General features: G+C 39.4%; 45 protein-coding genes (2 of these 45 cut by a window edge). 20 read left to right on the top strand and 25 right to left on the bottom strand.

Going from position 1 to position 57671, the window contains the following annotated elements; all coding sequences use genetic code 11:
- Window positions 1-1660, bottom strand: partial view of a prolyl oligopeptidase family serine peptidase gene (locus L1283_RS13610; protein ID WP_429626265.1) — the 5' portion only. It extends 743 nt beyond the left edge of the window; only the first 1660 of its 2403 coding nucleotides appear in the window; the start codon lies at window positions 1658-1660; the stop codon falls past the left edge of the window.
- Window positions 1661-2122: 462 nt separating this feature from the next.
- On the opposite strand from L1283_RS13610, the gene L1283_RS13605 reads away from it, so the two are divergent.
- The 4 genes from L1283_RS13605 to nrdF all read left to right on the top strand — a co-directional run bounded on the left by L1283_RS13605 (window position 2123) and on the right by nrdF (window position 5982).
- Window positions 2123-2356 (top strand): thioredoxin family protein, encoded by a 234-nt coding sequence (locus L1283_RS13605; protein WP_046673718.1) that lies wholly within the window; start codon window positions 2123-2125, stop codon window positions 2354-2356.
- A 34-nt stretch (window positions 2357-2390) separates the two neighbouring features.
- On the top strand, window positions 2391-2798 hold the full coding sequence (nrdI, locus tag L1283_RS13600; RefSeq protein ID WP_088163114.1) for a class Ib ribonucleoside-diphosphate reductase assembly flavoprotein NrdI: 408 nt from the start codon (window positions 2391-2393) through the stop codon (window positions 2796-2798).
- A complete protein-coding gene (gene nrdE / locus L1283_RS13595; protein ID WP_120335019.1) occupies window positions 2758-4863 on the top strand; it encodes a class 1b ribonucleoside-diphosphate reductase subunit alpha in 2106 nt (701 codons plus the stop codon). Before nrdI ends, nrdE begins: the two co-directional genes overlap by 41 nt.
- A gap of 132 nt (window positions 4864-4995) precedes the next feature.
- Window positions 4996-5982: a class 1b ribonucleoside-diphosphate reductase subunit beta gene (nrdF, locus tag L1283_RS13590; protein WP_070570180.1), complete on the top strand. Its 987-nt coding sequence runs from the start codon at window positions 4996-4998 to the stop codon at window positions 5980-5982.
- A gap of 69 nt (window positions 5983-6051) precedes the next feature.
- On the opposite strand, the gene L1283_RS13585 is transcribed toward nrdF, so the two are convergent.
- From L1283_RS13585 to L1283_RS13540, 10 genes are all read right to left on the bottom strand, one after another.
- Window positions 6052-6459, bottom strand: a complete 408-nt coding sequence (locus tag L1283_RS13585; protein ID WP_429626264.1) for an alkaline phosphatase — start codon at window positions 6457-6459, stop codon at window positions 6052-6054.
- A gap of 144 nt (window positions 6460-6603) precedes the next feature.
- On the bottom strand, window positions 6604-7770 hold the full coding sequence (locus tag L1283_RS13580) for a glycoside hydrolase family 76 protein (RefSeq protein ID WP_088163116.1): 1167 nt from the start codon (window positions 7768-7770) through the stop codon (window positions 6604-6606).
- Between the two features lie 55 nt (window positions 7771-7825).
- Window positions 7826-9457 carry a RagB/SusD family nutrient uptake outer membrane protein gene (locus L1283_RS13575; protein WP_088163117.1) on the bottom strand — a complete coding sequence of 544 codons (1632 nt, stop codon included), beginning with the start codon at window positions 9455-9457 and terminating at the stop codon, window positions 7826-7828.
- 12 nt (window positions 9458-9469) lie between these two features.
- On the bottom strand, window positions 9470-12514 hold the full coding sequence (locus L1283_RS13570) for a SusC/RagA family TonB-linked outer membrane protein (RefSeq protein WP_088163118.1): 3045 nt from the start codon (window positions 12512-12514) through the stop codon (window positions 9470-9472).
- A gap of 515 nt (window positions 12515-13029) precedes the next feature.
- Window positions 13030-14595, bottom strand: a complete 1566-nt coding sequence (locus tag L1283_RS13565; protein WP_088163119.1) for a RagB/SusD family nutrient uptake outer membrane protein — start codon at window positions 14593-14595, stop codon at window positions 13030-13032.
- Window positions 14596-14613: 18 nt separating this feature from the next.
- Window positions 14614-17760: a SusC/RagA family TonB-linked outer membrane protein gene (locus tag L1283_RS13560; protein ID WP_088163120.1), complete on the bottom strand. Its 3147-nt coding sequence runs from the start codon at window positions 17758-17760 to the stop codon at window positions 14614-14616.
- Window positions 17761-18184: 424 nt separating this feature from the next.
- Window positions 18185-19900, bottom strand: coding sequence for a GMC oxidoreductase (locus tag L1283_RS13555; protein ID WP_088163121.1), 1716 nt, complete (start codon window positions 19898-19900; stop codon window positions 18185-18187).
- Window positions 19901-19907: 7 nt separating this feature from the next.
- Window positions 19908-20396 (bottom strand): gluconate 2-dehydrogenase subunit 3 family protein, encoded by a 489-nt coding sequence (locus L1283_RS13550; protein ID WP_070570191.1) that lies wholly within the window; start codon window positions 20394-20396, stop codon window positions 19908-19910.
- A gap of 87 nt (window positions 20397-20483) precedes the next feature.
- Window positions 20484-21143 carry an HAD family hydrolase gene (locus L1283_RS13545; RefSeq protein ID WP_070570193.1) on the bottom strand — a complete coding sequence of 220 codons (660 nt, stop codon included), beginning with the start codon at window positions 21141-21143 and terminating at the stop codon, window positions 20484-20486.
- Window positions 21144-21179: 36 nt separating this feature from the next.
- Entirely contained in the window at window positions 21180-21815 is a 636-nt protein-coding gene (locus tag L1283_RS13540; RefSeq protein ID WP_088163122.1) for a DUF6266 family protein, read from the bottom strand.
- 482 nt (window positions 21816-22297) lie between these two features.
- On the opposite strand from L1283_RS13540, the gene L1283_RS13535 reads away from it, so the two are divergent.
- Both L1283_RS13535 and L1283_RS13530 read left to right on the top strand, forming a co-directional pair.
- On the top strand, window positions 22298-22909 hold the full coding sequence (locus tag L1283_RS13535; protein ID WP_070570197.1) for a fumarylacetoacetate hydrolase family protein: 612 nt from the start codon (window positions 22298-22300) through the stop codon (window positions 22907-22909).
- Window positions 22910-22920: 11 nt separating this feature from the next.
- Window positions 22921-24651 (top strand): M23 family metallopeptidase, encoded by a 1731-nt coding sequence (locus L1283_RS13530; protein ID WP_232475627.1) that lies wholly within the window; start codon window positions 22921-22923, stop codon window positions 24649-24651.
- Between the two features lie 140 nt (window positions 24652-24791).
- Here L1283_RS13530 and L1283_RS13525 read toward each other — a convergent pair whose 3' ends face one another.
- Together L1283_RS13525 and L1283_RS13520 are read right to left on the bottom strand one after the other, a co-directional pair.
- A complete protein-coding gene (locus tag L1283_RS13525) occupies window positions 24792-25886 on the bottom strand; it encodes a hypothetical protein (protein WP_088163123.1) in 1095 nt (364 codons plus the stop codon).
- A gap of 10 nt (window positions 25887-25896) precedes the next feature.
- A complete protein-coding gene (locus tag L1283_RS13520) occupies window positions 25897-26709 on the bottom strand; it encodes an RNA polymerase sigma factor (RefSeq protein WP_088163124.1) in 813 nt (270 codons plus the stop codon).
- A gap of 1440 nt (window positions 26710-28149) precedes the next feature.
- Here L1283_RS13520 and L1283_RS13515 point away from each other — a divergent pair.
- On the top strand, window positions 28150-28611 hold the full coding sequence (locus L1283_RS13515; protein WP_088163125.1) for a helix-turn-helix domain-containing protein: 462 nt from the start codon (window positions 28150-28152) through the stop codon (window positions 28609-28611).
- Between the two features lie 425 nt (window positions 28612-29036).
- Here L1283_RS13515 and L1283_RS13510 read toward each other — a convergent pair whose 3' ends face one another.
- Entirely contained in the window at window positions 29037-29741 is a 705-nt protein-coding gene (locus L1283_RS13510; protein WP_088163126.1) for an IclR family transcriptional regulator, read from the bottom strand.
- Between the two features lie 97 nt (window positions 29742-29838).
- Between L1283_RS13510 and L1283_RS13505 the strand changes: the two genes are divergently transcribed.
- On the top strand, window positions 29839-30561 hold the full coding sequence (locus L1283_RS13505) for a 3-ketoacyl-ACP reductase (protein ID WP_088163127.1): 723 nt from the start codon (window positions 29839-29841) through the stop codon (window positions 30559-30561).
- Between the two features lie 135 nt (window positions 30562-30696).
- Here the strand turns inward: L1283_RS13505 and L1283_RS13500 are convergent, their stop codons facing one another.
- Entirely contained in the window at window positions 30697-30945 is a 249-nt protein-coding gene (locus L1283_RS13500) for a hypothetical protein (protein WP_088163128.1), read from the bottom strand.
- Between the two features lie 668 nt (window positions 30946-31613).
- Here L1283_RS13500 and L1283_RS13495 point away from each other — a divergent pair.
- Window positions 31614-32075, top strand: coding sequence for a helix-turn-helix domain-containing protein (locus L1283_RS13495; RefSeq protein WP_088163129.1), 462 nt, complete (start codon window positions 31614-31616; stop codon window positions 32073-32075).
- Window positions 32076-32184: 109 nt separating this feature from the next.
- Here L1283_RS13495 and L1283_RS13490 read toward each other — a convergent pair whose 3' ends face one another.
- Entirely contained in the window at window positions 32185-32682 is a 498-nt protein-coding gene (locus tag L1283_RS13490; RefSeq protein ID WP_088163130.1) for a hypothetical protein, read from the bottom strand.
- Between the two features lie 17 nt (window positions 32683-32699).
- Complete coding sequence (locus L1283_RS13485) at window positions 32700-33077, bottom strand: hypothetical protein (protein WP_088163131.1); 378 nt, start codon at window positions 33075-33077, stop codon at window positions 32700-32702.
- Window positions 33078-33277: 200 nt separating this feature from the next.
- Between L1283_RS13485 and L1283_RS13480 the strand changes: the two genes are divergently transcribed.
- The 8 genes from L1283_RS13480 to L1283_RS13445 all read left to right on the top strand — a co-directional run bounded on the left by L1283_RS13480 (window position 33278) and on the right by L1283_RS13445 (window position 43306).
- Window positions 33278-34285 carry a helix-turn-helix transcriptional regulator gene (locus L1283_RS13480; protein ID WP_088163132.1) on the top strand — a complete coding sequence of 336 codons (1008 nt, stop codon included), beginning with the start codon at window positions 33278-33280 and terminating at the stop codon, window positions 34283-34285.
- 117 nt (window positions 34286-34402) lie between these two features.
- On the top strand, window positions 34403-35101 hold the full coding sequence (locus tag L1283_RS13475) for a hypothetical protein (protein WP_088163133.1): 699 nt from the start codon (window positions 34403-34405) through the stop codon (window positions 35099-35101).
- A gap of 87 nt (window positions 35102-35188) precedes the next feature.
- Window positions 35189-36664: an HsdM family class I SAM-dependent methyltransferase gene (locus tag L1283_RS13470; protein WP_088163134.1), complete on the top strand. Its 1476-nt coding sequence runs from the start codon at window positions 35189-35191 to the stop codon at window positions 36662-36664.
- Window position 36665: 1 nt separating this feature from the next.
- Window positions 36666-37799 carry a restriction endonuclease subunit S gene (locus L1283_RS13465; RefSeq protein WP_088163135.1) on the top strand — a complete coding sequence of 378 codons (1134 nt, stop codon included), beginning with the start codon at window positions 36666-36668 and terminating at the stop codon, window positions 37797-37799.
- Window positions 37800-37896: 97 nt separating this feature from the next.
- A complete protein-coding gene (locus L1283_RS13460) occupies window positions 37897-38211 on the top strand; it encodes a hypothetical protein (RefSeq protein WP_088163136.1) in 315 nt (104 codons plus the stop codon).
- Between the two features lie 30 nt (window positions 38212-38241).
- On the top strand, window positions 38242-38811 hold the full coding sequence (locus tag L1283_RS13455) for a hypothetical protein (RefSeq protein WP_088163137.1): 570 nt from the start codon (window positions 38242-38244) through the stop codon (window positions 38809-38811).
- Between the two features lie 6 nt (window positions 38812-38817).
- Entirely contained in the window at window positions 38818-39771 is a 954-nt protein-coding gene (locus L1283_RS13450) for a nucleotidyl transferase AbiEii/AbiGii toxin family protein (RefSeq protein WP_088163138.1), read from the top strand.
- A 61-nt stretch (window positions 39772-39832) separates the two neighbouring features.
- Window positions 39833-43306 (top strand): DEAD/DEAH box helicase family protein, encoded by a 3474-nt coding sequence (locus L1283_RS13445; protein ID WP_429626263.1) that lies wholly within the window; start codon window positions 39833-39835, stop codon window positions 43304-43306.
- Window positions 43307-43322: 16 nt separating this feature from the next.
- Here the strand turns inward: L1283_RS13445 and L1283_RS13440 are convergent, their stop codons facing one another.
- Window positions 43323-45074 (bottom strand): SWIM zinc finger family protein, encoded by a 1752-nt coding sequence (locus tag L1283_RS13440; RefSeq protein ID WP_429626262.1) that lies wholly within the window; start codon window positions 45072-45074, stop codon window positions 43323-43325.
- Window positions 45075-45299: 225 nt separating this feature from the next.
- On the opposite strand from L1283_RS13440, the gene bcp reads away from it, so the two are divergent.
- On the top strand, window positions 45300-45761 hold the full coding sequence (gene bcp / locus L1283_RS13435; protein WP_145327507.1) for a thioredoxin-dependent thiol peroxidase: 462 nt from the start codon (window positions 45300-45302) through the stop codon (window positions 45759-45761).
- A 63-nt stretch (window positions 45762-45824) separates the two neighbouring features.
- Window positions 45825-47294, top strand: a complete 1470-nt coding sequence (locus L1283_RS13430) for a glycine--tRNA ligase (protein ID WP_145327506.1) — start codon at window positions 45825-45827, stop codon at window positions 47292-47294.
- 92 nt (window positions 47295-47386) lie between these two features.
- On the opposite strand, the gene L1283_RS13425 is transcribed toward L1283_RS13430, so the two are convergent.
- The 7 genes from L1283_RS13425 to L1283_RS13395 all read right to left on the bottom strand — a co-directional run bounded on the left by L1283_RS13425 (window position 47387) and on the right by L1283_RS13395 (window position 56624).
- The gene (locus L1283_RS13425) at window positions 47387-48826 is read right to left on the bottom strand and encodes a hypothetical protein (protein WP_429626261.1); all 1440 of its coding nucleotides are present in this window, start codon (window positions 48824-48826) and stop codon (window positions 47387-47389) included.
- Between the two features lie 192 nt (window positions 48827-49018).
- On the bottom strand, window positions 49019-49222 hold the full coding sequence (locus tag L1283_RS13420; protein WP_429626260.1) for a hypothetical protein: 204 nt from the start codon (window positions 49220-49222) through the stop codon (window positions 49019-49021).
- Between the two features lie 259 nt (window positions 49223-49481).
- The gene (locus L1283_RS13415) at window positions 49482-50342 is read right to left on the bottom strand and encodes a helix-turn-helix domain-containing protein (protein ID WP_153844298.1); all 861 of its coding nucleotides are present in this window, start codon (window positions 50340-50342) and stop codon (window positions 49482-49484) included.
- 65 nt (window positions 50343-50407) lie between these two features.
- Complete coding sequence (locus tag L1283_RS13410; protein WP_429626259.1) at window positions 50408-51610, bottom strand: DUF4369 domain-containing protein; 1203 nt, start codon at window positions 51608-51610, stop codon at window positions 50408-50410.
- Window positions 51597-53936, bottom strand: a complete 2340-nt coding sequence (locus L1283_RS13405) for a glycoside hydrolase family 95 protein (protein WP_429626258.1) — start codon at window positions 53934-53936, stop codon at window positions 51597-51599. Before L1283_RS13405 ends, L1283_RS13410 begins: the two co-directional genes overlap by 14 nt.
- Complete coding sequence (locus tag L1283_RS13400; protein ID WP_429626257.1) at window positions 53926-55809, bottom strand: alpha-L-fucosidase; 1884 nt, start codon at window positions 55807-55809, stop codon at window positions 53926-53928. Before L1283_RS13400 ends, L1283_RS13405 begins: the two co-directional genes overlap by 11 nt.
- A gap of 515 nt (window positions 55810-56324) precedes the next feature.
- Window positions 56325-56624, bottom strand: a complete 300-nt coding sequence (locus L1283_RS13395) for a hypothetical protein (RefSeq protein ID WP_145327499.1) — start codon at window positions 56622-56624, stop codon at window positions 56325-56327.
- A 156-nt stretch (window positions 56625-56780) separates the two neighbouring features.
- Between L1283_RS13395 and L1283_RS13390 the strand changes: the two genes are divergently transcribed.
- Window positions 56781-57671, top strand: partial view of a trans-sulfuration enzyme family protein gene (locus tag L1283_RS13390; RefSeq protein WP_075994398.1) — the 5' portion only. 282 nt of this gene lie beyond the right edge of the window; 891 of the gene's 1173 nt are visible here — the first part of the coding sequence; the start codon lies at window positions 56781-56783; its stop codon lies beyond the right edge, outside the window.

The following is a 57671-nucleotide window of genomic DNA, read 5'->3' as shown; positions in this document are numbered from 1 at the left end:
AAAGTTCGACTCCATCCTTGCGCTTGTATTTTAAAATCTCTTTATGAACTTTTTCCAACGATTTAAACGGGTTTTCCAACGTGGTGAGCGTCACCTGTTTCCCCGATTTCATATTTTTCATGAAATAATTCGGATAAATCGATGCTGACTGAAGCGAAATCAACAGATCACCAGTTTTAGGGTTCACTAGTTGGGCGATACGTTCTTGCATTTCAGATACTGGAGCAGTGTAGATGCGTTTTTTCTTCAATGAATGCAGATCAAGCTCATCCACAAAAGGAAACTCACCATTTTTAGTAAAACCCTTACCTACAAACAACACCTTATCCTTATCTATATACATCGAATAAGTGCCTAAACTATTTTTTTCCATATACACATCTCCCGGATCATTATAGACGTCCTGACTGTTCCGCTCGTGCAACAGTTTGGATTCTCCCGAAGAAGGATTCACCACAAAAGTTTTTGCGTTTCTCGTATCATACCATTGCGAATTGATCAATGCATATTTATCATTCCCCCATGTTACACCAGCATAACGGTCTTTGATTTTAAAAATAAGCTTTCCCGCACCATTGTAAGGGTACGATAAAGTATATAAGGCATCACGAAACTCCGCAGGTTTGTTCGCATCCCCGCCATCCAAGGCTTCTACATAAGCCAACGTAGCTGGCTGATCACTCCGCCAATGCCAGGCACGTTTTCCCGATCGTGTCGACGAAAAACCTTTCGGCATTACCTCTGTCAAGGCTGTCTCATTCACAAGCGCTATTTCCTTGCCCAATCGGTCATAAATTCGAACCTGCTGTGGAAAATACGAGACCGGAACTACGTAGGAATAAGGTTTTGTGATCGTCGTGATCATCACATACTCACCATCCGGCGAGAAACTGATCCCCGTATAAATGGCTTTATCTTTAAAGGAAGAAATCTTGCCGTCCAGATCTACAAGTTCAAGGTTGGATTGCACCAATGTTTCAAAATTCACTTCGTCCTGCGGATTTTTAAGCAGGTCTTGGTATGTCCTCAATTGGGACACCTTCCCATCACTTGTTGAGACAATAGGTCCTGTCGGCAAATCTTTTGAGGGGTCCAACAGCGCAGCCCTATCCTTTGGCAGGCTTGTTATTATTAAACCGGAAGAATTTCTCAGCCACTGAAATGGTGCTGTCAATGTTCCATTCAAATTGTAAGCTGTCAACTGTTTGACATTTCGCGTTGCAAGATCAATGACAAATAAGGCCGTTCCACTTTCATTTGTATTGCTAAATGCCAAACGCTTATTGTCTGGAGAGAACACAAAATTGGCCATCGCCGCTTTTTCGGGCATTCCCGTGAAGTCGGAAAATTCCATATTTTGTCCTATTTTTTTCAAGGCAATCTTATCGAAAAAGATTGTCGAGCTTTCCATGTTCGTCTTCGGATTAATCCGCAATCCAGCCAGTTTCATTTCTTCCTGGCCTAAGTCTGCCAGGCTTTTATACGTAGGCCGGAACGTAAATAACATCCAATTTCTATCGCTTGAAATCTTTATCTGAGGGGGGCGCACATAATCGGCTAAGGCCAAAATTTCAGTAGAGGGTTTTTGAAAGGTAATGTTTTCCTGCGCTTGCGTCTGTAGCGACGCTAGAAGCAAGAGACCATAGAATAGTTTCTTCATAAATTTATTTTTCAAATTAGGGCAAAATAAGGTAATAAAATTTTCATAAAAAAGCAAGCTTTGTAGCTTTTTTATGACAGTAAAATTAAACTTAAATCATTTGTAAAATAGTGGTAAAATTTACTGATTTAAAGTTATCCACATTTACAAAATTAAGATAATCAATAACTTACAAACACCAATCTGCAGCAAACGCATTCTCTGACAAACTTTTGCCCAAAATGTGGAAAAGTCAAACTACCGCATCGAAAGAAAATATAAGATATTTGTTAAGCTAATGAAAGAATTGGCAACTCAACGAAGTTTTTAAGTATCGAAAACACAGACTTTTCTTTTTGATGAATTGTCTATTTTAAATGGCCAGATGCACCTTAAATCTGGTCTCCCCGATTAAAATTGATACCATTAACTCCGTACCGAGTTTTTCTATAAAGATTGGAATAAAAAAATAAACAAGTAAACATGGCAAGAATTATCAAATTTGAGAAAAACGATTGTGCTCCTTGTGCACAAGTATCGGCTTATTTGGATCAAAAAGGTATCCAATATGAAACGGTTAATCCTTTTGATGAACCAGACTTGGCCGCAAGATTCAAAATCCGCACAGTTCCTACGGTAATTGTGTTGGAAAATGAAGAGATTCAACACCGTATCATTGGCTTTAAACCAGAGGAATTGGCTGCGATTGCACTTTAATAAATTCAGCGTATCATTAAAATGAAACAGTGACATGATACACATTTATTATGATTCCAGAACGGGGAACGTACAACGTTTTATGGATAAAGTAGCGCAGATAACGGGTTGGCAAATTCATAAGATTACCGCCGATTTAATGGTAAAAGACCCTGGTCATTTGGTCACTTTCACCACAAATTTTGGACAGGTGCCCGAAAACACAAAAGAATTCATGAAACGCGAAGCTAAAAATATCTATTCTGTTACTTCCAGTGGCAACCGCAACTGGGGACCGAATTTTGGTCTGGCAGCTGATCGCATTTCACAGGATTTCGACATTCCACTGGCGTTCAAATTTGAACTGTCCGGAACAATGGAAGATATTAATCAATTTATTGACATCTTAAAGAACTTTTGCGATGGTAGCAAACGAAGTAGCAAAAAACTGGATATTGCTTAATAATGAAATCATGATTAAGCATGATGACGAATTCAGCTTACATAAAGATAAGGAAGCGGTTCGTGCATATTTCTTGGAATATGTAAATAAGAACACCGTGTTCTTTTATACATTAAAAGAAAAAATAGACTATTTGGTAGAAAACAACTATTATATTGACTTTTACCAATGGTTTACATTTGAAGAAATGGAAACGGTATTCAACTATGTGTATGCGAAGAAATTCCGTTTCGAATCTTTTATGGCGGCATTCAAATTCTTCCAGAGCTACGCTTTACGTGACGATTCTGGCGAGAAGTTTTTAGAGCGTTATGAAGACCGTGTAGTTGCTGTTTCCTTGTTCTTAGCAAGAGAAGAGGGTGTTCAAAAAGCAATTGAATATGCAGAAATCATGATCAATCAAGAGTATCAGCCAGCGACCCCTACATTCTTGAATGCAGGAAAGAAACGCTCGGGTGAATTAGTATCATGTTTCTTGGATGAAATCGGCGACAACTTAAATGGTATCGGTTATGCTGTTGATTCCGCAATGAAGTTGTCTTCTATCGGTGGTGGTGTATCGTTCAATATCTCTAAAATCCGTGCTCGCGGAGAAGCTATCAAAGGTGTTGAAGGCCGTGCCGGCGGTGTACTTCCAATCATGAAGATTATGGAAGATACATTCTCATATGCGAACCAGTTGGGACAACGTCCGGGTGCTGGTGCAGTATACCTCAATATTTTCCACTCTGACATCGAAGAATTTTTAGATTGTAAAAAAATCAACGTTGACGAGAAAGTACGTATCAAATCATTGTCTATCGGTATCATCGTTCCTGATAAATTCATGGAATTGGCAGAAAAAGATGAACCATGCTATTTGATCTACCCACATACGGTGATGCAAGAGTATGGACAATTCTTGGATGAGATGGATATGGACAAGATGTACGACGAATTGATCACGAATCCAAACGTGAAAAAGAAAAAAATCAATGCTCGTCACCTTTTAGTTAAAATTGCTCAGACACAAAAAGAATCAGGATATCCTTATATTTTCTTCAAAGAGAACACCAACCGTGTCCATGCATTGAATGAAATCGGTCAAGTGAAATTCTCGAACTTGTGTACTGAAATCATGCAAGTATCTCAAGTATCCGATATTGAGATCTATGGCAAACAGGACACGATCCGTTATGGTATCTCCTGTAACTTAGGCTCCTTAAATATCGCGACTGTAATGGACAACAAACGTATCAAAGAGACCGTAAAAACGGCTATGCGCGCTTTGACTGTCGTTACAGACGTGACCAATATCGATATGGTTCCATCTATTGCAAAAGCAAACCGGGAGTTGCATTCTGTAGGGCTAGGTGCAATGAACCTCCATGGTTACCTTGCAAAAAGTTTCATCATGTATGAATCTAACGAGGCGCTGGATTTTGCCAATACCTTCTTTATGATGATGAACTATTATTCATTGGAAGCATCGATGGAAATTGCCAAAGAACGTGGTAAAACATTTGTTGGATTTGAAAAATCAGCCTATGCCGATGGCACGTATTTCAACAATTACATAAACCGCGATTACATACCTAAAACAGCTAAGGTAACGGAGTTATTTGAAGGAATACATATTCCAACAGTAGAAGATTGGTTGGAATTAAAAGCGAAAATCAAAGAACATGGTATTTATCATGCTTACCGCTTGGCTATTGCTCCAAATCAATCGACTTCGTATATCATGAATGCAACTGCATCAGTTATGCCAATCGTCGATATCATTGAAGTACGTGAATATGGAGATAGTACAACTTACTATCCAATGCCATACTTGACAAACGATAATTATTTCTATTTCAAATCGGCTTATGATATGGATCAATTCAAGGTCTTAAAATTGATCTCGGTTATCCAACGCCATATTGATCAGGGTGTATCGACCATTTTGCATACAAACTCAAAGGATTCGACAAGAGATTTGTCTAGATATTATATCTATGCACATAAATTGGGATTGAAATCCCTTTATTATACACGGACAAGAAAATCGACCATCGACGAATGTGTCTCTTGTTCAGCTTAATTTTGAGATTTTAGTATTTGGATATATAATGGGAGAAAGTCAAAAGTTGCCTACGCCATTGGCGGCTTTTGGCTTATCTAAAATCAACAATCCAAATACGTGATAATAAATGCCTAATACTTTAAACTAAAAATGAGTAAAACATATAAAGCTGTCAACTGGAATACCCCTGAGAACGATTATGTATTGATGTTCTGGGAACAAAATATCCGTCAATTCTGGATTGATACGGAATACATTCCTTCAAAAGATATCGATAGCTGGAAACGTATCAGCCCAGAAATGAAAGATGCGTATAAAAAAGCTTTAGGAGGATTAACCTTGTTGGATACCCTTCAAAGCCATACTGGTATGCCTAAAATCATCGATCATATCGATACATTACAGAATAAAGCTGTATTGTCCTATATGTGTATGATGGAAGCTATCCACGCAAAATCGTATTCCACTATTTTCACGACAGTTTCTACAACCGCAGAAATAAACGACATTTTCGAATGGGTTCAACAAAATAAATATCTTCAATACAAAGCAGAAACGATTGATGGCTACTACCGCGCAATCGATAAAGAAGATGCTTCGGACGAGGAGATTTATATGGCGATGGCTGCATCTGTATTATTGGAGTCATTCTTATTTTATTCTGGATTCTTCTTGCCATTATGGTTATGTGGACAAGGTGAAATGGTTGCTTCTGCCGATATCATTAAGAAAATTATCGCAGACGAATCCATTCACGGTGTATTCGTTGGATTAATAGCCCAAGATCAATTCAAAAAATTAAAAAATCAAGATCAGGTAAAAGCTCGTTTCTTGGCCTTGCTTTACAATTTGTATGAAAATGAGCTGAAATATACAGAAGAGATCTATACTGAAGTTGGCTTAACTGCAGAGGTAAAAGAATATGTTCGTTACAATGCCAACAAAGCATTGATGAATTTAGGCTTTGATCCGATCTTCGAAGTAAAACAAGTCAACCCAATCGTATTGAATGGTTTGAATACTGAAACGACACAACATGACTTCTTCTCCAAGAAATCAACTAACTACGAAAAAGCAACGGAAATTGTCCATCTAAAAGATGACGACTTCAAAATGGATGTGGTCGTAGATATATAATATTGACGATTCGTCAAACAAAAAGCCCCAAAGAAAATTCTTTGGGGCTTTTTGTTTGACGGGAAACAACTATTGTTGGAATGCTTTGATTGCCTGTCCGCGCCAAGCGGCATCAAGCGGTGCACCAAGCAACCAAGTTAACGTAGGCGCGATATCATAAATCATCAAAGTTTCCTTGATTTCTTTTCCTTTTGGCACACCTGGTCCGGTCATTACCCAAGGAATCTCCACCTCGGCCAGCGATTTACCACCGTGTCCTTTTCCGGTACCACCATGATCCGCAACAATAACAAAAATTGTTTCGTCTGCTATTCCCGCATCTTTTACAGCTTGCTGCAAGGTACCAATACGTCTGTCGACCTGTTTTAGTTCGGCAGAGTATTCCGGTGTATTATGCCCGATATTATGGCCTACGCCATCAGGTTGGTCGAAATGCACAAAAGTAATCGTCGGTTTCTCCTTTTTTATGATATCCACGGTGGTGTTCAAATAGAAATTTTACAGCTTCTATTATGTTAAGTAAACATTATTTAATCTCTCTAACCAATATGTTACAGAACAAAAAAAAGACGCTGAAAAATTATTTTCAGCGTCTTAACCTTATACCGTTTTACATCGATTTTAATACCCAGCTTTTGCCAACCGTGCGTACATTTCGACAAAAGCACACTGATCGAGCAGCCATTTCGATTTATGCTGATCTTTCAGGGTCCAATCTGGACTGAAAAGTCCATCTTTATCGCGCATATGCTGCCAGGCAAATTCAAGATTTTTCGCAAAAACGGTGAGATACCTTTGGTCGCCATTCACCGCAGCGAGCTCGATGTAACCACGCATCATTACGGCATGAAACCACAAATTGCTATTTTTCAATTTTGGGAAATTCAATTTCGCATCCGTTTCGAAAAAATAGCCTAGACAGGCCTCAGCCAGCTGTTGTGCATCCTCAAGGTACCGTTTATTTTTCGTTAACTTATAAAGCAGGGCTGCTGCCTGCAACATTTGTCCGGCGTTGTACGAAAACTTAGCTTTTCCAATCTTTCCATTGAGCTGCATATTGTCCCAGTATAACTTATCTTCGGGATCCTGAAGATTTCTTTTTGTCCATTCATAAAGACGTTCCCCTTCTTGCAGATAGGACCTATCATTGGTTGCCATAAATAACTTCAGTGCAAATACACTTGCTGGTGCATTCGAACAGGTATTTTTAGATTCCTTTTTCTGTTCACACCAATAAATGCCACCGCCGAGTTTATCATCCTCCCCACTCTTTACAAAATTCCAGATCTCTTTGGCCGAAGACAGGTAGTTTATTTTTTTTGTATGGATATAGCTATCGGTAAAATCGATACCCAACCAGATATTATCGTCATAAAAACGATCCGAGGGAGGAGCTGTATTTAAATAAGAAGCATAACCAACCGGCGACCGACTTTCATCCCTATATTCCTGTAGCCCAACCAGGACTTTTTTGTCAAGTATGAACTGAAATGCCTTTTTTGTTTTTGGCAATTCCATCAAGGCATTTACAGCCGAGAAACTACCCGAGAAAGGCCATAGATAAGCATATTTCTTTTGCTGCGCTGCCTGTTGATTATTATCCAGATAATCAGCTTTAAAGTTTTCATCAAAGGGATATTTTTCAGCCAAGAGCTGATTCTTGGTATTTCCAAACTTGCTATAGATGCTATCTAAAGTTTGGATAGCATAGTTCTGAAAATTATTTTTCTGTGCAAATAAGGTTACACCAATAAAGTTCAAAAGAAACAACGTAAAATATCTTTTCATGTGTTTTAGGTAAAAGAATAGTAGATACCTATACGGCATCTACTATTCCTGAACATTAATAACCAGGGTTTTGTTTTAAATTGGGATTGATTGCCAATTGATCCATCGGTACCGCATATAGTTCTTTATTCTTATCGTTCGTAGCTTTATGATCCCACCAAGATCCGGATATATATTTTCCGAATCGGATTAGATCTGTCCGGCGCTTTCCTTCAAAAATAAATTCACGTCCCCGTTCCGCCAGTAATTCATCCAGCGTCAATGTAGCGACAGTATACTGCGCCATAGGCCAGTCAGCCTTACTAAATGCTCTTTTTCTGGATTCATTGACCAACTCCACAGCCTCACTACTGGCTTTTCCACCATTCTTACGCATAAGTGCTTCAGCTTTATCGAAATAGATCTCCGTTAAACGATAAATAATATAATCATTCTCCCAGTAGTTGGCATCGTCCAAGGTACCTGATTTATATTTATTAAATCGAGCTCCAGAATTCTCTTCTCCTTTTGTCATACCACCTTCTGAAGTTTTATCACCTTCGCTTTCTCTGCGGATCGAATTGACAAACACCAGCGGTTTACCTGAATACTCTTCCGTTCCCAATACAGGTGTAGTGGTGCCGTATTTATATTGTGGTCCAAACAAAAACCATTCTTTCTTCCGCAAGTCATTTTCAGCATAGGCATTAAATGCGGTAGGGATAACAACAAATGCATTCCATCCACCGTAACCAACTTTGAGCACTTCCTTCATATAGTCATAACTCATATAGAATCCCGACCAATCGAATGTAAACCCCGCCTGTCTGCTATATTGAAATTGAAATAAGGATTCCGGATTCGCCGAATTGGTATTACTGAACAATGCATTCAAATCAGGGCTCAATTTGGGAGCCCCTCCAATGCCGCCAGCCTGTCCGGAAATAATCTTATCACAAGCAGCGATACATTCATCATTCATTGCCTTACCCGACCATTTTTCGGCATTGAGATAGAGTTCAGCCAGCATGGCATAACCCGCAGCCATAGATACCTGACCGATATTACTGGCCGAGGTTTTAGGCAACTTATCCACATTTTCTTCCAGCTCCTTCTGCACAAATGCAAAAACCTCTGTTCTCGGTTTGGTTTCGGGGTTAATAGGATCGGCTACCTTTGTCACGATAGGAACGTTGCCCCAAAGATCCATTATCTTAATGTAGTGAAATGCCCGCATTACTTTTAATTGCACAAGTATTTGCGTGCGTTCATCCTCTGTCAGATCCGCAATTTTAGCGATATCAAGTTTCTCAATATCCTGAATAGCATTATTGACATAGCCAACGCCGCCCCACATCAACTCCCAGGCCCCACGCATTCGGCTTTCATTGCTTGTCCAGGTATGATAGTGCTGCCGGATATGGTCTCCACCGTCATATCCATGGCGTCCCTTTTGCGGCCAGGCCACCTGATCGGCACTTAATTCGGAATGATAATAAAAGCCATTTCCACCTGTAGGTGCAAGCCAGGCCTGCATATGTGTAAAAGGGCGGAGCGCAGCTTGCATAACCTCCCGTTTATTCTTATAAAAATTATCATCCTTGATCTTACTATACACTGTCTCATCCAACTTGGTGCAGGAACTAAAAGAGATACCTAAGGTAACAGTGCTCAGGATGGCGAATAAATATTTATTTGTTTTTTTCATAACCTTACTATTTTAAAATCCAACATTCAAACCAATTGTCCAAGATCTTGTTCTTGGATAGAAACTGCGCGAATCAATCCCTGCTTCAAAACCTGTATCCTGCAACTCTGGATCAATCCCCGTATATTTGGTCATGGTTGCGATATTTCTCCCTGTCGCATATACATATAGACTTTTGATATAATCAGTCTTTAGTTTAAAGTTATATCCCAATGTAATATTATCCAGTTTCACAAAACTTCCATTCTCAAGGTAGTAATCCGAATACTGTGGATCCTGTTTAAGGTCGGCATGTTTAGTAAAAGCACTTTCGAAAACATTATTAGGCAACCATTTTTGATTACCAAAGAACATATCCGCTGTATTTAAAATATCATACTTAAATTTCCCTCTGAAAAATACGGTCAGATCGAAGCCCTTATAGGCAAACCGGTTACCTAGCGACGCATTGAATTTGGGAACACCATTTCCAATATAGGCGCGATCATTATCATTTATATCCGCAATGGTAGCCTTGGAGCCGTCAGCTTTATAGAAGAGCCATTCTCCAGCATCATTCAGACCCGCATAACGTTTTCCATAGAAGGAACCAATTTCACCGCCTTCTTCAAGACGAATGGCATCTCCGAGATTACCTGGAGAGGGCAGACCGCCAAAAGTCATCCAATTACTCTTAAAGATATCATTGGACATGGTAACGAGTTTATTCTTTTGATAACTTCCCGCAAAATCCACCGTCCATTTAAAATCTTCTTTTTGAATTGGAACTCCAGACAATTGCAACTCAACACCTTTATTCGAAACCTCGCCTACATTGTACCAAATGTTTGTACTCACATAGGCTGGCTGTTGCGCCTTATATTGGTATAATAAATCTTTGGTTTTACGATTATAGACATCTAGAGACCCTGTTAGTCGGTTATTCCACAAACCAAAATCGAGCCCGATATTCAATTCGGCTTTTTGTTCCCATTTTAAGTCGGGATTGGGGTTCTGTGTCGGTCCATACGTTTGATAATAGATGCCATCCTGCGGATATACCCCACCTGTTCCCAACAAGATCAACGAATTGTAATTTGGGAAGCCCTGATTACCGGTTACCCCATACCCCACACGGAGCTTCAGATTGTTGACAAGGTCTTTATTGGAGAAAAAGTCTTCGTTTGTAATGGTCCATCCCGCAGAAATGGCAGGGAAATTACCCCATTTATGATTAGCACCAAATCGCGAAGATCCCTCTCGGCGAAGAATTGCACTCACAAAATACTTTTGGTCATAATTATAATTTACCCGTCCAAAAAAAGCAATCAATTTATTGTCTTCCTTAAATGAGCCCATCGATGGTCTTGGCAATTTGGTATTTGTCAGAGCCGTACCACTTCCCATGTCCCAATCTTGAAAAGCGTCTGTTGTAAAACCATTATTGGACATCTCAAACCGCTCATAACCATTATATTGAAAACTGTAACCGAGTAAACCCGTTATATTATGCTTGTCGTTGAATGTCTGGTTGTAATCAATTGTTGTTTCAAAGGTCTTGGACCAATTCAACTCATTTCTTTTCCAAGCATAGCCCATACCCTGATACTCAGAATTTTGGCGTTGGTCCCAATCTTTTATCGAACGATATTGACGATCGTTCCAATTATTTCTAAGATAGGATCCGAAGGCTGAGATGCTCAATGGTTCTATAATCTTGAGTTTCATACGTGCGTCTCCCGAAAAAGTTTCCTGATTGCGTTGATCTACACGGTTGGCCATACGATCCAGCGGATTAAAATTATTATAACCCTGGGTTTGGTAAAAACTTCCATCGGGATTGTATAGTGGAGCAGTTGGATTACGCTGGATTGCCTGTTCGAAATATTCCGTTTTTCCACCCAAAAGATCTGCTTTATTGAAATTGGCAGCAATATTACCGGAGAAAGTCAATCGATCTTTTAATCCAGTTTGCGAAAAATTGACACGACCGCCAAATTGCTGACGTCCATTCTGTTTAGCAATGCCTTCGGCATTTTCATAGTTAATTGAAGCACGGTAGTTGGATTTATCGCCACCACCGCTGGCAACAAAATTATGGAATGTTGAGAAATTACCTTTATTGATCAATTCGTCATACAAATCTGTTGAAGCGCCAAGGTCAAGATCAGGTTTATTCTGTCCGTTGACCACATAATCTCTAAATTGCTGCGCACTCAGCATCGAAGGTTTCTTTGCGACAGACTCATGTTGACCATAGGTATAATATTCAAATCGTGGTTCTCCAGATTTGCCTTTTTTAGTGGTTACTAAAATTACACCACCATTACCCCGCGTCCCATAAATAGCCGCTGCAGATCCGTCCTTTAACACGTCTATGGATTCAATATCTCCTTGCTTGATCAAATCTAGATTTCCACCAGGAATGCCATCAATGACAATCAGCGGGGAGTTTCCGCCTTTCATGGAGGCCATACCCCGCAATTGGATATCTGAACCAGCATTTGGATTACTGCCCTGGGTTCTCGTCACATTTAGCCCGGCAACTTTACCTTGCACCAGATCCATTGGGTTGCGCATACCACCTTGATTGAAATCCTTCTCTTTTACAGAAGCTACAGCTGAGGTAACTTCGCTTTTCTTTTGCGTACCATAACCGACAACAATAACCTCCTCCAATTGGTCTTCTGTCGCGGATAGTCGAATATCAATCGGGGCATTTCCTATTACTTTGACTTCGTTTGTTCGATAACCAATGGACGACACGACCAGGACATCTCCTATCTTGGCTTGCAGGGCAAAATTACCTTGGCCATCCGATGTTGTACCTTTTGCTGATCCCTTGACGGTAACCGAAACACCGGAGATCCCTTCTCCAGTCTTTGCATCCTGTACCTTTCCTTTAATTAAACCCTGAAACTTAGCGACCTTATGGGTAAAGGTCTCTTTTGGATCTTCCCTCTTGGCGATGACATGCGCATTTGCCTGATGTATCGTCCCTGCGATAATAGCCAACGAAAAAAACAGCTTGGTATTTTTCGTTAAGCGGGCAAATGATTCTAAATCGATTCTGCTCATATAATTAGTGATTTTGGTTTATAAAACGTTTTAGCTTTGATAAGCTTAAACGATCATGTTTAATTAGTATCATCTTCAATAATTAATACGAATACCTGATCCCCATCTCTATCGTAATAGATTAAATCTGGCAGTCTATTAATTATTTATTTTAAAAAAAAACGTAAAAATGCACCTAAGCTGGAACAACTCAGCATATAATCATTGTAAAAAACAAAGCAAAAGCGCTTTTGCTATTTGAAGAAAAAAAAAGCGAATGTGATTTTATCTAAATTATATGTTTTGTTGATTTTTCTCTTTTTGGTTATTGTTTTTAGTTTAAGTGTTTAATTGTGGATTCAAGATAGGATTTTAATTTTAAAGGGAAAAGGTTTTTTAAAAATTTTAAACAGTGCCGCTATAGATGTTACCTAAACAAATAATTGCTCCATTTATTGTCACTAGATTGATTTAGCCATTGTTTATAAAAAAAATGGCCATCAATTGATGGCCATTTTAAACTCAGATTTTAAAGACTATTGATAGCCTGCATTTTGTGTCAATTTATTATTGCGCTGAATTTCATCAGGAGAAATTGGCCATAATAAATCTGTTTCTTTGAATGTTGCACCAGATCCGTTCTTAGCTCCAATCAATGGCACGAAATCGACTTTACCAGCCTCAGTCGTTGAAATTACAGGGAACATTTTAGTTCTAACAATATCGTCCCACATTTTAAATTCCAATGGGAACTCGCGGAGACGCTCTTTCCAGCATTCTTTCACGAAATTATCTGCTGATAATGTTTGCAATTCGGTTGTATAAGCAGCAACTGATTTTCCTTCGGTATTTGCCCGTGCTTTTACCTGAGCTAAATAACCTGCAGCCTCGGCACTCACACCAGATGTTTTAGCGATTCCTTCTGCAGCTATAAGCAAGGCCTCAGGATAACGGTAGAAGTTCCAGTCTTTGGTTCCTCGACCAGTAACAGTAGTTGCTTGCTCATCAAAATAATACCAGATGCCGGCTTCCGTAGATTCCCAGGTCTTGTTGTTCACAGGGTTTGTATATTTCCAATGGAAAAACTGATTTGGTTGAATCCGCAGGTCTTTCGTATCGTAGACATTTAAAAATTGCTTTGTAGGCCCAAAAACACGTTCAAATATCGAATATTTATCAAACACGGATGTTGCCGAAGAACTAAATGCATACGTTGTCCACCAGCTGCTTGTGCTAATTGTTGCGTCATATTCCTGTGCATAAATCACTTCACTTAAATCATCCGTTGTACGCAATTTATTATAAGCGCTACTCATTTTAAGATCGACATTTTCAGTCATTTTATGAGCAGAATTGACAACAATTTTTGCCATCTCTGCAGCTTCACTATACTTGCCTTCTTGTAAATAAACATTAGCCAATGTCATGGCCGCTACATATTTTGTAATTCGATGTCCATTATCAGCAAACGTTTTAGCAGGTAAATCTTGTACAGCTTCTTTAAGATCAGTCTCGATTAACTGATACACTTTCGCAACCTCTGTTCTTTCTAGATAGAGATTATCTTCTAATGTTTCAACAGGCGTTGTGCTGAGCGGAATGGCACCAAACGTCTTAACCAGATAAAAGTAGTTATAGGCTCTAAAAAACTTCGCTTCTGCTAATAAAGATTTTTGCTGATCTTGGGAAACAAATGAGATAGTAGGAATATATTTTATTCCGGCGTTTGCAATATTAATTGCTTTATAACTTTCATCCCAAATGGTGTTCATTGAGCCGGTGATCAGGTTTGTATTTTGCTGTCTAGTTAACTGTCTAGCAAATAAACATACTCGTTCCTGCCCCTCATAGCTATTGGTAAAATAGCCTGTCAACATGGTATTCACCGAAGCTGCTGGTCCAATATAAGCGCTTCCTGCAACCGAATAACGTTGTGGAGCACCTCTTCTATATAATGAGTTTACCGTAGCTTGTGCTTGTGCCGGATTCTCGTAATACCCGTCTAGGGACAAATTAGACTGCGGATCCTCTTCCAAAAATTTATTACATGATGTTGTAAGACTTAATCCAAGCATTAACAACATAAAAAATTTATTTTTCATTTCCTTATTTTCTAATTTTTAAAATGTTACGTTCAGACCCAATGAAAAGGTTTTTGCTCTTGGGTAAGAGAAAAATGTCATATTTTGGCCAAACTTACTCTCTCCCTGTGAAGTACTTTCAGGATCGTATCCTAAAAATTCTTTTGCAGTGAATAAAAACGGATTATTTGCATTTGCGTATATTCTAACACGTTTTAGACCGATACGTTGCAATGCTTCTGGATTGAACGTATATCCCAACTGAATTAAGTTAACCCGTAAATACGAACCATCAGCTACCCAAGCATCATCCACATTGGTATCTTGTCCGGCATGTCCATTATTGGTCAAGTAAATAGCTTGTTCCATCGTATTTGGATTTGAGCCATTGTACGCATCGGTCAAGATATTTTTCAAACCATTGGTAATACCGAAACGGTCATACGTTGAATGGAAGAATTGTTGCATGACATCCACGCCTTTAACAAACTGCAGGTCCAAGGTAAAATCAAAATTCTTATATTTTAAATTGTTGATAAAACTGCCTGTCCAATCGGGCAATCCTTTACCGATAATCTCTTTCTCAGTCGTTCTTTTTGCACGTCCGATTTGACTTAGCGTAGCATTTCCGGCATCGACATCAGCTTGAGTATATACCCCCAATCTTCGGTAACCATAAAAACTATTTAAGTTCTCACCAACACGGATAACACTATTAGCACCACCTACCCAGCTATTCATCTGAATATCGGCATTGTTCTCACCTAATTTCAACACCTTATTTTTATTGTAATTGGCATTAAGTGAAGCATTCCAGCTAAAGTCTTCTTTATTGATAATCGTTCCTTTAATCATAATATCTAAACCCTGATTTTGCACAGATCCGATATTTTTCATCACTGTACTGAATCCTGATGCGGTTGGAATTGGCGCATCCAGTAGCAAGTCGGTCGTTTTCTTATGATAGAAAGACACATCAAAATTTAAACGATTTTGAAATAAGCCCAATTCAACTCCAGCATCAACCTGAGCGGTTTTTTCCCATTTCAAATTTGGATTCGAAATAGAATTCACAAAGGAATATGGAGCTCTTGAATTGTTTAGCAATATCGTTCCGGCATCAACAATTGCCAGGGACCTGTACGGATCAATCTCCGAGTTACCTGTTAATCCGTAACTTGTATGGACCTTTAAATTGCTAACGGTGGTATTGTCTTTCAAAAAGTCCTCATTCGACACATTCCATGCGAAACCAGCAGATGGGAAGAAAGCATATTTATTATTCTTACCGAATTTGGATGATCCATCATAACGTCCTGTAATTGTCGCCGAGTAACGATCGTTATAGGAGTAAGCTGCTCTTAAGAAATAGGAATTCATAGCCCATTTGTTCCAGCTAGACCCTGGTGTCGATGGTGTAATTCCAATTCCCATATTATTGTATTCATAAGCATCGTCGAAAAAGCCTTCGGTTCTAGAACTATTGAAGTCGTAAGTTCTTTCTTGCCAGGATAAACCTGCCATAGCATTAATGCGGTGTTTATCAAACTGCTTATTATAGGTCAGATAAGTCTCTTCTTGCCAATATAGGGTATTGGTATTGTTCATTTCAGCCCAGCCATTTGGTCTTGAGATATTATTCAAGGTAATGGAAGAATATCCTTTATACGCTTTTTTATGATTATCTATCCCCAATTGTGTCTTAAGATCCAAACCATCGGCCAGATGAAATGTTAGTGCCGCATTACCAAATATCTGTGTATTATAACGCATCCTCTTTTGCAAATCTAGGATAGACACTGGATTAGCCATTCCTTCAAACCCTAATTTGTCCGAAACAGTCGAAGATGATGAAAATGTATATTGTCCATTTTTATCGTACACAGGATACCAAGGAAGCATTTCAATCATGGTACGACGTGCCTCCTGTCCGCCACCATCTTCTGGTGTATAACGTCCCCAAGTATGGTTAACGGTTAAATTAATCGCTGTAGACAGCCAAGAAGTCGGTTTAGCATCATAGGCCATTTTTGCATTTACCCGTTTATTCCAGGTATTATTCATTACACCTTGTTGATCGGTATAATTTAAGAAAGCCCCAACAGATGATTTATCATCGCCTTGTTGTACACTTAACTGATGATTATGTGAAATGGCTGTACGCGTTGCTTCACGCTGCCAATCTGTATTATACAAAGGGTTACCATTAGCATCAAAATAGTTGGGATCATTAAACCAGGTCTTTTTATCCAAGGACCAGGATTTGCCCTGATACTTATTTTCATTTTCCAGGCCGATCATAAAGGCATCTACCCATTCCTGTCCATTCAATAAATCCATATACCGTTGAACAGAGCTTACACCAGCTGAACCTTGATAGTTAATTGTTCTGGATCCATCTTTATTTCCGCGTTTTGTCGTTACTAAGATAACCCCATTTGCACCACGTGCACCGTAGATCGCTGCCGAAGATGCGTCTTTCAATACCTCGATATTCTCGATATCATTCGGATTTAACAACTGAAAGTCTTCCATCACAACCCCATCCACGACATACAGTGGATTGGATGATGAATTGATTGTGGCCACACCACGAATGACCACACGGTTCGCATAAGCACCAGGTTGGCTCGAGTTAGAAAAGATATTAACCCCCGAAGCCTTACCTCTTAAGTTATCCAAGGGACTAAAGTTCTGATCTTTGATCATGTCGGCTCCTTTAACCATAGCAATGGAACCTGTTACATCAGATTTACGCATGGTACCATAACCCACAACGACAACTTCGTCCAATTGGCTCTGATCATCATCCAATTGTACAGAAACAGTTGCACCAGAAACAGTGACTTCTTTGGCTTTGTAACCAATGGAAGAAACCACCAATACATCCCCCGATTTAGCATCCAATGTAAAATTACCCAAAGCATCAGATTGTGTACCCTTTGAAGTACCTTTAACGGCGATGTTAACTCCTGAAATTGGTTTTCCAGCAGCATCCAATACTTTTCCTTTAACTTGCTGCTGCACATGGTTTACTTCTTTTACGAAGGATTTTCCATCGTAATTGGCTGAAGTTCCGACAGCGGCATTGACTTGTTGGAAAGTACCAGCAATGACAGCCAATGAGAAAAATAACTTTGATTTTTTCCCAAGCTGCGCAAGTGATTTTACGTCAACTTTGCTCATATTAATAGTGATTTGGTTTATAAAAACGTTTTAGCAAAAAGATGCTTAGAACGTCTAGTTTAATTTAGTTTCCCTTAATTGATGTTTTTAAAATCGATCTACTTTCTTAAAATTGCCTGCTATATTCCATTGCTTTCACTTAACAGAAAACGTCTGGGTTCAAATGTCTATGGTATTATTGCCGCATAGAATCTGCAATAAAGTCTGCTAAATCGCTTTTGCTTTTGTTGTAAAATTTTTTGGTTTCCCTATTTTGGTTTTTTAATTGCTTTTTTTTGATTACTTATTGGTTCATTAATTGTTTATTCGTTATTGTTTTCCTTTTTGGTTATTCTTTCTTGGTTTTAACGTGCTATTCGGGTGGAAAGATAGAACTTTAATTTTACAGAGGAAAGATTTATTTTCAAAACCTTTCCCCAGCACATTAGATATTTCCTTTCTTCATTTCGCTAATCGCATAATCGACAGATCGAGCCGAAAATGCCATATAGGTCAATGAAGGATTTTGTGTTGATGTCGAGGTCATACTTGCACCATCGGTGACAAAAACGTTTTTCACCGCATGCATCTGATTCCATTTATTCAATACCGAAGTTTTTGGATCATGCCCCATACGTGCACCGCCCATTTCATGGATATCCAAACCTGGAGCCTGCCAGTGTGTATCCGGGCGAATGTTTGTGAAGCCAGCATCTGTAAACATCTCCGTCATGACAGCAATGTAATCCTTTTTCATTTTTTCATCATTCTCATCATAATCGACAGCAATTTTTAACAAAGGAATACCCCAGTCATCTTTCTTACTGCTATCCAATGAAACCATTCCTGATTCTTTCGGTATCGTTTCACCCATCATGTGAGATCCAACCTGCCAAACACCTAATTTAGGATTCAACAAATTGTTCTTCAGATCTAGCCCTAAGCCCGAACGATCCGACTCTTTACTACGCGAAGCTCCGAAACCGGCAGCATAGCCCCTTAAAAAGTCCGTTTCCTGTTTGTGCAAGTTTCTGAAACGTGGAATATAGCCTCCACCGGCGGGATTCCGCCCTTCGGCCGTAAAATCCAACATCCCTTCATACTCTGCATAAATGCGTGCACTATAGTTGTGAAAGGCAACATATTTTCCGAGCACACCACTATCATTACCCAAACCATTTGGAAAACGGTTCGATTTAGAATTCAATAAGATCAAATTCGTATTGATTGCAGCCGCATTGACAAAAATCAGTTTGGCATAAAAATCAATTTCCTCTTTTGTATTGGTATCAATAACACGTACACCCACTGCCTTTCCCTTTTGTTCATCATAGAGAATCGAATGAACAACCGAAAATGGACGTAGCGTCATATTTCCGGTTTTGGCCGCCCAAGGAATTGTCGTTGCATTGGAACTGAAATATCCACCAAAAGGACATCCTCGCTGACAAAGTACGCGATTCTGACACTGTACACGTCCTTGTTCGATGTGAATCTGATTTGGTTTTGATAGGTGTGCACAACGTGCTGAAATCACTTTGCGCTCCGGAAATTTCTTTTGGACGCTTTCTTTAAAATACTTCTCGACAATATTTAAGGGGTAGCCTGGCAAAAACTCACCGTCAGGCAATTCAGGAAGTCCATCGTGATTACCTGCAATACCGGCAAATTTTTCGACATAAGCATACCAAGGCGCCAAATCAGCATAACGTATCGGCCAATCTACTGCAAAACCATCTCTCGCTGGCCCTTCGAAATCAAAGTCAGACCAACGTTGTGTCTGTCTCGCCCATAATAAGGACTTTCCACCAACTTGATAGCCTCTGATCCAGTCAAAAGGTTTCTCTTGAATATAAGGGTGTTCCTTGTCTTTTACAAAAAAATGGGCTGCATCTTCATGGAATGCATAACATTTGCTGACAATCGGATTTTCTTCTTTTACTTTGAAAGGCATTTCATTCCGATGTTCAAACTCCCAAGGCATCATATTGGTGGTTGGGTAATCCTTGATATGTTGCACATCACGTCCGCGTTCCAAAACCAATGTTTTCAAGCCCTTCTCGCACAACTCTTTTGCGGACCAACCGCCACTAATTCCCGAACCGATCACGATCGCATCGTAGGTTCTGTTTTTTTCACTGTCAATATTTAGATTTGCCATGTGCTATTTATGCCTTAACTTTTACCGCACCATTGTACGGACCCGGAATAAGTTTATAGATCACCTTATTCTTCATCACGTATTCTGAGTTCATATACCCCTGAATTGCACGCGATTTGAAGGTCTCAAAAAAAGCCTTCTCGTCGGTTTGGTCTTTTAACCCCGCCAAAGTGGTCTCAGTCTCTTTGTTATTTTTTAAATTCAACTGTTTTCTCAATTTGTTGAAACCAGCGACAAATTTAGCCTGATTTTCTGGCGACTCACAGTCATCTACCATTTTGATGACGAAAAGATGCAGGTTCAGATCCTTTCCTCCCGGTGTATCCGATTTCGGAATCAGGATGTTAGCCAGATCGCCCAAAAATTGCTCATCTTCCGCCGAAATCTTCAGCTTATTTAATACAATTGATGCACCTCCATCATTCAGACAGGACGACAAAATTGTCAGTCCGCCAGCGATAATGAAAAATTGCTTTATTGCGGTTCTACGGTTCATAATCAGAGTTCCCTTTACAATTCGGTAATATTACATATATCCGAATAAAAATACAAATGCTAAAACGATTAAATTATTTTACAACCCTCAAATCCATTGCGCCAACAGGGCTTTCGCCTCAGATAAGTTTTCCACAATGTTATCAACAGCTGTTAGTCTAGCACGTTCTACCTCTTGCTTCGTAACTGCAATCAACTGTGTCCCTGCTCCCAATGCCGATGTACTTCCTGTTGACGTATCCTCAATAGCCACACAGCGGTCGGCTGGTAGACCCAGATGTGTCAATGCCAAACGATAAGGTTCCGGATTGGGTTTTGGCAGCTCCACACACTCACGCGTGACAAAAAACTCAAAATAATCCAAAAGCTCGTGCTTGCCCAAAACAGTATCGACTGTGCTTCTATAACTCGAGGTCACAAGCCCAATACGGATATCTTCTGCTTTCAAAAAAGCTAAAATTTCTCGTGCTCCAGGCATCAATTCAATATCGCTCATGTTAGAATCGGCATAAGCCGCACGTGTACGCTTCCACATATGTTCTTCCGTCACGTCGTAGCCATAGTCCTCGGTAAGACGCTTGACATTATGTGCTAAAGTATGTCCAGCAAAATCGCGAATCCAATCTTCATAGTTGATCTGAAGGTTAAATTCCTGTTTTAATATAGGTGCCCAGTTTTTGAAATAGAAATATTCCGAATCAATTAACGTACCGTCCAGATCGAACAATACCGCCTGTATTTTATTCATAGTGCTAAAGATAGACAAGTAGGTGGAAAAATCCTATTAAATGACGCCACAATACGTAGAATTTGAGAATGCACCATGATACGTATCCCAAAAACCGATGTAGACATGATAATCAGCTTTTTTGCTTAATTCAACCGGTACGTCCACAAAACATTGGCCATCCCTAGCAGATGCAACTGCTGGTTTTAACGAGCAGAAATCATTTAAGCTAACACATGCTAGATTTAGCTTATAAATTTCATCATCATACACCGGGTTTGGTATCCATTCCAAAAATATACGACCTTCATTCACACTTACCTTAGTACCCGTGGGCGGTATTAGATCCCCCACAAACACATTCAAATTTTCAAAATTCACAACAGGATTATGATCGGCATCAAAAGCCAGTACATCATTGAAAACATGTTTTTGCGCGAGCTGAAATGCACCATATTTAGATCCATTTTCTTTTTTTAACTCATAGCCAAAATCAAAGACAGCCTTGTTCTCTGCACAAAATTTTCCGACAGCCTTCATTTTTTGGCGATGTAATCGCTGAGCTTCAGTCGGAGGTTTACTACTTTTCCTCCTTGCTCCCCGAATAATCCATTGCCCCATACGATTGTATCCATATATCGATCCAACTTTACCCCGGAAACCACCATTTGGACCATCTTCTAATATAGCCATATTTTAAGTTTTTTGTTTAATTGCAATCTTAACATCTACCGCTAAACAAATGATCAGTACTAAAGTTTTAATTAAGTTAGATATAAATTAGAATTAGGTTAGGTATAGTATAGGTTTTAGTTAGCTATAACCTATATTATACCTAACCAAAACCTAAACAAAACCTAACTAAAACCTATGTAAATAGTTACTTTGATAGTGTGTATAAAAGCAGTTGTTTTCCTTCATTTTTGGATAAGCTTTGGACATTTATTAAGTTTGTTGTGGTAAACGAAAACTAATGTATACCGAGTATGAATGCACGACAAGCTTTTAGAAGATAGCCATTACGTTCGTTAGCATAGCGCATTCCGGCCAAGTGTAGGTAGTTAACAAATAGCATATAGTACTTTCGAATACCGCCTCAAACGTACACGCGATGAAAACCGAGCTCATGAGTTCGCAAGAAATCTGAAAGCTTCATTGCCTTAAAAATTTATATCATGAAAATAATTGCAATCGGTCGCAATTACATCGACCACGCGAAAGAGCTCAATAATCCAGTCCCAGAGAATCCCATTATATTTTTAAAACCCGATACAGCGGTCTTAAAGGATAACAAAGATTTCTATTACCCCGAATTCTCCAAAAACATTCAGTTCGAAACCGAAGTTGTCCTCCGGGTCTGTAAGGAAGGAAAACATGTGACACCAAAATTTGCATCAACCTATTTCGATGCTATCGGCCTAGGGATTGACTTTACCGCAAGGGACGTGCAGCAAGAATTAAAAGCAAAAAGCCTTCCCTGGGAATTGGCAAAAGCATTTGACCATTCGGCAGTCATCAGCAACCTGATTCCTAAAGAAGAATTTGCGGAAGTAAATTCGATTGATTTCTCCCTGCAGCAAAATGGGCAAAAAGTTCAGCAGGGAAATACCAAGGATATGATATTTTCCTACGAAGATCTGATTGTATATACCTCCAAATTTATTACCCTACGCAAAGGTGACCTCATTTACACCGGAACTCCAGTTGGTGTCGGATCTGTAGCCATCGGCGATTTATTGGAAGGTTTCATTGGCGAACAGAAGATGTTTAGCTGTAAAATCAAATAGCTGGGAATAGCATGATAAAAAAAACGACAGCAATGCTCTCCCTGCTGGCCTGCATGGCAGGTCTAAGCAAGGGACAAGATATTATCAAAAGCCGCAATTATCCACAAAATTATTTTGTACGCCCCATGGACATTGCGCCGCAGGCTTCAGGATCGTTCGGCGAATTGCGCGCAACGCATTTTCATGGTGGAGACGATTACCGGACACAACAACGCATCAATATTCCTGTGCATGCAGCGGCGGAAGGTTTTGTATCCCGCGTCAGGGTACAGATAGGTGGTGGTGGTAATTATGTTTACATTGATCATCCCAATGGTTACACCTCGGTGTACATGCACCTCGAAAGTTTCAATTCGGATCTTGCGAAAATCATCAAAGATGAGCAGTACAAGCAAAAACGTTTTGATGTCGATATATTTCTCAAACCCAACCAAGTACTTGTAAGAAAAGGTGAGTTTATTGCAAATTCGGGCAATACAGGCGGGTCTGCAGGTCCACATCTTCATTTTGAAATCCGGGATACAAAAGCACAATTGCCGCTCAATCCGCAATTGTTTGGACTGTTGTTTCCAGACGGTGTCAAACCGATTATCCGCGGTATGACGGTCTACGATTTGGGTTCCGAACTGTTTGATGAAAATACGCCCCGCAGGCATCAAACCATCAGATCTGTTGGTAGCGGCAATTATAGTTTAGCAACAAACGCCCCTATCTCTGTGAATGGTACCTTTGGATTGGGAATCAACACCGTTGATAAACGGAGAGGAATCTCTTTTACATATGGTGTATATTCGATTGAACTATTTTTAGACAATAAAAACATCAGCACGGTACTGTTCGAATCCATTCCTTTTGATCAGACCCGTGCGATACAGTCCTACGTAGACTACCCTTATTTAAAAAAGTCAGGGGTACGCGTGCAAAAGAGCTTCAAAGATCCTAACAATCCGATCAACATCTTCAAAAACTTGGATAACCTCGGTAAAATCACGTTGAAAGACAATGAGGTACATGATGTAAAATATGTCGTTAAAGATGTCCAAGGGAATACGAGCGAATTGAATTTTAAGGTGCAGAATAACCCTTCACTTTCCATCAGCCGCCCAAATGCGAAGGGGCTTAAAATGTTTCACTATGCCGATGAAAACAAATATGAAGCGGAGAATGCTCGGGTTTATATGAGCAAAAATATATTGTATGACGACCTTTACTTCAATTATTCGCAGGGAGCAAAACCTGCAAAAGGCTACTCGGCAATGCACTATATCCACAACGCTTATACACCGGTGTTCGGATATTATAAGCTCATGATCAAACCAGACTACAGCTTGTCTGAAAATCTTTATGACAAAGCCTTGATTGTTTCTTCTGATGGCGGAGCACAAGGTGGTCAATATGAGAACGGCTGGGTGGTAGCCAACGTACGCGAATTTGGTGGTTTTTACATCGCTGTCGATACCATTGCACCAAATATCACTGCGCGTAACCTGACTGACGGCAAGAATGTTTCCAATCAACGCTCCATCGATTTTACCATCAGTGACAATCTATCGGGTATAGCTACTTTTGACGCTTATATTGACGGGAAATGGGCTTTAATGAAATATGACCCTAAAACAAGACATATCTGGCATGACTTCGAACCGGAACTCAGCAGTGGCAGACACGACTTTAAACTTGAAGTGAAAGACAACAAAGGGAATTTGAAGGTCTACGAGGCTTCATTCTCCACATCGCGTTAACAGCTAATTTCAAACTTACAACATTTGTCCGACCTGATCTGCTACATTAATTGCAATTTTCGAATTTTGGTTCAAACAAAAGGGAAATGATAAAATGAGTAAATGAAAAGAGTCCTGGAATTGGCGAGGACTCTTTTCCTTTACTCAACAATAACATGTATACCGGCCATGCTCGCCTTATATTTAATCTTTTCGATCAGCCCATAGTAACTCCAATTGCGCAATAAAAATTCATCTTCTTTAGCGACCTCCTCTTTAGAAGTTTGATTGACCAATAGCAGTGTTCCAGCCTCAGATTTCACACAGATGTCTATCAAACGACGGCTATATAAGTGCAGTCGACTATCGACATAGCGACGTTCTTTCTCCTCAAAATGATCCAGACTTTGTAACTTCTTCTTTCTGCCATGTCCACCTTTGTTATAAGCAGCTGCTTTTTGTATCCGGTGTCTTGCTGCCTGAATGGCCATTCGTCTGTATAAAAACTCTTCTTTATTTCCTATTTGAAAATTGTCCTTATCGATACATACGGTGATTGGATGTTCCACTGAAAGCGAAGCTTCGGCGATAATATGTTCTTTGAGTTCAAGTTGTTTCTTTGGAAGCTCGAGCGCCAAGAGCAAGAATAATTTCCCTTTCACAATTTTGATGGAACTGGTGCATATTTTGATCTGGCCGACTAAGGCTCTTTGTATAAGGACTCTTTTATCCGACCGATCTTTACCCAGATAGGTACGGAAAGGAATTTTGAAGAGTGTCAATTTGAAATCCCTGCCTTTCTCATCATTGCTTAGTTTGATCTGATCTCCACCGAAGGGAATCGGCATATCTTTTTTATAATTGCGCAACGACTTTTCGCCTTTCCAGTAAGCCAAACGATCTGTGCTATATGCTCTATTCAAAGTCATGTTCATCGCTGAAATAATTTTTGACGGTAGCTTCCCTTTAAAATACAACGATAGTATACGATAGGTCGTATTCATTTTTGAAGACGTGAAAATGCCGTCGGGATCCTTTTTGAAGTCCGCCAGTTTTACCTTAACATCATCGCGCAGGTAGATCAGATCTTTGATCTGTTCTTGTACATATTGATGCGTCATCACCATATTGGCACCTCTATACACCATATCCTGCCATTCAAATAATTGTTTGAAGTATGCTGCGCGTTGCTCTTTATCTTCACAATCCAAATAGATCTGTATTTTGCGTGTTAAGATGATCGTATCCTTTTCCATAATTTTTTTATTATGCGGTTTTCTTATCTGTTTTTAGCTTGATATGTGCCTGTACAAACAGCTTCTTTACCATAGATGAATTCAGTTTTAATGCTTCTGCGATTTGCTCAAAAGACAATTGCAATTCGTAGCGCATATGGAAAATTTCTGCCTGTTGCTCATCAAATTCACCCTCCAGCACGATCTTTCTCGGTCTATTCAAAAGCTCCATTTTTTGCGAGCTATTAAATACTGATCGGAGCGTATCAATTGTTTTTTCTACCTGCAGGCTAACTTCATAGTCTGAAATTCCGCCGAGATAGTAGGCAATACGCTCGTAGTTAAAACTGTATTTCAGACAGAGCTTAATGAATAATTGTTGTTGTTGGTTAAGACTTGGCAACAGCTTGCCAAGTTGATCCAAACGCAGTTGCTTTTCCTCTTCCAGTTTTTCCAGATAAACGAGATCCATCTCCTCCACTTCTTCCGTTTCGTAGCCTAACAAAAATTCCTGATAGTCCTCAATAGCATCCAGGCGAAGCAAGCTGCGGTGAAATCTATTTCGCGATTTGTTGAAGAAAGCATGGAGAGCGGCCTTGACTTGTGCTTTTAAAAAGGCTAAAATATGGTCCACATCTTTAACCTCCCTTCGAAATAGCCATAGCCTCAATATAGCTTCCTGTGCAATGCTCTCCGCAGCACAGTCATCTTGCGTGGCGCGGTATGTTCGTGCAAAGAGGCAGTTGTAAAAGCGATGGTAGAAAAAATTCAGGCCTCGTTCGTCTCCGTTTTGAAGTAGAGCGATATACTTTTCTGTTTGCTTTTGTTGTAAAGTTTTATTCATAATCCATGTTTAATTGGTTTATCACTTTTACAGATCTCGGCCGAATCTGACGGATTTCTCGAAAAACCTTGATCTTATGATAGGTTTATATTAAAGCTGAATAGCACATTGACAAACTAGGTATCGATATATGTTTTATTGAACAGATTTAAAGCGAGCGCCAACCTTTGTGTATACGAATTATTGATATGCTACGGAAAACGAGTAAGCGAACGCCAATTGTGTAAGTTTATATCAAAAGCAAGCCCACCTATCGTATATACTTTTAGTAGTGTTGAGCGTGTGAGAAACTGGTTGTGCATAATACAGGTTTTATACTTGAAATCACTTTCAACCTGTGGTGTCACAAACGATCAGCTATTCTTATATGTAGCAGACGTAAGACAGCCACTTTATGCATACGTTATAAAGTTTCCTTATTAGCAAGGAACGGCCTCAGTTGTGTATATTAGGACAAGAAGCCTTATCGCAGATCGTTGGTCTCCCGATTTTTCACAGCAAGGCCCACCCTTTGTATATACCGAGCTCTAGTACAAATAAATAGTATTTAGTGAGTGAAATTATCCTCACTCTACGGCGTCACAAGCAGCCTCAAGATTGTTGATGTTATTTTGTAAAGATTATTTCTACAAGTAGAATTCCTTGTAGATTGACAGAAAGTCCGCCGTTGTGTTCCTTTTGTTAAAGTTTACGCGAGACATTGTATTATTCTCAACCTTACAGACAGCTCACCATTGCATTTCTTTTTTTGTATTGCGGGCGATCCGCAACATAATGTGGTGCCGCTAAGTACGATGTATATTTCGATATAAGAATTTGGTGAGTGATTGTTATCCTCACCTTACGGCTTCACAAGCAGCCTCTAAAAAAAATCTTTACTATTATTCATAGCTTGATAAAACGACCAATTGTATATATTCCTCTTTTACGCAAGGACCGTCATTGTGCTTTTCAAGTATAATTTAGCTAGTCAGTTCGCAAAAGTAAGATGGTTCTGCCAGAAACTTTGCGTGTTGTTACAGATAATAAGTTTGACATGAAGTCCGCCATTGTGTGTGTTATTAAAGGTTCTCGAGATAATTTGTCTCTTAAATTGCAGTAATCAACAGGCCATTGTGTATTTTCATAAAATAGCTTGAATGGTAATGCGTCACATTTTAACAGGCATAGCCAAACGCTATGTGTACTACAATAAGTTTATTTGGTGAGTGATCGTTATCCTCACCCTACGGCTTCACAAGCAGCCTCATTATTTTTAATTTTTATTGATCTTATAAAATTTCTTTCAATACCAATAGGTCAAAGAGCGTTCAGCGGTTACTGTTCGTTACAATAATAATTCGTAACTTTAAAGGCAAAGTTATTGCATTACTTATTATTTTAGGGTGTGGTATTCCACCGATTTACCGGTAAAAAACCAGCCTCTAATTTTGCTAGATTATGAATACTATTTTTAAAGAAAAAAACGAAACCATGCATATCGGTCACAATATTAAACGCATCCGTGAAATTCAGGGAATCAAGCAAGAGGCTTTCGGTCAGCTTTGCCGCAACAAATACTCGCAGCAACGGATTTCGGACTTTGAAAATATGGTCGCACTCGATGAGCCGCTTTTAGAAGAGCTGGCTACTGCATTGGGGGTGACACCTGAATTTGTGCAATCTTTTAAGGATGAAAATGTAATTTATAATATACAGCATAACAACAATTCGACCTTCAGCGATAATTCTGTAGGCTTAAACGCGCAACCCACCTTTAATAATGATGGATCAGATAAGCTAGTCGCATTGCTTGAAAAATTTATTGAGGAGGATCGTGCGAAGACACAATCTATCGCAGCGTTGAGCCAGGCGGTGTTGGACCTTACCAATGAAGTAAAAAAAATGAAGGAAGGAAAATAGTACTCCGTCGTATAAAAATTATTAAAAAGGGATGTTCATTCTTGCTGAACATCCCTTTTTTAGGACTATTCATTTAATAGGTATAAGTGAATAATATTGTTAACGACAATTTATCTACCCAATGCTTTGCGACGTTCGATTTCCGCTTGTAGGCTTTGGAACCAGGTTTGGTAGACCTGCGGCTCATAGATCATTTGTTCTTTTGTATCTTGAATACCAATCAGACACCTTTGGAATTCCGTGCTAGTTTTAATTAATGCTTTTTGAACGTATCCAATGGTGGCATTAAAGACAGTAGCGTATCTTGATATGTCAGAATACCAAAAGCAGTCGTTTTACGTTGTTCAATGTTACATTTTTAATTGTCACAGTACAATAAGCATGATGCATTCCATCTACACGCTATAGAACGATTATCGTGTAGATTAAGATACCTTATTCTTTAATAATGATTGAATGATCTGTATTCCCTGTTGCATTTCTTTAGTTCCAAAACGATACGATGGGCCTGAAATACCAATTGCTGCCAATAATTTATTATTACTATAAATTGGTACCGCTACGCAATTCATCTCTTTTTCCAAACGTTCATAATCTTCAGCATAGCCTTTTTCTATTACATTATCGAGTTGCTTTTGCAATTTGATTTGTTCTGGCTCGATGAGATTAAACATTAATTGTTTGGTCAAACTCGGTGAATGTGCCATAAAAACATTACCCAAAGCCGAATTCATTACATCCATTTCTTTACCTACTTCTAGACTTATACGTACAGAGCGTTTGGGATCGCTTTTTAGTTCGTGCCGCATATAGGATCCTAGCTGTATGGTTAGATAAGCGGTTTCACCGGTGAGTTCGGTTATTTTTTCTACGATAGGACGATAGTCTGTCTTCAGTGTAGCGGTAGAATATTCCGTTGGGATGAGGTGATGCATTTTGCCTGTGAGGTAATATCGGGTAGAAAGTTCCTCTTGATCTGCATAGCCCATCTGCACCAAGGTTTTAACAAAATTATGTACCGTAGATTTTTTCATATCCAAACCTGATGCAATATCTTGTATACGCACCCGATTACCGTTTTGTACCATATAATCCATAATGAGAAATAGCTTCTCGAGCGACTGTATCATGTTTTGTTCATTATTACGGAACAAATTTACATTTTAATACTCAATAGTCGTTTATAATAAAATAAAAACAGAATTTTGCGATATATAAAATAGAAATATGCAAGATTTAAAAAATAAGAATGCCCTTATCACAGGTGCTGGTAAAGGGTTAGGTAAAGCGATGGCTTTGGAATTGGCAAAAGAAGGGGTCAATATAGCTCTGGCAGGTCGTACAGAAAAAGATTTGTTACGGGTAGCTGCTGAAATCAGTGCCATTAACAGCGATGTAAAAGTGCAAACTTATGCCTTGGATGTCTCAGATTATACAGGTGTGCAAGACACGGTAAAAAGTATTTTGGAAACTTTTGAAACTATTGATATTCTTATTAATAGTGCCGGAGTTTTGGCTGTAGGAGGTATCAACGAATTGCCAGTTGAGCAATGGGAGCAAGCTTTCAAAATAAATGTATTTGGAACGTATTATATGATCCACGAGGTATTCCCGGAAATGGTCAAAAACAATGGTGGTGATATCATTAACATAGCATCTACCTCAGGTTTGAAAGGTTCTGCAAAAATGAGTGCCTACGGAGCATCAAAAGCAGCGGTGATCAATCTTACCGAGAGTGTGATGCAAGAAGGCCGCAAGTCCAACATTCGTGTATCGACCATCAACCCGAGTACCATTGCCACAGATATGACGGTGAACGCCAACTTCACCGATGGAAACGAAGAAAAAGTATTACAGCCGGAAGATTTGGCGACCCTAGTCGTACACCATCTGAAATTGCCAAAACGTGCTTTTGTAAAAGAATTCAGTTTGTGGTCTACCAATCCATAAGGTTTTTTATTGTCAACGTTGTAAGAAGAGGCTAACTGAACTACGGTTAATTTAGCCTTTTTTATCATCATTATTTTGATAAACCTTTTTATCAGGAGTGTAGATGGTGATAAAGTGACTAATTATTTCCCGCCCCTAACCCTTGTCAGTGTTTTTCTTGAAATACCTAGGTAAAAAGCGATCATATAAAGCGGAATGCGACTGTAGATATTGGGATAATTTGATACAAAATCTTCGTAGTGTTTCTGGGGTGAGTCTTCGAGTTGATGCATAGTTTGCTACCATTCCCTCTCTGTGGAGCAAAGCTCCCTTTTTAATCTGTCTGTATTCGCCGTATTGCCCCATGAGTTCCTCGTCTTCTTGTGTCAAAGTTCCTTTTTCCATAATCCATGTTTAATTGGTTTATCACTTTTACAGATCTCGACCGGCTCTGACGGATTTTTTGGAAAACCTTGATCTTATAATAGGTATATTAAAGCTGAATAGCACATTGACAAAATTGGTATTGATATATTTCTTATTAAACAGATTTAAAGCGAGCGCCAACCTTTGTGTATACGAATTATTGATATGCTACGGAAAACGAGTAAGCGAACGCCAATTGTGTAAGTTTCTATCAAGAGCATGCCCACCTATCGTATATACTTTTAGTACTGTTGAGCGCGTGAGAAACTAGTTGTGCATAATATAGATTTTGTACTTGAAATCACTTTCAACCTGCGGTGTCACAAACGGTCAGCTATTCTTATATGTAGCACACGTAAGACAGCCACTTTATGCATACGTTATAAAGTTTCCTTATTAACAAGGAACGGCCTCAGTTGTGTATATTAGGACAAGAAGCCTTATCAAGCAGCCTCATTATTTTTAATTTTTATTGATCTTATAAAATTTCTTTCAATACCAATAGGTCAAAGAGCATTCAGCGGTTGCTGTTCGTTACAATAATAATTCGTAACTTTAAAGGCAAAGTTATTGCATTACTTATTATTTTAGGGTGTGGTATTCCACCGATTTACCGGTAAAAAACCACCCTCTAATTTTGCTAGATTATGAATACTATTTTTAAAGAAAAAAACGAAACCATGCATATCGGTCACAATATTAAACGCATCCGTGAGATTCAGGGAATTAAGCAGGAGGCTTTCGGTCAGCTTTGCCGCAACAAGTACTCGCAGCAACGGATTTCGGACTTTGAAAATATGGTCGCACTCGATGAGCCGCTTTTAGAAGAGCTGGCTACTGCATTGGGGGTAACAGCTGAATTTGTTCAATCTTTTAAGGATGAGAATGTAATTTATAATATACAGCATTCACATACATTTAACGATCACTCAACCAACTCTAGTCAACATTCCCAACCAACATTTAACAATGATGGATCAGATAAGCTGGTCGCATTGCTTGAAAAATTTATTGAGGAGGATCGAGCGAAGACACAATCCATTGCAGCATTGAGCCAGGCGGTGTTGGACCTTACCAATGAAGTAAAAAAATTGAAGGAAGGAAAATAGTACTCCGTCGTATAAAAATTATAAAAAAGGGATGTTCTGCAAGAATGAACATCCCTTTTTTATGACTATTCATTTATAAATCTAAGTGAATAATATTGTTAACGACAATTTATCTACCCAATGCTTTGCGACGTTCGATTTCGGCTTGTAGGCTTTGGAACCAGGTTTGGTAGACCTGCGGCTCATAGATCATTTGTTCTTTTGTATCTTTATTCACCTGACCCCAGTAACCGTTGCGGCTAGACTCAGACCCTTCGTACATGGTAATCTTGACTTCCGTTACTTCATCATTTATCGGTTCTATATAAAACATCGCTTTGGAAGTATTGGCATCTTTGGATACACCCGTCCAAAAACGCTGGGAAGCAGCATTTTTATTTTCAATTCTTTTGCTGGCGTTGATCAATCCTGTTTCTTTATCGGCGCGATCAATGATATAGCTTTCGGAATGTAGTAGACTGATTACTGACTTGAATACGAGTTCTTGATTAGATTCCAATTGCTTTGTGGTCATCATCTTTACTTCACTAGGTGATTTGGTAACCATTTTTGTAGCACATGAGCCAAATAGGATGGCAATACATAATAACGTAATAATTTTTTTCATTTTTGTGTGTTTTAAGGTTAAAATGCGGTAGATATAACGGAATAATCTACAACAATATCTTTTTCATCAAACGTAATGATGAGATCAAAAGATCTACTGCTGCTGCTTTGGCTCGCACGTTGACCAGCAAAAAAATCTGTTGATCCCGCTTTTTGTTCGACTGACATCTTGTTGTAGCTCCAGACTTCACGGTTTGATTTATTTTTGGAAACAAGATTTGGCGATCCAAATAGTTTGAGGATTTCGTCTTGTGTTGTTTCACCTTTGATGATTCGGCTTTTGACCACCCCCATGGTCAGGTTGCTCTTTTCTGTGGGGCCCTCACTGCCATATTTATAACTTTGGCAAGCGCTCAGCGATAAGATCAATAATCCTGAAAGTAGTAATTTATACATAGTTAAATAATTTTGGCAAACATATCCAGTTCATTTCACTCAACATTACGGGTTACCGTAGGAAATGTAATTATTGAATGAATAAACTTGCTACAAAGTAAATAAGGTCGTGTGCACTGTATGTTCACTGGTTTACGATCTTCTATGCACATACAATGCATAGAAAAGCCTTATCTTTGTTATAGACCAATAAATTAGTGATGGCCACCAACAAACATGCAATTATACGTTACGAAGCCTTGGACAGGTGTTTTTCCAACAAAGGCCGGAAATTTTTTATCGATGACCTTATCGAATATGTCTCAGCAGCTTTAATGGACTATACTGGCAGGAACTCCTCTATCTCTCGCAGACAAATATTGAAAGACATCGATTTTATGCGTAGTGAGACAGGTTTCCGAGCCCCCATAGCATCTTTTAAAGATGGGAAAAAGACCTACTACCGTTATGCCGACGGAGGATATTCGATCGGCATGCAACAAATCAACCCCGTGGAAGCTGATTTACTAAAAATGACGCTGGATATGTTAGGAAGATTTAAAGGTTTGCCCCAATTTGATTTTGTCCAAGAACTGGCGTTGAAACTCAAAAAGAGTTTTCAATTGGAGGATCTGGACGAATGCATCTTTTTTGACCAAAATGAATACCTTAAAAATCTCCATCTTTTGGGAGATTTGCTAAAATTCATACAGCAAAAACAAGTATTGACCGTACGGTACAAATCGTTCAATCAAGATAAAGAAGAAGATTTTTTAATACATCCATATTTTCTGAAACAATATAATAAGCGATGGTTTCTCTTTGGCCAGCGGGACGGCTTTGATACTTGGACCAGTCTAGCGCTGGATCGTATGATTACGTTTGAGTCAGCCGAAGGTATCGCATTTAGTCTTCAGAAGGACACGCATGAAGCGTACTTCGAAGATATAATAGGCGTTAGTAAACCTATTGGCGGCGCTTGTCAGTTTGTCAAAATCAAAGTGAATAAGTCGCTATGGCCATATATTGAATCGAAGCCTTTACATCCTTCACAGACTGTTATCGAACGCGGCTCGGAATATATCATCTTGCAACTGGAGATTATTCCTAATTATGAGTTTTATGCTCAGGTACTAGGTTTTGGTCCTGCTGTGGAGGTTTTGGAGCCGACAGAGGTAAGAGCGATAATTCGTGAAAAGCTCGAAGAAAGCGTGAAGCAATATTATTAGGATGAAACCATATCGCTCAATATCAAACCTTATTGGATAGCCTGCTAAGCCAGACAACATCTATGCACATCTACTGCATAGTTTCTTATTAGTTTTATATCATTAATAAAAAGCAGTATGAACAAAACAATTAAGGTTCCTCCAATTCTAATAAAGATAGGAAGAAAAGAAGATTTGGTTAAATTACAACAATTGGGACAGGTCTATTTTGGCACATTCGAAGGGTACAGAACGCAAGAGAAAGAAGAATTCCAGCGAATGTTAAATAGTTTTTTAAATAAAGAAGATATTGACTTAGACCAAACGGATTTTTATAGAAGAGATCCTCTAGAGGGGTTGGAAAGAAGATTTTCGGGGTCGGGTTCTATACGATTCAAAAGCAAGGATCAAAAGGATATTACAATAAATATCCCTGAAATGAAGTTAAATCTCTTTCAGAATAAATACAGCCATCTCTACTGTTTATATGCTATTCCAAATGTGATTGACGATACGTATAAAATTGACAGCAAAATGCTGAAATTTGGTGAAAGTGCTTTAATAATCACCAAGCCATTGGAGTTCTTAGAAAGATTGATTGGAAAAATAGAATCAAATTATGATATGGATCATGTCTCATATTATGACAATTGCCCAATGTTTGCTGGCAAATATGAAATCTTTCAAAAGCAAAAGACATTTGAATACCAAAATGAATTCCGAATAGCAGTGAATCTTATTGAAGACAATTCTGTTTTTATTGGAGATATTACTGATATATCTATTTTATTGGATTCGCAATCACTTTTAGAATCAGAATATAAAATTCAGTCTTAAAAGGCCGCATACAAACTTTTAGGAAATAAAGAACAAAAACAAATCTTTACCTTTACAGAGCAAAAAAAACAAATTACCCCAATACTGATGATTACCGGAGAAATAAAATCCCAAATAGATAAAATATGGAATGACTTCTGGACAGGAGGAATTTCTAACCCCTTGACCGTTATTGAACAATTTACCTATCTGATTTTCTTAAAACAATTGGATGATAGGCAGATTACGATTGACAAAGAAAAACAATTATTGGGAAGCTCAAAAAAAGCAGATATCTACACTGAAGAGCAGAAGCCACTACGTTGGTCTTATTTTAAAGACTTAGATCCTGAGCGCATGATGGATATCTTTCGCATACCACAAACAGATCTAGAGAACCTGACGGCATTTGACTTTATGCGTACGCTTGGTACCGCAGGAGGTAAATTTTCGCAGTACATGAAAGGCGCAACTTTCATGATAGAGAGTCCAAGTCTGTTAGATAGCGTAGTACAACAGATCGACAAATTACCGTTGAGTAACAGAGATACGAAAGGTGATCTATACGAGTATATGCTAAGTAAAATTGCCGAGGCAGGTACCAATGGGCAGTTCCGGACACCGCGGCATATCATCCGCATGATGGTGGAGCTGATGCAACCCCAACAAGACGATACCATCTGTGATCCAGCAATGGGTACTGCAGGTTTCTTGGTGAACGCTGCTGAGTACATCCAAGAAACGCATGAAGATTGGCTGCTCGATAAAACCTTCCGTGAGCACTATTACGGCAATATGTTCAATGGAATGGAAATCGATCCCTCCATGTTGCGCATAGCTTCGATGAATTTGCAGTTGCACGGCATTGAGAACCCCGTACTTTTTTCAGGTTCTGCCTTAGCTGAGCGCAATGGTATCAGTTCACAATATTCCCTTATCTTAGCCAATCCGCCATTTAAGGGCGCGCTGAATGCAAATGATGTTGAGAGCTCCTTGCTCCAAATGACAAATACGAAGAAAACCGAGATTCTTTTCTTGAGTCTGATGCTACGCATGATGACCCTTGGGGGGCGTGCTGCTGTGATCGTTCCTGATGGCGTTTTGTTTGGATCATCCACTGCGCACAAAGCCATTCGCAAAGAATTGGTGGACAACCAACAATTGCAAGCTGTAATCTCCATGCCTTCAGGGGTATTTAAACCTTATGCAGGGGTAAGTACCGCAATTCTGATCTTCACCAAAACCAATTCGGGCGGTACTGACAAGGTTTGGTATTACGATATGAAAGCCGATGGTTATAGCTTGGATGACAAGCGCAATGCTATTGCGACCAATGATATCCCAGATATTATCACACGATACCATAACCAAGCTAACGAACAAGATCGTACACGTACGAATCAGTCATTCTTCGTGCCAGCGCAGGAAATCCGCGATAATGGGTATGATTTGAGTATCAACCGCTATAAAGAGGTCGTGTATGAAGACGTGAGCTATGAAAAGCCAGCGGTAATCTTTGAGCAGATAGCGGAGATTGATCGGGAGAGACAGGTATTGTTAAACGAATTGAAAGGGCTGTTGTAATATGTGGGAGAAAGTTAAGTTAGGGGAACTAGCAACATTTATTAATGGTTACGCATTTAAGCCCTCTGATTGGTCCAGTGAGGGACATGAAATAATTAGGATTCAAAATTTAACAAAATCATCATCAGAAACTAATTATTATAAAGGACAACTTGATAGTAAGTACAAAATAACCAAAGGTGATATACTGATTTCATGGTCTGCTACGCTTGGAGTGTACACTTGGAATAAGTCTGATGGTTGGTTAAATCAACATATTTTTAAAGTAGTTTTTAATAAAAAAGAAATTAATAAGTCTTTTTTTATATACCTTATTCAATATGTTTTAGATGACTTAAAATCTCAAGTACATGGTGCTACCATGAAACATATTACGAAAGGAAATTTTGATAATACCTTAGTCCCGCTCCCCCCGTTACCTATTCAAGAAAAAATAGCTACGATCTTGGACAAGGCGGATGAATTACGTCGCAAAGACAAAGACCTACAAACCAAATACGACGAACTTGCGCAAGCTATTTTTATCGATATGTTCGGCGATCCGGTTAGAAATGAGAAAGGTTGGGAGGTGATAAAGATAGCTGACCTATCAAATGTTTCTTCCGGTAGTACCCCTAGCAGATCAAATGATAGTTTTTATGTTGGCAATATTCCCTGGGTAAAAACTGGTGAAGTTAGGGGTACAACGATCTTAGAGACAGACGAAAAAATATCCGAAGAAGCTTTAAAGTCTTCCAGTTGTAGAATTTACCCTAAAGGGTCGATAATTATTGCAATGTATGGACAGGGGAAGACAAGAGGGCAGATCGGTATTCTTGGTATTGATGCCGCAACGAATCAAGCTTGCGCTGTTATATCTCCCTCAAAAAAAATGAATTATGCTTATTTATTCGAATTATTAAAGCTAAATTATGAAGACTTGAGGAGTTTAGGCAGAGGAGGAAATCAACCTAACCTTAATGCTGGTTTGATTAAAAATTATGAAATAATTAATCCCCCTCTCCACCTCCAAGAAGCCTTCGCTAAAAAAATAGAGTTGATCAACCAGCTCAAAGCGCAAACCAATGCACAGAAATCCGAGGAACTTTTTCAATCCTTATTGCAGAAAGCATTCAAGGGTGAGTTGGTCTCGTAGCTAATTGAGTCGTTCCTCCTCGCAATGACGGTACAAAACAGGTCATTGCGAGCGTAGCGACATAATCTCTAGCAAACAATTATTTAAAGCCTAAGAAATGGAAAAAAACTACAAAGATTACTTAGACAAGCTACTGGCTCAAATAGAAACCTATAAATTCACCGTTAAAAAATTAGAACAACTATTTAGAGAAGATGAAGCACAGTTAAAGAAAGGAGGCGATTATCTAAATTTGGAAGCTATACACATTCGTGATTGGGATAATTTTTCAGATAAAGATTGGTTAATTGACTATCGGAGAATTTCAATCTTTGGAAAAGAAGATTATCTAAAAGAACTGAATGAAATTAAATCCTCGATTTACAAACACTATCTAATAGAGGTAACAAAATTCATGAAATACTTTGCATGAATTTTTAATAATATTTCATACATTTGTAATATGTCATCATTAGATAATTTTAAGAAAAAACTACGGGTAGGCAAAGTTTATAGGCGGGAGGAACTGGCTAAGTTTTCAACAGCTGTCGATAGACATCTTGCTGAATCCATTGCTGATGGCTCACTACAAAAGCTGGCTCAGGGGCTTTACTATGCCCCCAAAATGACTGCTTTCGGTATAGCTCCACCAGATGAAGAGCAACTGATAAAAGTATTTCTTAAAGGTGACGATTATCTAATAACTTCGCCCAACTACTACAATGCGTTAGGGCTTGGTAGCACGCAGTTGTATAATATAAAACGTATATACAATCACAAAAGACATGAGGACATAAAATTGGGTAACAGAGTTTACCAATTTAGGCGAAAACCCAAATTCCCTAAGAAACTAACTCAAGAGTATGTGGTTGTTGACTTACTTAATAATTTAGATACATTAGCGGAAGACAAACAGGTTATAACTTCAGCTCTACGTACTAAGCTCAAAAACTTCAATGCTAAAGAATTGAATCGTAATGCGAATAAATACGGTACAATAGCTACCAAAAAGCTAATACAAGAAGTTATCTAAAGATATATGGAGGTTAACTATTTACACCATCATTCAGATTTTAAAGATCTGCTATCCATTATTGCAGAAGAAAAAAGTATTGACCCATATTTAGCTGAAAAAGATTACTGGATCATGCAGAGTCTATATGGTCTCCAAAAACTGGGGCTACAATTTGAGCTCAAAGGAGGGACATCTTTATCGAAGGCCTATAAAATTATACACCGATTTTCTGAAGACATAGACATTCATATTCAACCACCAAAGGAGTTAAATATAAATGAAAACCCTAAAAATACCAATATTAACAATAGTAAAAAAAGGCTAACGTTTTTTGATTCATTAGCGCAAACTATCGATATAGATGGAATAGCAGAAGTAGTCAGAGATACTAATTTTGACGATGAAAAACACTACCGTAGTGGTGGCATAAGACTAATATATCCATCGCACTTTCAATCAGTACCAGGTATCAAAGAAGGAATATTGCTAGAAGTGGGATTTGACACTATAAATCCCAATATGCCAATAGATGTATCTTCTTGGGCTTTGGAAAAAGCTCAAGATTTAAAGGTACCAATTCTCAATAATAAGGCGTTAAATGTCCCCTGCTATCATATGGGGTATACCTTTATAGAGAAACTTCAAACCATAGCAACTAAATATCGAAATATGATCGAATCCGGCAACGATCAGATCAATTTTATGCGCCAGTACTACGACATATTTCACCTATTACAACAAAAAGAAGTAAACGAATTCATTGGCACCAAAGCGTATTATAGCCATAAAGAACACAGATTCCCAAAAGCAGATTACGAAATCCCGCTAGCAAAAAATCAAGCTTTTCTGCTAGAAGATATGGAGATTAGAGCTAAGTTGGCTCAACTTTATCATAGTTCTGAGGCCCTTTATTACAATGGTCAACCAGAATTTGAATTGATGTTGTCTGATATTCACAAGCAGCTACCTCGATTATAACTTCCTCTTTACTCCTAAATATATTTTATTTATCTTTAAAGAAAAACCAAGTATCTCGTTGATGGCATCAAATTTTGACTTTTTAGCAGAAGAGTTTCCTCTTATTTACCAAGAAATCACACAGGCTGAACAGCATACTTTTACAGCACCGCGTTTTGCGGCAATGTTATGCCGCTCTACCTTAGAAAGGTCGCTTTTTTGGCTTTACGAAAATGACCCGGATTTTGAAATGCCATTTGACAAATCGATCAATAGTCTGCTGCATACGGACTCATTCCGTGAAAACATAAGGTCCTCTGTGCGTGAAGAATTGAATACTGTTCGTTTATTAGGCAATATCGCTTCGCACGCAGGAAAAGGGAATACCGTAAAAACAATTAAAGATACAGAGGCCTTACATGCACTCAAATGCATGTACAACTTTTTACATTGGATAGCAAAATTATACGCCAAAAGATTTCCGGGAGAAGCACAATTCGATGAGAATCTAATCCCTCGTGGTCTGGTCGATGATATCAACGCCAAGAAAGTTAAAGAACTAAATCAATCTTATCAAGAGGCACAAAAGCTTGCAGATGAAGCCTACAAAGAAAAACAAAAGGCTTTACTGCAGAATGAAGTGTTACGCAAACAGTTGGAAGAAGTACAATCGCTACTCGCCAACAGAAAGGAAGAACGAGAACAAGTTATCGCCGCTTTACCAGCGCCGCCTATGCTCATAACTGAGCTGGAGACACGTCGCTTGCTCATCGATCTTTATCTGAGAGAAGCTGGATGGGACAACCTAAAAAAACCCCGCGATCTGGAGTTTGAAGTAAGTGGAATGCCTTTATCAACGAATCCTTCGGGCAAAGGATACATCGACTATGTCCTTTGGAACGATGATGCCAAACCACTAGCGATTGTTGAAGCTAAAAGCACATTGCATGATGTGCATAAGGGCCAACATCAGGCCACACTTTATGCGGATTGTTTGGAAAAAAGCACCGGCCAGCGCCCTATTATTTTTTACTCCAATGGGTATGAAACGTATATATGGGATGATCAGTTTTATCCGGAACGTCAGATTTACGGTTTCTACAGCAAATCGGAGTTACAAACATTGATCAAAAGACGGGAATCGCGAAAGGATATCAGGAAATTTGAAGTAAATGCTGCCATCGCGGGGAGATATTACCAGCTAGAGGCAATACAGCGGCTCTCGGAGCATTTTGTAACTATAAAGAATGATAAACTGAGAGGAACAAATCGTCGTGCTTTATTGGTAATGGCAACGGGCTCAGGTAAAACACGTACTGCTGCTGCCATTGTGGATATGCTTACTAAGTCCAATTGGGCCAAACGGATACTTTTCCTGGCAGATAGAAATGCGTTGGTTACACAGGCTAAAAATGCGTTTAAGGAGCATTTGCCTCACTTGTCGGCAGTGGATTTGACGAAGGAAAAAGAAACAGGTCATACCAGAATTGTTTTTTCGACTTATCCAACCATGATGAACCTTATCAACAACCAAATGGAGGGCGAAAGTCGGTATTATGGTGTAGGTCACTTTGATGCTATTTTCATCGATGAAGCACACCGCTCCATTTATCAAAAGTACCAATCTATCTTCGATTACTTTGATGGTTTATTGATTGGGTTAACGGCTACACCCAAAAAAGATCTTGATAAAAATACGTATTCATTTTTTCAATTAGAGGATGATATACCAACTTTTGCCTACGAATTAGATACTGCAGTAAACGACGGCTTTTTAGTACCGCCACGCTCGTATGCTGTCCCTGTACAGATGGTACGGGATGGCGTGAAGTACAAAGATTTAAGCGATGAGGATAAGGCCGAATTAGAGGAAAAGCTGGGATTGACAGAGGTATCTGATGAAGCCCTCCAGGAATTTGAAGTTGGAGCGTCTCAGATTAATTCTTTCTTATTTAACGAACCTACAGTAGATCTTGTTTTGGATCACCTAATGAATAATGGGTTAAAAGTAGCTTCTGGTGATAAGGTGGGAAAAACGATTATTTTTGCCAGAAACCACCGCCATGCTGTTTTTATCGAAGATCGATTTAACAAAAACTATCCCGAATATAGTGGCAACTTTTGTCGGGTTATTGACAATTACAATGACAAGGCGCAAGATTTACTGGAAAAGTTCTGTTATGACAAAGAAGAACTAGAACCTCAGATTGCTATTTCGGTCGATATGATGGATACAGGAGTCGATGCACCTAGCGTACTGAATCTCATATTTTTTAAACCGGTAAAATCATACGCCAAGTTTTGGCAAATGGTAGGAAGGGGTACTCGTTTACGTCGTGATTTATTTGGACCCCGTGAGGATAAAAAATTCTTCCTACTATTTGACTACTGCCGAAACCTTGAGTTCTTTCAGGAGAATCCAGACGGTTATCAAACGAATACCCAAAGACCTTTAAGTCAACTGTTGTTTCTGGAACAATTACATGTTGCTAACCTTATTCAGGAGAATGCCGAAGCTAATAGCCTTGATTTAGCTTTAGCAAAGGAATACATCGATGGATTACATGCCAAAGTAGCCCAGTTGGATACAGCTCGCTATGAGGTCAGAAAGCATCTCGCTGTAGTGCATCAATTTGCGGATCGAAGCAAGTGGGAAAACCTCAATAAATCTGACATCATTGCTATTGAAACCGAGCTATCTCATCTCATCCCTTACACAGAAGACAGAGATGAAATGGCTAAACGTTTCGATCTAAATAGCTACAAACTGCAAGCAGCAATGATCAATAAATCTCCGCGGCAGACCGTCCTTATCCAGAACTTTATGGATATAGGAAAGAGACTGTTAAAAAAGCGAAATGTTCCTGCCGTGGCAACTAAAGAAGTCTTCATAAGGGAGATGGCCTCCATAGATTTTTGGCAAGAAATATCATTATCAAAAGTTGAAAATCTACGAAAGGAAATTCGAGATCTAATACACTTGCTCAAAGAGGAAAATAATATTAAACCCATTTATACAAAGCTTGATGATAATCTTTTAAAGGAAGAAATTGTCGGGTATGATATTATCGCAAATTTTAAAAATCTACAAAGTTATAAAGATCGGGTAACCGCTTTTATCAAGAAGAATAAGCATCATCTTGTGATCGACAAGTTGCATAAAAATCAACCGATCAATGCTTTCGAATTACAGCAGTTAGAACAATACCTCGTCGCGGAGGCACTAGGGTCCAAAGAGGAGTTTATAAAAGAATTTGGCGATCAGCCGCTAGGGACTTTTATTCGGTCCATCATCGGCTTGGATCAAGAGGCTATACAGGCTCATTTCACAAATTTTATTGGCGAAGCTAACCTTTCGGCCAAGCAAATCAAGTTTATGGATACTGTAATACGTTATTTCGTAACCAATGGTTATCTGGAAACCACCGATCTCATGGAACCTCCTTTCACCGAACTCGACGATAGCGGAGTTATTGGATTATTTGACGAAAACAATGTTGTCAAACTCATGAGCTTAATCAAACAAGTTAACCAAAATGCAGATATCGGGGCCTAGATGACAATGTATTCATCTACCGGCCTTGAACGTTGATTTTGTCCATTATGTTCGTTAATTCTTCCATCATCGCAGGACGGTGCCTGTAGATCATTTTCCAGTGAAGCATTTGGGCCAAAAGTGTTTCCCTGCCAGAAGGTATATCTTTAAATATAGCGAATACGATGTCCATAAATCTTTGGTAAGCGCTACGTTTATTTGCAGACTCGGCTTGTTGATCCAGTAGCGGGGAATACAAATTCATGAGCTGCGAAGGATACAATTTATATAAATGATCATGATAGTTTAGTATGGTTTCCAAATCGGTCTGTCGTTGCACAATTGCGAGTAATTTGTCGAACATATTCTCTTCAATATAGATAGGACCTATTTCGTTTAAAAGCCAGTAGTCCTGATTTTTCCAATAGGAACTTTTTTCTCCAGTTGCTTTTGCACGAATCGAGTTGATTTTGTTATTAATGATGCTTTTCCATTCTTTTGGAGTATATGTGTTTTTCCACTGGTTGTAGTAATGGCTGTTAAAAGAGTACCCAATAGCGAATTTTTCTGTAAAAAAGCGCACCATTTGAATGTCATTTTCCAATACGGCAATATGCAATAGGATTTCTTCCCAGTCCCTTATTATACCGGGATGCTGGGCTTCTTCCGCTAGTCGTATGCCTTCTGCCAGCAATTCCTTGGCCTCTTCGAAGCGTCCATTTTCAATGGCTTTTTCGACCTGAATCTTCCTCACTTTTGGCAAATGGATTTGTTGTTCCATCAGTTGCTGTGCCTCTTCGATCCTGTTTCCATTTTGAAGGATGGAGGCTTTAATTTGTATAAAGAAGCTACTTCGGTAATCATAATGGTCTAAACGAGCCTTATAAATAGCCGCATCGGCAAAGTTCATAAAATCGTCGATTTTACTTAAATCCAGACATAGCTGCGCATAAAGATCCGTCATGTCATATCCGAAGTTGCCGTAGTCAAAGTACAGATCCTGTTGCAGCTCTTTATTTAAATACGTGGCAATCTTTTGTTTCAAATCGACGGGGGACTGCACCGCAATATCTGTCAATAAGGATATACCACCATCGATAGCATCTCCTATAGATCCATTGCTATCGTCGGCGTAAGTAATCACTGGCATGACTTCCTGTATATACGCCATGCATAACAAGCTACCGTTTAGGATGTTATTTTTGGATAGATAATATTGACCTTGCATCAGAATTTTTTGTAATTCCCGTGCTAGCTTACCACTTGAACCATAATCGATAAATTCGTGTTTGCTGTAGGTCTTAATCGCTTTCCTAATCTGATCCTTTATTTGCTTTTCTATGTCAAAGTTTTCATCTTTTTCTGCAAAGAATAGTTCAAAATCAGATTTAAAGCTCTTGTTCTTTTTGCTGTACTGGACAATAAATGCCTTCAGTTCGTCGGTACTGATATTGTCCAGTAATTTTTGAAAGGATAGTTTTGTTTTCTTCTTCGCATTTTTCGGCGCAGCCTCAAGAACAATCGTTTTTTCATCCCGTATAGCATACAAGACAGCAACCACATGTTTGCACAAATCGCTATCGAAAGGACAGTCACATTCATAATTATTTACAAATCCCTTTTTGCTTATTCCAATCTCTACAAAATAATCGTCCGAGCCGGTTACCGCTGCACTCCAGACACCATCTTCTGTTTCTTCAAGAGATTCAACATGTCCTTTTTGGAAATAGACTTTACCTCTCTGTAAAATCGTACTATTGATATGTTTTTCAAATGATGCTAGTTCCATTTCTATGTTTTTCTAAAAATAATAATTTATGTGATGAGAAGCCGGTTGATCTTATGTTTTTAATACAGGACCATCCTGTTATCGGATTATTTGACGAAAACAATGTTGTCAAACCCACGAGTTTAATCAAACAAGTTAACCAAAATGCAGATATCGGGGCTTAAGCTACCTAGGATAGATTTATGCATATAATTTCGTATCTTAATCGACTAAATACAATGTAATATGGCAACACTAGAAATAGGACAGAAAGCACCGGATTTCAGTGCAAAAAATCAACATGGTGAAACAGTCCATCTTTCAGATTTTAAAGGGAAAAAAGTTATTTTATATTTTTATCCAAAAGACAATACACCAGGTTGCACCACGGAAGCCTGTAATTTCAGAGACAATTATCAGTCTTTGAAAAAAGATGGTTTTGAAATCATAGGCGTAAGTGTGGACAGCGAAGCATCGCACCAAAAATTCATCAGCAAACATGAGCTTCCTTTTCAGCTGCTTGTAGATGAAGACAAGAGCCTTGTAGAGGCCTATGGTGTATGGGTCGAAAAGAACATGTATGGCAAAAAGTATATGGGCACAGCACGTACCACTTTTGTGATTGATGCAGATGGCATTATCCAACATATCATCAAAAAAGTAGATAACAAAAATGCGTCCCAGCAGATCCGTGATTTAGGCATTTAAAGAATACCTCTTATCAAGAATCTTATATCTAAAATCTAAAACTAATATCTATATTTGCCACTTATGAGCAAACAGACAGACGACTTTTTCAAAAGTGTAGTATCACACGCGAAGGAATACGGTTTTGTATTTCAATCGAGCGAAATATATGACGGATTAAGTGCCGTCTACGATTACGGTCAATTAGGTTCGGAATTAAAAAACAACCTAAAGACTTATTGGTGGAAATCCATGGTGCAATTGCACGAAAACATTGTTGGTATTGATGCTGCAATTTTCATGCACCCTACGACATGGAAAGCCTCTGGTCACGTTGATGGTTTTAACGACCCGATGATCGACAATAAGGATTCAAAAAAACGTTACCGTGCTGATCAATTGATCGAAGATAAGATTGCACGTTATGAGGCAGATGGTAAGACAGCTGAAGCTGCTGCATTATTAGACGCTTTGAATACCGCATTGAATGCAGACGATTTAGCTGGACTAAAAACCATCATTGAAGAACATAATATCGTATGTCCGGTTTCAGGCACCAAAAATTGGACTGAAGTACGTCAATTTAATTTGATGTTTGCAACTCAGATGGGTGCTATGGCAGATGGAGCAGATCAAGTTTATCTTCGCCCTGAAACTGCACAAGGTATTTTCGTCAACTTCCTGAACGTTCAAAAGACAGGACGTATGAAAATTCCGTTTGGTATTGCACAAATTGGTAAAGCTTTCCGTAACGAAGTAATTGCACGTCAGTTTATCATGCGTATGCGTGAATTCGAGCAAATGGAAATGCAATTTTTCTGCCGCCCGGGTACTGAATTGGAATGGTATAACAAATGGAAAGAAACACGTTTGAAATGGCACTTGGCATTGGGCTTCGATTCATCAAACTACCGTTACCACGACCACGATAAATTAGCGCATTACGCAAATGCTGCAGTTGATATTGAATTCAACTTCCCATTCGGATTCAAAGAAGTTGAAGGTATCCACTCCCGTACAGATTTTGACTTGAAACAACATCAGGAATTTTCTAAAAAGAAAATGCAATATTTTGATCCGGAGATCAATCAAAACTACATTCCATATGTAATTGAAACTTCAATTGGATTGGATCGCCTTTTCTTAACTGTATTATGTAACTCTTTGGTAACAGAAGATCTTTCTACAGCAGAAAAACAAGATTCTCGTGTTGTATTGAAATTTCCACCAGCATTGGCACCGGTAAAAGCTGCAATTTTACCATTGACCAAAAAAGATGGTTTACCAGAAAAAGCACGTGAGATCCTAAATACGCTAAAATTGGATTACAACGTTCAATATGATGAAAAAGATGCCATTGGAAAACGTTACCGTCGTCAAGATGCAATCGGAACACCAATCTGTATCACAGTCGATTACGATTCATTGGAAGACAACACTGTAACCATCCGTCACCGTGATACGATGGCACAGGAACGTGTTGCCATTGCCGATCTTGAAAAAATATTGAATGACTTGGCTGGTTGGAATACCTTGCTAAAAAAATTGATATAGCCAATATGCTATCACAGAAAAGGTGTCCATTGCTGGACACCTTTTTGTTTTAATAGATGTAGGGCGGCTAGATGCTAAGTACAATAACTGTGCTAGTATTCTATCACAATATGATCGTCCCAATGTTCATTCTTCACGATCTGAAAACCCAAATTCCCATTGGCAGTCTCCAGCAATTTGCCCTTAAACTGTATTTGAACATTATTTCGGATTTCGCTTCCCAGTTCAAATGTACGCAGTAATTGGCCGTCTTTGAAAACTCGAAACTGATACCGAATAGCCTTGTTATCGAGATAATAGCCCATAAATTGGTTGAACGAAAAACTTTGATCAGCTACCGTAAAATGTGGGACAACCGTCAACACACTTTTATCGAACTGATCGCTACTTCGCGTCATAAAAGGATAATAATGAAATACAGGATGAAGTTGCTCCACCTGAATACTATCAATTGCGCTCAGATCTTCGCTGTCTGTAAAAGTCAACTTGACCTCGCTGTAGATCCGGTTTAAGTTTAGTACCCGTTCTAGTGCCCCCTTAACCTCAAAGGTATCCCGAGCGGCAAACAACTCCGCAGATTGTTCAGAAAAAGCATTCGTAGCATAAAAATGTTCAAAATCCACAGCCTCTGCCATAATCAGCGGTAATGTTGAATTTTTAGCTATTAGACTGAGGTAATAAGTTCCAATCGGCAATTCAACAGCGAATGTTTCCTGCGAAGTAAGCACGCCCGATTTGATCATGGCCTTCGATTTTGCATCGAACACATGATAGTAAAACTTGCTTGGTAAAACGGCCGGGTTGACTTGTCCGTAAATCATCAAGTTGTCCATCTTAAAGGTACCTGTCGTTGGACTGTAACCTGCTCCTCCATCCCTGCTACCCGCAAATAATGAGATTTTCAACCAAAGCTCTTTACTGTTGCCAAGCGATATGTCAGCCAAAGAAGCACTTACAGAAACTTTAGATGAAAGAGACAGATTAGAAGGATACTTGACTGTGTCTGAAAGTGCGGAAAAACTATTCCCCTTATCAAGCGAATAACTCAAAAGCAGCGCCCTTGGTCCTGTACTCGAACTATTGCAATCAAAGGTCCAAGTACCCAGCGAGTGAATACTTGTAGTAGGAATCTTGACTAGTATCTCTTTACTCCCTTTAAAACTAACGGCTTTTCCCGTTGCAGGCCAACCAGCCAAGAAATCATAGTCTGTCTTTTCATTGTTGTAATCGATCGAAACGGCGGCATCGAGTGCGACTTCAGGAACAGTGTTGCTACTATCAAACGTCCAGTGGTACAGCAATTCGTTTTCGGAAGCAGCTCCGCTTAGCGCAGCCCGTTTTGCTTTGATTGATTGTTTTTTTAGGGGAGTAACAATCGCTTCAAAATCCTTGACTTTGAATTTTACCGCATGAATTGTTTCATCGTTTTCATCGGGAAGTTTTGCATGCTTTTTGCACGAAGGCATTGCGGCTAAAACCAGGATGAATACACATGAAAGAATTCCCCAAGTTGACTTGGATTTTCTTTTCATAAATATAAATGATTTATAAGTTAATTAACCGGCAGATTAAAATTAACTTATAAATCATTTCACTCCAATAGCGTAACTAAAAAATTACAATCGTTTTCTCGCTTTTACAAGTGGTCTCTTTATCTATTTTTTGAACGTATATCTTTCCAGAAGAGATTGTTAATTTCATTTTGAGCACATTATTCAGCCCTCTTAGACGTACATACTCGCCATTAAATTCGCCCCATTCCTAATCGGATTACCATCTTCATTCAACCAGATGTAGTTATAATGCGCATCGACTTTATCTTTTACCGTCAACTGTACTGTGTTTTTCTTCTTGTCTATTTTAACCTGAATATTCTTTGGCTTATCAATTTTGTCCAAATACCAACTCCGTCTTTTCCAAGCCAGCATTTCCAGTGGACCTGCTTTGCATCTGCCGATTGCGAGCGGTTTACAGACTCAATAGCATATGGATTACCAGTCCAATACTCATCGGAAAGCTGGGCAAAGGAATGTCCAATTTCGCGCATCGCGATGTCATTGCTCTTAAAATTAACAGTGACGAGTCTTTCTCCGATATTGTCAATAAAACCCTTCTTCAGATCTCCGCAGGGCGCCTACCAAAAATCAATGGGATAAGGTTCCCGCATCGTAACATCCGCCAAACAGCCTAGTCGCGCATACGATGTTCCTGTACATATTCACTCGGCGAAAGTTTGGTTATTTTCTTGAACACCCGATTGAAATTGACAACATTGTTAAACCCTGTTTTAAAAGCGATATTAGAAACACTTTCCGAAGATTCGTCAATCAACATTTTACAGGCACGTTCAATCCGGATTTCATTGAGGAAGGTAACATAGGTTTTCCGGGTATGTTTCTTAAAATACTTGCAAAATGCGTGTGGCGTCATGTGTGCTACCGCAGCTATATCTTCCAAGGAAATTTTGTCTCCAAAATGCTGGAAAGTATATTGGAATATTTCATTGATTCGCAATCCTTCGGCATCTGAGAACTTCTTTTGTGGAATACCTGTATACAGCGAAGTCCATTGATCTACTTTTTTACTTAAAAAATTAATCAGCTTCACAAACGAGAGGAGACGATCTATGCCCGCACTCACGTTAATCTGTACAAATTTTTCTTTCAACGCGACGGAATGCTCCGCATCCAATTTTTTACTGACGTTGATGTGTTCCAGGAAATACTTAACATCATCGAATTCAGGGAAATCCAGAAAGGGTTTAAAATGTTCGTAGTCGAAAAAAATATGGATGGCATGAATGCCATCCCCTATATCTTCCCCCGTTTTGAACATATGCGGTTCATCCGCATCAACGATATAGATTTCGTCCTCTTCAAAACTATGTGTAAAGTTGCCAATCATAAAGGTTCCCCGCCCTTTCAGGATGTAGGTCAACTGAATTTCCTTGTGTCGGTGATAGTTGCTATAGAATGAAGGCAGAATGTCTTCCTGCACACAAATAGATCCTTGGTAAACAACCGGAACTGTAAATTGAACGACTTTCATTACGTATTGAAATAACAAATATTAAACAGTTAATTCAAATGTAAGATTTTTTAAGACAATAATCGTTAATTTTTAGCAAGAAATTCCTTTACCTTCCCTAAAAACTGTGGCATTGCCGGATCCTCACCACTCAAGGATAAAATTTGGAAGTTCTGCGGATTTATCCATAGATAGCTTGGTGTACGATCTATACCAAAATCATTTTCCATCGTTGCCCGGTCGTTATAATTCAAAAAATAACTCTGCTTCCCTAGCGCCAGCTCCTTACTTGATTTGACCCATTTATCCAGATCCTTATCCCGTGAAAAATAGATAACCCTTACTCCCATAGCGTTCAATTGAGATTCTTTTTTCCGTAACATCTCCATATCGGCCTTGCTATTTGTATTGGAAGTTCTCCAAAACGCGGCAATCAGCATTTTAGCCTTTGAAATATTCTTTAAATTCAAACTATCCCGTTCTACATTCATCGGGCTAATAGCAGGAAATACAGGCATATTTTCATAGAAGTCTTTCACCCTATCGACCTTTTCGCGGGCAAATTTAACATAAGGATGCTTCTGCAAATCCGTATTAAAACTCAGCAATGCGGCATCGAATTTTTTATAATTCGTCTGATCCAAGGAGATGTATTTAAAAAAATAAGGCAATACTAAGGATGAACGGTGGGTACTATCGAGAATAAAATCGGCGTATAGTGTGCGTGGATTAAATGCGGCATTACCGCTTAAGCGCTGTATTTCATCCACTGTTTTTTCATAGGAACCATCATTTCTTGCAGCCATCGAAGGCAACTGACTCTCCAGCTGCCTTACCCGTTGGCTTTTATTTGCTGTTTTATTTTTTTCCTCCTCTTCACGCTGTTTATAGTTCGCATTGAACTGTATGAAATCCTTGGCATTCTGCGAAGAGGTTGTCAAGGTAAACTTACCCTGATTTTCACTCAGATCATAGTCACTCCCGCCTTCGACAAATAATGTATAGGCCTCCATACCCTTTATCTGAATATCATAAAATCCGGCCATGGCTAGTTCGCCTTCCAAAACAAATTGCCCATTAGCAACCTGTGTTTTTACAAATTGCTGCAGTTTATTGTCGTGATCGACGAGGCTCACCTGAGTCCCGTCCCCGGCAGTGGTTTTTCCGGTTATCTTATAGCTAAAACTATTCAACAAGGCGGCTGTCTTCGCCGATTCGGACTTTTGTGTACAGGCTGTTGCCCCCAAGGCCAGCACAGAAATCAAGCAAAAATATTTAACGAACTTCATAATCTTTATAGTTTCCGTTTTCAAATAGACGAAGCTTTCCTTTTTTACCTTTAATCTGCAAGGCGGAAACCTTTCCATTTTCCCACTTGATGTCTACGGTATAGTTTCCACGGGTTTTAAGTCCCTTAACTTCACCCTTTGACCAGGCTTTAGGTAGCGCAGGTAATAGATGGATATAACCATTGTGGCTCTGTATCAACATCTCGGCAATCCCGGCTGCGCCGCCGAAGTTTCCATCGATCTGAAAAGGCGGATGCGCACAGAACAAATTAGGGTAGGTACCTGCCCCGACTCCCTGATAGGTTGTTTCATTGGTAAAAGCGGGCTTAAGCAACTGCCTTAGAATTTCGAGTGCATGATCACCATCCTGTAATCTCGCCCAAAATAATATTTTCCAGGCTCTAGACCAGCCGGTTCCTTCATCGCCACGTACAGCTAAAGTCTTACGTGCTGCGTCAGCCCATTCAGGTGTCGTCTGTGGCGAGATAAATGCCGCGGGATACAGACCATATAAATGTGATACATGTCGATGTTTAGGTTCAACTTCCTGATAGTCCTCGAGCCATTCCATTACGCGCCCCGATGGGCTAACAACTACAGGCGGAGGGACATCCTTCAGCTTCGCTTTCAAGGCGCCGGCAAAACTGTCGTTCGTCGTAAGGATAGAATCAGCTTTGATCACCGCCTGGTATAACTCCCGTACGATCTGGTTATCAATGGTAGGTCCCATCACAACCGCAGCAACTTTTCCATTGGCCATTCGGAAAGCATTTTCCGGCGACACCGACGGTGAAGTGACCCACCATCCTGTTTTAGGGTCCTGAACCAATGTATGATCGTAGAACTCTGCCGCTCCTTTGAGTATCGGATAAATCTCTTTGAGGTAATTTTTATCCCCGGTAAACAGATAATGTTCCCAGAGATGGTTACATAGCCAGCCTGAGGCCGTACTCGCTCCCCAGGAAGCCTGCTCACCCGGAGCGGAATACCCCCAGATATTCGTCATCATATAGACCACCCAACCCGGTGCGTTATAGTAAGCCTTTGCTGTCTGCTCGCCAGTTTTTGCAATCCGCTTTATCATTTCAATAAAAGGCTTATGATATTCGCTCAGGTTATTGACCTCCACGCCCCAATGATTCATCTGTGCATTGATATTGAGATGATAGTCACCATTCCAAGGTGTATTGATCTGATTAGCCCATAGTCCCTGTAGGTTTGGCGGGAGCGCTTTTGTATTTTTCGGAGCAGCACTTGAAATATTCAAATACCTTCCATACTGATAATAAATCGTGGCCAGATCAGGGTCCTGAACTGGATTTTTATAGAAATTGGCAATCCGTTCATTGGTAGGGATAGCGTTATTCGCCTTATTTCCAAACAAATTAAGATTTACCCGATTAAAGATTTCTTGATAGGCAGCAAGATGGTTTTTATATATTTTCTGTTCGTCAGCAGTTTTTGCGGCTGCAACAGCCGCTTTGACAACAGGTAAGGGGTCCTTTCCATAATAGGAAGTACTTGCTGAGAAATAGATCGTAAGACCGCCTTTTGCAGACAGCTCTAAGGTTTTATCCTTTTTGCTGATCTGCAGATTTTTACCTTTAATCTGAATTAATCCAACGAATTTCAGATTTTTACCTCCCTTTCCATCAGGCAAAAATCCCTCGATCAGAATCCCATCGTCCAACAAGGTGTAACGGTCAATATTTTCCTGGCGCTGGAATGATATGCCTAACTGCTGTACCTCATCGTTATGTTGGTTCAATTGGATAATACCTACATTATTGTCAAAAGAAGTATAATAACGACGTTGGAACTGTTGTCCGTTTATCTTGAATGAAGTTTGTGCAGAGGCCGTCGCTAAGTCGAGGGAACGCTTGTAACCTTCGATCGTTCCAGCAGGCAATTTATAATCGAGTATAAGGTTGCCGAATAGCTGATAACAGCCGTAGGGAACCGTTGCCCCATTACCAAAACCCGACCCCTTGCCTTTGGTCACAAAAGTTTCATTGACCAGTTTTTCGGCTTCATCATTTTTACCAGCTTTAAGCAGTGCCTGAATGGCTTCAACATTTTTGTAGGCTTCATAATTATTGGGATCTTCTGGACTGCCCGACCACATACTGATCTCGTTGAGCACGATTTTTTCCTGACTAGGATTTCCATCTGGCATCATGCCGATGAGTCCATTTCCCAATGGCAGAGTTTCTTCCCAAACCTTCGCGGGCTTATTATACCAAAGTACGAGTGGATTTTGTTGGGCAAAAAGCAAAGTGGTATGACATATACATACCACGATAAGCATTAAAAATTTATTTGCCATACAATTCAAGTTCCGCTATGGCCAATTCATTGCCGTCGATAAATTGTTTTGGTTCAAATTTGATAAACTTGGTTGCGCTGTTCGTATCAAAAAACACCTGTTGCAAAATTGGATTTGCCTTAATATTGGAAAACTCGCCCTCTTTAACAAGGGTCCATGTTTTTCCGTTGGTACTGGTTGATATTTTATAATGTGTTGGTGTCCCTATGTTCTTTCCATCCTGACGAGGAAGGAAGCCGATACCAGAAACAGGTTTGTCTGTAGCGACAACGATTACACCTTGATCGGCAACAGTCGCAAAAGTACCTGGTTTTCCGTCAGATATATAAGCATTATTATTGGATCTACCTGTCGAAATCTTAAATCCAGTAAGCTTTTTCACCTCTTTGGTATTAAATGCAAAAGGCTCGTTATACTCCTTGAACAATCCAAAATCACTGAGCGTAATCGCTACAGGAGCATAAACATGAAGACGTAATTTACTTGCAGTTTGAGGTTGCTCGAGTTTGATGAGGCGGTTTGCGCCGATACTTGTTGCTTTGGCCAAAGGCTTCCAGCTGTTATTTTCCCAACGTTCAATCGAAACACTATCGATACGTTGTCCCAACTTAATATTCTCTCTCAACTGAATAAGGTCGAACTTCGCTGGGGATTTTAATTTTATTTCCAATGTAGCCGATGTTTTGGAATCGTCTGTTGCCCAATAGCTATAGCGGTCGTTATCGGTAATAAATGAAGTACCATAGGATTTCGAATCACTATTACGGGTATTGGATGCCGTGATGGTCGCTCCTTTGGCTAAATTGGTACGGAAAGTTTCCTTCACTTTTTTTCCAAAAGCCTGCAGCGACTTCACATCATTCTCATGTAATGTACCAGAAGGCATCGGTGCTAAGCCAAGATTCATACATGCTCCCCTTCCCACTGATTTTAAATAGATCTCAAAAAGCTGATTGGGTGTTTTTACACGGCTATCTTGTTCTTCATGATAAAACCATCCCGGACGTTGTGGCACGTCACATTCAGCAGGTATCCAATATTTACCATTACGGTCGCCCGTTTCGGCATTGTGTGATTCTGTCGCTCCGGGTACAGCGACTTTTCCATTTAAGCCAATCGGCGTAAATGTTGCCCATGATGTTTCGGCAGCAAATCCTTTCTCATTACCCACCCAACGCATATCGGGACCGATATCTGAGAAAATAACGGCTTCAGGCTGTAATTTTCGTACAATAGGCCAAGTTTTCTCATGCCACTCATAGTAAGTTGTTCGATCGATGATACGCTTCCCTTCATGTCCGCCATAAAAGCCATCACCGCCATTTGCTCCGTCGTGCCATGACGTAAACAATGGGCCATAATTGCTCATCAGTTCGGTCAGCTGCTGTCTGTAGGCATCGGCATAGGCCGGTGTGCCGTAACGCTCATCGTGACGGTCCCAAGCAGAAAGATATACACCAAATTTCATCCCATTGCGATGGGTCGCTTGCATAAAATCTTTGACCATATCACCTTTCCCGTTTTCCCACGGTGAAGAAGCGATACTATAGGATGTTGTATTGGTTGGCCACAAACAGAATCCGTCATGGTGCTTTGCTACACTAATTAAACCCCTGAAACCACCTGCTGCAGCTGCCTTAGCAATTTGATTTGCATCAAAAGCCGAAGGATTAAACAATGAGGGCTGTGCATCCCCATAGCCCCACTCCTTATTTTGGAAAGTTGTCGGCGTATAATGAATCAAACAATACGTTTCCATCTCTTGCCACTTTAATTGACGCTCGGTTGGCAAGGCCCCGTAAGCTTTTAAAGTATCTGATTTGGCGACAGGCCCGCTGGAAAGTAAAATGGAGGATAACAAGATTGTCAACATAGTCTATATTTATGTGCTAGAAAATTAGGTTGTAAAGCCCTAAGATAAGAAGTTTTGCAAAATGCTGTATGTAACATTTGCGTACAAAACCGACCGATGCTCAGCTCCAATAGGATAAATCCCAGGTCAAATCGTATTTTTTGTTCAAATCAATCGATTGATTAAAATATGCAAAACATGAATGCTGTAATAATACTTGGCACTAGTAGAAAAATGTTCAGCACATGCGGCCCCGCCAGTTTGAACCCGCTCGCCAGTTTCAGAAATCGAAACTGTATTTTTTCTTAAATAATTGTTTGTCGACAAGGCTCGGGGGAGAAACTCTTCCAGCACCATAAATCCTTTGATCTCATTAGGCTTGGCATCATAGTCACTAAATATCTGAACAGTTTTAAAAGCTGAATTAGGATAACTTACAACGAGGCTATCTAGGTTCTTCGCTGAATTAAAATAGAACGTTTTTTAGGACCTGAGTTGCTCGTCGACGTAGCTGTACTCCCCTTTTAGCAAATCACCTATGTATTGATAAGTTCGACAATTTTCCCGCCCTCAAATAATAACTTCTGTCTGTCTGAAAATATAAGTTCCTTATTAAAACTCTTTTTTTCAAGTATCATCCGATTTCCGTTTACACGAACGTCCCAGTACACCTTATCCGTAAAAAAGGGGGCAAATCCGTTCGTGGTAGGTATCTCTAAAAATCCTCCTATAATGCGATCCAATTGTTTCCCACGATAACTCAATTTCATTTCGTTCACGTTAGACATAAATAATTCAGCGGTAGATGACTCTAGATACAAGATCGGAATTTGCATTGGTCTTTGTCAAAAGTTCCTTCCTCATCCTTTGAACAGGAAAAGCAAAGCACTAGGAATATAGTACAAGGCAAAAGCCATATTTTTTTCATAAAATGGGTTATTTCATTGCTAATTATACAAATATAAAAATTTCATCTCGTACCTTTACACATCATGAAACAAGATCAATCTAAAATCATACGTGAACAGGTCGATCGTTCAGCACTTCGCGAACATTCGACTCCTTTATACCTTACATCAAGTTTTATCTTCGACAGCGCTGAACAAGGTCGGGCGGTCTTTGCTGGCGAAGAGGATGCAATGATTTATTCCCGCTATGCTAATCCAAATACTTCAGAATTCATCAACAAAGTTTGTATTCTTGAAGGTGCAGAAGCAGGATTGTCTTTTGCGTCAGGTATGGCAGCAGTATTTGCCTCCTTTGCAGGAATTATCGAAAGTGGAGACCATATTGTCTCTTCACGTGCAATATTCGGTTCTACACATCAGCTCTTCACAGAACTATTCCCACGTTGGGGTGTGACCACGACTTATGTAGACGCCGCTAATCCCGAAGAATGGGAAAAAGCAATTCAGCCGAATACGAAAATCATCTTTTTAGAATCGCCATCCAACCCAGGTCTGGAATTGGTTGATTTGGAATGGTTGGGTAAATTCAAGGAGAAATATCCTCATATCATTCTGTCGATCGACAACTGCTTTGCCACACCTTATCTTCAGAAACCGATTCAATATGGATTTGACCTGGTTATCCATTCGGCGACCAAATATATGGATGGACAGGGTCGTGTTTTGGGCGGTATTGTTGTCGGAAAACAAGAGCTTATCGATAAATTGATGTTCTTTATCCGTCATACAGGCCCCGCATTATCGCCTTTCAATGCCTGGATCATATCAAAAAGTTTAGACACGTTGGGCATCCGTATGGATCGCCATTGTTCTAACGCATTGGCTTTGGCCGAGGCATTGGAAAATCATGCGGAAATTGAGGATGTAAAATATCCATTTTTACCAAGCCATCCACAATATGAGCTGGCCAAGAAA

Origin of the sequence: Sphingobacterium sp. HSC-15S19, from assembly GCF_050433745.1 — a bacterium.
Taxonomy (GTDB): Bacteria; Bacteroidota; Bacteroidia; order Sphingobacteriales; family Sphingobacteriaceae; genus Sphingobacterium; species Sphingobacterium siyangense.
Note: the sequence above shows the minus strand (reverse complement) of the source record. Positions and strands in the feature narration are given on the sequence as shown.

Coding starts and splice junctions, on each gene's coding strand:
- L1283_RS13605 (WP_046673718.1), top strand. CDS start 2,123: ATGGCAAGAATTATCAAATTTGAGAAAAACGATTGTGCTCCTTGTGCA.
- nrdI (WP_088163114.1), top strand. CDS start 2,391: ATGATACACATTTATTATGATTCCAGAACGGGGAACGTACAACGTTTT.
- nrdE (WP_120335019.1), top strand. CDS start 2,758: ATGGTAGCAAACGAAGTAGCAAAAAACTGGATATTGCTTAATAATGAA.
- nrdF (WP_070570180.1), top strand. CDS start 4,996: ATGAGTAAAACATATAAAGCTGTCAACTGGAATACCCCTGAGAACGAT.
- L1283_RS13580 (WP_088163116.1), bottom strand. CDS start 7,770: ATGAAAAGATATTTTACGTTGTTTCTTTTGAACTTTATTGGTGTAACC.
- L1283_RS13575 (WP_088163117.1), bottom strand. CDS start 9,457: ATGAAAAAAACAAATAAATATTTATTCGCCATCCTGAGCACTGTTACC.
- L1283_RS13570 (WP_088163118.1), bottom strand. CDS start 12,514: ATGAGCAGAATCGATTTAGAATCATTTGCCCGCTTAACGAAAAATACC.
- L1283_RS13565 (WP_088163119.1), bottom strand. CDS start 14,595: ATGAAAAATAAATTTTTTATGTTGTTAATGCTTGGATTAAGTCTTACA.
- L1283_RS13560 (WP_088163120.1), bottom strand. CDS start 17,760: ATGAGCAAAGTTGACGTAAAATCACTTGCGCAGCTTGGGAAAAAATCA.
- L1283_RS13555 (WP_088163121.1), bottom strand. CDS start 19,900: ATGGCAAATCTAAATATTGACAGTGAAAAAAACAGAACCTACGATGCG.
- L1283_RS13550 (WP_070570191.1), bottom strand. CDS start 20,396: ATGAACCGTAGAACCGCAATAAAGCAATTTTTCATTATCGCTGGCGGA.
- L1283_RS13545 (WP_070570193.1), bottom strand. CDS start 21,143: ATGAATAAAATACAGGCGGTATTGTTCGATCTGGACGGTACGTTAATT.
- L1283_RS13540 (WP_088163122.1), bottom strand. CDS start 21,815: ATGGCTATATTAGAAGATGGTCCAAATGGTGGTTTCCGGGGTAAAGTT.
- L1283_RS13535 (WP_070570197.1), top strand. CDS start 22,298: ATGAAAATAATTGCAATCGGTCGCAATTACATCGACCACGCGAAAGAG.
- L1283_RS13530 (WP_232475627.1), top strand. CDS start 22,921: ATGATAAAAAAAACGACAGCAATGCTCTCCCTGCTGGCCTGCATGGCA.
- L1283_RS13525 (WP_088163123.1), bottom strand. CDS start 25,886: ATGGAAAAGGATACGATCATCTTAACACGCAAAATACAGATCTATTTG.
- L1283_RS13520 (WP_088163124.1), bottom strand. CDS start 26,709: ATGAATAAAACTTTACAACAAAAGCAAACAGAAAAGTATATCGCTCTA.
- L1283_RS13515 (WP_088163125.1), top strand. CDS start 28,150: ATGAATACTATTTTTAAAGAAAAAAACGAAACCATGCATATCGGTCAC.
- L1283_RS13510 (WP_088163126.1), bottom strand. CDS start 29,741: ATGATACAGTCGCTCGAGAAGCTATTTCTCATTATGGATTATATGGTA.
- L1283_RS13505 (WP_088163127.1), top strand. CDS start 29,839: ATGCAAGATTTAAAAAATAAGAATGCCCTTATCACAGGTGCTGGTAAA.
- L1283_RS13500 (WP_088163128.1), bottom strand. CDS start 30,945: ATGGAAAAAGGAACTTTGACACAAGAAGACGAGGAACTCATGGGGCAA.
- L1283_RS13495 (WP_088163129.1), top strand. CDS start 31,614: ATGAATACTATTTTTAAAGAAAAAAACGAAACCATGCATATCGGTCAC.
- L1283_RS13490 (WP_088163130.1), bottom strand. CDS start 32,682: ATGAAAAAAATTATTACGTTATTATGTATTGCCATCCTATTTGGCTCA.
- L1283_RS13485 (WP_088163131.1), bottom strand. CDS start 33,077: ATGTATAAATTACTACTTTCAGGATTATTGATCTTATCGCTGAGCGCT.
- L1283_RS13480 (WP_088163132.1), top strand. CDS start 33,278: ATGGCCACCAACAAACATGCAATTATACGTTACGAAGCCTTGGACAGG.
- L1283_RS13475 (WP_088163133.1), top strand. CDS start 34,403: ATGAACAAAACAATTAAGGTTCCTCCAATTCTAATAAAGATAGGAAGA.
- L1283_RS13470 (WP_088163134.1), top strand. CDS start 35,189: ATGATTACCGGAGAAATAAAATCCCAAATAGATAAAATATGGAATGAC.
- L1283_RS13465 (WP_088163135.1), top strand. CDS start 36,666: ATGTGGGAGAAAGTTAAGTTAGGGGAACTAGCAACATTTATTAATGGT.
- L1283_RS13460 (WP_088163136.1), top strand. CDS start 37,897: ATGGAAAAAAACTACAAAGATTACTTAGACAAGCTACTGGCTCAAATA.
- L1283_RS13455 (WP_088163137.1), top strand. CDS start 38,242: ATGTCATCATTAGATAATTTTAAGAAAAAACTACGGGTAGGCAAAGTT.
- L1283_RS13450 (WP_088163138.1), top strand. CDS start 38,818: ATGGAGGTTAACTATTTACACCATCATTCAGATTTTAAAGATCTGCTA.
- L1283_RS13445 (WP_429626263.1), top strand. CDS start 39,833: ATGGCATCAAATTTTGACTTTTTAGCAGAAGAGTTTCCTCTTATTTAC.
- L1283_RS13440 (WP_429626262.1), bottom strand. CDS start 45,074: ATGGAACTAGCATCATTTGAAAAACATATCAATAGTACGATTTTACAG.
- bcp (WP_145327507.1), top strand. CDS start 45,300: ATGGCAACACTAGAAATAGGACAGAAAGCACCGGATTTCAGTGCAAAA.
- L1283_RS13430 (WP_145327506.1), top strand. CDS start 45,825: ATGAGCAAACAGACAGACGACTTTTTCAAAAGTGTAGTATCACACGCG.
- L1283_RS13425 (WP_429626261.1), bottom strand. CDS start 48,826: ATGAAAAGAAAATCCAAGTCAACTTGGGGAATTCTTTCATGTGTATTC.
- L1283_RS13420 (WP_429626260.1), bottom strand. CDS start 49,222: ATGCTGGCTTGGAAAAGACGGAGTTGGTATTTGGACAAAATTGATAAG.
- L1283_RS13415 (WP_153844298.1), bottom strand. CDS start 50,342: ATGAAAGTCGTTCAATTTACAGTTCCGGTTGTTTACCAAGGATCTATT.
- L1283_RS13410 (WP_429626259.1), bottom strand. CDS start 51,610: ATGAAGTTCGTTAAATATTTTTGCTTGATTTCTGTGCTGGCCTTGGGG.
- L1283_RS13405 (WP_429626258.1), bottom strand. CDS start 53,936: ATGGCAAATAAATTTTTAATGCTTATCGTGGTATGTATATGTCATACC.
- L1283_RS13400 (WP_429626257.1), bottom strand. CDS start 55,809: ATGTTGACAATCTTGTTATCCTCCATTTTACTTTCCAGCGGGCCTGTC.
- L1283_RS13395 (WP_145327499.1), bottom strand. CDS start 56,624: ATGCAAATTCCGATCTTGTATCTAGAGTCATCTACCGCTGAATTATTT.